The sequence below is a fragment of the Streptomyces sp. NPDC017979 genome, from assembly GCF_044328175.1.
In the GTDB taxonomy this organism is placed as follows: domain Bacteria; phylum Actinomycetota; class Actinomycetes; order Streptomycetales; family Streptomycetaceae; genus Streptomyces.
Genome location: NZ_JBIRGU010000006.1, coordinates 114,824 through 172,050 on the forward strand (window position 1 = coordinate 114,824; position 57,227 = coordinate 172,050).

General features: G+C 72.2%; 45 protein-coding genes and 1 riboswitch. Of the genes, 26 read left to right on the forward strand and 19 right to left on the reverse strand.

The window, feature by feature from the left end:
* Positions 1–115: 115 nt before the first annotated feature.
* Entirely contained in the window at positions 116–817 is a 702-nt protein-coding gene (locus ACH4E8_RS18520) for a ribonuclease HII (RefSeq protein WP_398449405.1), read from the forward strand.
* A gap of 82 nt (positions 818–899) precedes the next feature.
* Positions 900–1,511, forward strand: coding sequence for a hypothetical protein (locus ACH4E8_RS18525; RefSeq protein ID WP_398449407.1), 612 nt, complete (start codon positions 900–902; stop codon positions 1,509–1,511).
* Between the two features lie 116 nt (positions 1,512–1,627).
* On the opposite strand, the gene ACH4E8_RS18530 is transcribed toward ACH4E8_RS18525, so the two are convergent.
* On the reverse strand, positions 1,628–2,248 hold the full coding sequence (locus ACH4E8_RS18530) for a hypothetical protein (protein ID WP_398449409.1): 621 nt from the start codon (positions 2,246–2,248) through the stop codon (positions 1,628–1,630).
* Positions 2,249–2,656: 408 nt separating this feature from the next.
* Here ACH4E8_RS18530 and ACH4E8_RS18535 point away from each other — a divergent pair, with 408 nt between their 5' ends.
* From ACH4E8_RS18535 to ACH4E8_RS18565, 7 genes are all read left to right on the forward strand, one after another.
* Positions 2,657–4,816, forward strand: coding sequence for a DEAD/DEAH box helicase (locus ACH4E8_RS18535; protein ID WP_398449411.1), 2,160 nt, complete (start codon positions 2,657–2,659; stop codon positions 4,814–4,816).
* Positions 4,817–4,991: 175 nt separating this feature from the next.
* The gene (locus ACH4E8_RS18540; protein ID WP_398449413.1) at positions 4,992–6,527 is read left to right on the forward strand and encodes a DUF4192 family protein; all 1,536 of its coding nucleotides are present in this window, start codon (positions 4,992–4,994) and stop codon (positions 6,525–6,527) included.
* Positions 6,528–6,637: 110 nt separating this feature from the next.
* Entirely contained in the window at positions 6,638–7,411 is a 774-nt protein-coding gene (locus tag ACH4E8_RS18545) for an NUDIX domain-containing protein (protein WP_398449415.1), read from the forward strand.
* Between the two features lie 244 nt (positions 7,412–7,655).
* Entirely contained in the window at positions 7,656–9,422 is a 1,767-nt protein-coding gene (locus ACH4E8_RS18550) for an ATP-binding cassette domain-containing protein (protein WP_398449416.1), read from the forward strand.
* Positions 9,423–9,641: 219 nt separating this feature from the next.
* The gene (locus ACH4E8_RS18555; RefSeq protein WP_398449418.1) at positions 9,642–10,526 is read left to right on the forward strand and encodes a FadR/GntR family transcriptional regulator; all 885 of its coding nucleotides are present in this window, start codon (positions 9,642–9,644) and stop codon (positions 10,524–10,526) included.
* A 386-nt stretch (positions 10,527–10,912) separates the two neighbouring features.
* Positions 10,913–12,466: an RNA polymerase sigma factor gene (locus ACH4E8_RS18560; RefSeq protein ID WP_398449420.1), complete on the forward strand. Its 1,554-nt coding sequence runs from the start codon at positions 10,913–10,915 to the stop codon at positions 12,464–12,466.
* 201 nt (positions 12,467–12,667) lie between these two features.
* Positions 12,668–13,483: a serine protease gene (locus ACH4E8_RS18565; protein ID WP_398449422.1), complete on the forward strand. Its 816-nt coding sequence runs from the start codon at positions 12,668–12,670 to the stop codon at positions 13,481–13,483.
* A gap of 189 nt (positions 13,484–13,672) precedes the next feature.
* Here ACH4E8_RS18565 and ACH4E8_RS18570 read toward each other — a convergent pair whose 3' ends face one another.
* On the reverse strand, positions 13,673–13,903 hold the full coding sequence (locus ACH4E8_RS18570) for a hypothetical protein (RefSeq protein ID WP_361545189.1): 231 nt from the start codon (positions 13,901–13,903) through the stop codon (positions 13,673–13,675).
* Between the two features lie 447 nt (positions 13,904–14,350).
* On the opposite strand from ACH4E8_RS18570, the gene ACH4E8_RS18575 reads away from it, so the two are divergent.
* The 3 genes from ACH4E8_RS18575 to ACH4E8_RS18585 all read left to right on the forward strand — a co-directional run bounded on the left by ACH4E8_RS18575 (position 14,351) and on the right by ACH4E8_RS18585 (position 18,636).
* On the forward strand, positions 14,351–16,468 hold the full coding sequence (locus ACH4E8_RS18575) for a type IIA DNA topoisomerase subunit B (RefSeq protein WP_398449424.1): 2,118 nt from the start codon (positions 14,351–14,353) through the stop codon (positions 16,466–16,468).
* Between the two features lie 192 nt (positions 16,469–16,660).
* Positions 16,661–17,827 (forward strand): sensor histidine kinase, encoded by a 1,167-nt coding sequence (locus ACH4E8_RS18580; RefSeq protein WP_398449426.1) that lies wholly within the window; start codon positions 16,661–16,663, stop codon positions 17,825–17,827.
* Between the two features lie 194 nt (positions 17,828–18,021).
* A complete protein-coding gene (locus tag ACH4E8_RS18585) occupies positions 18,022–18,636 on the forward strand; it encodes a response regulator (RefSeq protein ID WP_398449752.1) in 615 nt (204 codons plus the stop codon).
* Between the two features lie 629 nt (positions 18,637–19,265).
* Here ACH4E8_RS18585 and ACH4E8_RS18590 read toward each other — a convergent pair.
* Positions 19,266–19,961, reverse strand: coding sequence for a response regulator (locus ACH4E8_RS18590; RefSeq protein WP_398449428.1), 696 nt, complete (start codon positions 19,959–19,961; stop codon positions 19,266–19,268).
* On the reverse strand, positions 19,958–21,631 hold the full coding sequence (locus ACH4E8_RS18595; RefSeq protein WP_398449430.1) for an ATP-binding protein: 1,674 nt from the start codon (positions 21,629–21,631) through the stop codon (positions 19,958–19,960). The genes ACH4E8_RS18590 and ACH4E8_RS18595 overlap by 4 nt, the downstream gene beginning before the upstream one ends.
* 94 nt (positions 21,632–21,725) lie before the next feature.
* Between ACH4E8_RS18595 and ACH4E8_RS18600 the strand changes: the two genes are divergently transcribed.
* Positions 21,726–22,919: a CobW family GTP-binding protein gene (locus ACH4E8_RS18600; protein ID WP_398449432.1), complete on the forward strand. Its 1,194-nt coding sequence runs from the start codon at positions 21,726–21,728 to the stop codon at positions 22,917–22,919.
* Positions 22,920–22,931: 12 nt separating this feature from the next.
* Here ACH4E8_RS18600 and ACH4E8_RS18605 read toward each other — a convergent pair whose 3' ends face one another.
* Positions 22,932–25,382, reverse strand: a complete 2,451-nt coding sequence (locus tag ACH4E8_RS18605) for a DNA topoisomerase (ATP-hydrolyzing) subunit A (protein WP_398449434.1) — start codon at positions 25,380–25,382, stop codon at positions 22,932–22,934.
* Positions 25,383–25,696: 314 nt separating this feature from the next.
* On the opposite strand from ACH4E8_RS18605, the gene ACH4E8_RS18610 reads away from it, so the two are divergent.
* From ACH4E8_RS18610 to ACH4E8_RS18620, 3 genes are all read left to right on the forward strand, one after another.
* A complete protein-coding gene (locus ACH4E8_RS18610; protein ID WP_398449754.1) occupies positions 25,697–27,058 on the forward strand; it encodes a M16 family metallopeptidase in 1,362 nt (453 codons plus the stop codon).
* Positions 27,055–28,452 (forward strand): M16 family metallopeptidase, encoded by a 1,398-nt coding sequence (locus ACH4E8_RS18615; protein WP_398449436.1) that lies wholly within the window; start codon positions 27,055–27,057, stop codon positions 28,450–28,452. Before ACH4E8_RS18610 ends, ACH4E8_RS18615 begins: the two co-directional genes overlap by 4 nt.
* Positions 28,453–28,759: 307 nt before the next feature.
* A riboswitch (cyclic di-AMP (ydaO/yuaA leader) is annotated at positions 28,760–28,920 on the forward strand.
* A gap of 13 nt (positions 28,921–28,933) precedes the next feature.
* The gene (locus tag ACH4E8_RS18620) at positions 28,934–29,713 is read left to right on the forward strand and encodes a M23 family metallopeptidase (RefSeq protein WP_398449437.1); all 780 of its coding nucleotides are present in this window, start codon (positions 28,934–28,936) and stop codon (positions 29,711–29,713) included.
* 174 nt (positions 29,714–29,887) lie between these two features.
* Here the strand turns inward: ACH4E8_RS18620 and ACH4E8_RS18625 are convergent, their stop codons facing one another.
* Complete coding sequence (locus ACH4E8_RS18625; protein ID WP_398449439.1) at positions 29,888–30,169, reverse strand: HPr family phosphocarrier protein; 282 nt, start codon at positions 30,167–30,169, stop codon at positions 29,888–29,890.
* A gap of 202 nt (positions 30,170–30,371) precedes the next feature.
* Here ACH4E8_RS18625 and ACH4E8_RS18630 point away from each other — a divergent pair, with 202 nt between their 5' ends.
* The 4 genes from ACH4E8_RS18630 (at position 30,372) to ACH4E8_RS18645 (ending at position 35,911) form a co-directional block, all read left to right on the forward strand.
* On the forward strand, positions 30,372–33,257 hold the full coding sequence (locus ACH4E8_RS18630) for a GNAT family N-acetyltransferase (RefSeq protein ID WP_398449441.1): 2,886 nt from the start codon (positions 30,372–30,374) through the stop codon (positions 33,255–33,257).
* A gap of 68 nt (positions 33,258–33,325) precedes the next feature.
* Positions 33,326–33,943, forward strand: a complete 618-nt coding sequence (locus ACH4E8_RS18635) for a DUF5998 family protein (RefSeq protein WP_398449443.1) — start codon at positions 33,326–33,328, stop codon at positions 33,941–33,943.
* Positions 33,943–35,145 (forward strand): alkaline phosphatase family protein, encoded by a 1,203-nt coding sequence (locus tag ACH4E8_RS18640; protein ID WP_398449445.1) that lies wholly within the window; start codon positions 33,943–33,945, stop codon positions 35,143–35,145. The genes ACH4E8_RS18635 and ACH4E8_RS18640 overlap by 1 nt, the downstream gene beginning before the upstream one ends.
* 88 nt (positions 35,146–35,233) lie before the next feature.
* Positions 35,234–35,911, forward strand: coding sequence for a thymidine kinase (locus ACH4E8_RS18645; RefSeq protein ID WP_398449448.1), 678 nt, complete (start codon positions 35,234–35,236; stop codon positions 35,909–35,911).
* Positions 35,912–36,165: 254 nt separating this feature from the next.
* Here ACH4E8_RS18645 and ACH4E8_RS18650 read toward each other — a convergent pair whose 3' ends face one another.
* A complete protein-coding gene (locus tag ACH4E8_RS18650; protein WP_398449450.1) occupies positions 36,166–36,936 on the reverse strand; it encodes a VOC family protein in 771 nt (256 codons plus the stop codon).
* A gap of 288 nt (positions 36,937–37,224) precedes the next feature.
* Here ACH4E8_RS18650 and ACH4E8_RS18655 point away from each other — a divergent pair, with 288 nt between their 5' ends.
* Positions 37,225–38,055 (forward strand): sulfurtransferase, encoded by an 831-nt coding sequence (locus tag ACH4E8_RS18655; RefSeq protein WP_398449452.1) that lies wholly within the window; start codon positions 37,225–37,227, stop codon positions 38,053–38,055.
* A 94-nt stretch (positions 38,056–38,149) separates the two neighbouring features.
* Here the strand turns inward: ACH4E8_RS18655 and ACH4E8_RS18660 are convergent, their stop codons facing one another.
* Positions 38,150–39,442 (reverse strand): agmatinase family protein, encoded by a 1,293-nt coding sequence (locus tag ACH4E8_RS18660; protein WP_398449454.1) that lies wholly within the window; start codon positions 39,440–39,442, stop codon positions 38,150–38,152.
* A gap of 123 nt (positions 39,443–39,565) precedes the next feature.
* Positions 39,566–40,333, reverse strand: a complete 768-nt coding sequence (locus tag ACH4E8_RS18665) for a M15 family metallopeptidase (protein ID WP_398449456.1) — start codon at positions 40,331–40,333, stop codon at positions 39,566–39,568.
* A 216-nt stretch (positions 40,334–40,549) separates the two neighbouring features.
* Between ACH4E8_RS18665 and ACH4E8_RS18670 the strand changes: the two genes are divergently transcribed.
* Positions 40,550–40,915 carry a BlaI/MecI/CopY family transcriptional regulator gene (locus ACH4E8_RS18670; RefSeq protein WP_398449458.1) on the forward strand — a complete coding sequence of 122 codons (366 nt, stop codon included), beginning with the start codon at positions 40,550–40,552 and terminating at the stop codon, positions 40,913–40,915.
* Between the two features lie 201 nt (positions 40,916–41,116).
* On the opposite strand, the gene ACH4E8_RS18675 is transcribed toward ACH4E8_RS18670, so the two are convergent.
* The 10 genes from ACH4E8_RS18675 to ACH4E8_RS18720 form a co-directional block, all read right to left on the reverse strand.
* Positions 41,117–42,811 (reverse strand): VanW family protein, encoded by a 1,695-nt coding sequence (locus ACH4E8_RS18675; protein WP_398449460.1) that lies wholly within the window; start codon positions 42,809–42,811, stop codon positions 41,117–41,119.
* 111 nt (positions 42,812–42,922) lie between these two features.
* Positions 42,923–43,795, reverse strand: coding sequence for a GNAT family N-acetyltransferase (locus tag ACH4E8_RS18680; protein WP_398449462.1), 873 nt, complete (start codon positions 43,793–43,795; stop codon positions 42,923–42,925).
* A gap of 187 nt (positions 43,796–43,982) precedes the next feature.
* Positions 43,983–44,360, reverse strand: a complete 378-nt coding sequence (locus ACH4E8_RS18685; RefSeq protein WP_398449464.1) for a helix-turn-helix domain-containing protein — start codon at positions 44,358–44,360, stop codon at positions 43,983–43,985.
* Positions 44,361–44,472: 112 nt separating this feature from the next.
* Positions 44,473–46,779 (reverse strand): methyltransferase domain-containing protein, encoded by a 2,307-nt coding sequence (locus ACH4E8_RS18690; RefSeq protein ID WP_398449466.1) that lies wholly within the window; start codon positions 46,777–46,779, stop codon positions 44,473–44,475.
* Positions 46,776–47,471, reverse strand: a complete 696-nt coding sequence (locus ACH4E8_RS18695) for an antibiotic biosynthesis monooxygenase family protein (RefSeq protein WP_398449468.1) — start codon at positions 47,469–47,471, stop codon at positions 46,776–46,778. Before ACH4E8_RS18695 ends, ACH4E8_RS18690 begins: the two co-directional genes overlap by 4 nt.
* A 115-nt stretch (positions 47,472–47,586) precedes the next feature.
* Positions 47,587–48,606 carry a methyltransferase gene (locus tag ACH4E8_RS18700; RefSeq protein WP_398449470.1) on the reverse strand — a complete coding sequence of 340 codons (1,020 nt, stop codon included), beginning with the start codon at positions 48,604–48,606 and terminating at the stop codon, positions 47,587–47,589.
* Positions 48,607–48,690: 84 nt separating this feature from the next.
* Positions 48,691–49,800, reverse strand: a complete 1,110-nt coding sequence (locus tag ACH4E8_RS18705; RefSeq protein WP_398449472.1) for a DegT/DnrJ/EryC1/StrS family aminotransferase — start codon at positions 49,798–49,800, stop codon at positions 48,691–48,693.
* On the reverse strand, positions 49,797–50,249 hold the full coding sequence (locus ACH4E8_RS18710; protein WP_398449474.1) for a sugar 3,4-ketoisomerase: 453 nt from the start codon (positions 50,247–50,249) through the stop codon (positions 49,797–49,799). Before ACH4E8_RS18710 ends, ACH4E8_RS18705 begins: the two co-directional genes overlap by 4 nt.
* The gene (locus tag ACH4E8_RS18715; protein ID WP_398449476.1) at positions 50,246–51,043 is read right to left on the reverse strand and encodes a class I SAM-dependent DNA methyltransferase; all 798 of its coding nucleotides are present in this window, start codon (positions 51,041–51,043) and stop codon (positions 50,246–50,248) included. Before ACH4E8_RS18715 ends, ACH4E8_RS18710 begins: the two co-directional genes overlap by 4 nt.
* Positions 51,040–52,179: a glycosyltransferase gene (locus ACH4E8_RS18720; RefSeq protein WP_398449479.1), complete on the reverse strand. Its 1,140-nt coding sequence runs from the start codon at positions 52,177–52,179 to the stop codon at positions 51,040–51,042. The genes ACH4E8_RS18715 and ACH4E8_RS18720 overlap by 4 nt, the downstream gene beginning before the upstream one ends.
* An 808-nt stretch (positions 52,180–52,987) precedes the next feature.
* On the opposite strand from ACH4E8_RS18720, the gene ACH4E8_RS18725 reads away from it, so the two are divergent.
* From ACH4E8_RS18725 to ACH4E8_RS18740, 4 genes are all read left to right on the forward strand, one after another.
* Positions 52,988–54,055: a glucose-1-phosphate thymidylyltransferase gene (locus ACH4E8_RS18725; protein WP_398449481.1), complete on the forward strand. Its 1,068-nt coding sequence runs from the start codon at positions 52,988–52,990 to the stop codon at positions 54,053–54,055.
* Positions 54,052–55,038, forward strand: a complete 987-nt coding sequence (rfbB, locus tag ACH4E8_RS18730; RefSeq protein ID WP_398449483.1) for a dTDP-glucose 4,6-dehydratase — start codon at positions 54,052–54,054, stop codon at positions 55,036–55,038. Before ACH4E8_RS18725 ends, rfbB begins: the two co-directional genes overlap by 4 nt.
* A gap of 197 nt (positions 55,039–55,235) precedes the next feature.
* Positions 55,236–55,841 (forward strand): DNA-binding response regulator, encoded by a 606-nt coding sequence (locus ACH4E8_RS18735; RefSeq protein WP_398449485.1) that lies wholly within the window; start codon positions 55,236–55,238, stop codon positions 55,839–55,841.
* Positions 55,842–56,482: 641 nt separating this feature from the next.
* The gene (locus tag ACH4E8_RS18740; RefSeq protein ID WP_398449487.1) at positions 56,483–57,094 is read left to right on the forward strand and encodes a hypothetical protein; all 612 of its coding nucleotides are present in this window, start codon (positions 56,483–56,485) and stop codon (positions 57,092–57,094) included.
* Positions 57,095–57,227 lie beyond the last annotated feature (133 nt).

The following is a 57,227-nucleotide window of genomic DNA, read 5'->3' on the forward strand; positions in this document are numbered from 1 at the left end:
GCTCGAACGACGGGCCGGTGGCGGTCCGGCGCCGGCCCGGAATCGGACGGTGCGGAACCGTGATCGGAATCCGGTTGTCTCCGGTGGGGGCGCGCGGCGTAACCTTGCTGGCGCCATGCCGTACGAACCACCCACCCACAGAGTCGAGCGCTCCATCCGGGCCACCACCGGCGCAAGGCTCGTCGCCGGGGTCGACGAGGTCGGGCGCGGCGCTTGGGCCGGCCCCGTCACCGTGTGCGCTGCCGTCACGGGACTGCGCAGGCCGCCGGCCGGACTCACCGATTCCAAGCTCCTGACCCCCAAGCGTCGGGAAGCGCTCGCCGTCGAGTTGGAGCAGTGGGTCACGGCGCACGCGCTCGGCCACGCCTCCCCGCAGGAGATCGACGACCTGGGCATGACGGCCGCGCTGCGGCTGGCCGCGTGCCGGGCGCTGGAGGCGCTGCCGCAGCGCCCGGACGCCGTCATCCTCGACGGCAAGCACGACTACCTGGGCGCGCCCTGGCGGGTCCGTACGGTCATCAAGGGCGACCAGTCGTGCGTGGCCGTCGCCGCGGCTTCGGTGATCGCCAAGGTGCACCGGGACGCGATGATGGCGGAGCTGCCCGAACAGTTCGCCGAGTTCGCGTTCGCCGCCAACGCCGGGTATCCCTCACCGGTGCACAAGGCCGCCCTCGCGGAGCGGGGGCCCACGCCGTACCACCGGCTCTCCTGGGCCTATCTGGACGCGCTGCCGCAGTGGCGGCACCTGAAGAAGGTCCGGGCCGTGCCGGAACCGTCGGAACGGGAGAGCGGGGGCCAGCTCGGCTTCGATTTCTGAACTGGCACCGCTGACAAGGAAGTCGCACATGCGTGCCCACCCGCCGACGCCGTTCGAACCGGCATTTGATAGACATCCACCCATGCCTCTCTCTCCCGAGGAGCCTCAGATTCACGAGAGTGCCCAGGGTCCCCGCGCCACTCCGGCCGCCGGCCGCACCGCGCCGACCCCTCGTCCCGTACCCGGTCCGCGTTCCACGGCGTCCCCGCGCCCGGGGAGCCCCGTCCCGGCCCGTCCCGCGCCGCCCGTGCGCGCCCACGCCGGACAGCAGGCGTCACCCGCTGCCCCGGTGAAGAATCGTTCCCAGCCGCAGATTCAGCTGATTCCGGCGCCCGACGGCGGTGCGCTGGACGCGGCCGACGAGGCGGTCGACCTGTTGCTCGACTCCGGTCGGGCGCCCGGCGACGTCCTGGTGCTGACCACCGGGGAGCAGCACCCGTGGGCGGCCCACGAGCTGTCCTTCGGCGAAGCCGGCTACTGGTCGCAGCACGACGCGGGGGACGACGTCTTCTACGCGTCCGCCGACGCGCTCGGCCGGGCCGCGACCCGAGCCGTGATCGTCGTGGCCGTCAACGGCGGGAGCGACGACCACGCGGCCCGCGTGCTGCCCGCCGCCCTGGAGAAGGCGGGCGCCCTGCTGATCGTGTGCGGTGATTCCCAGCGGATCAACAGCGCGCTCGGCGCGGGCGTCTGAGGGCTACGGCCCCTTCGACGTCGTACGACAGCCGGAGCCGTCCGGGCCGGTACGGGGAACGTGACCACACGGTCCCCGTACCGGCCCGTCCAGTCGTGCGCGCGCATCGCGTGCCTTCAGCGGCGGGCCGCAGTGCGCCGCAGCGCTTCCGGCGCCCCGCTGGCGGTGCGCACCTCCAGCGGCTCGCCCGCCAGCGAACTGGCGAGGTCGCTCGGCGTCGAGGTGGAGCTGGGCCGTCGCCCGCCCCGCCCTTCGCCGAACACCTGCCAGCCGCCGCGGGTGAGGGTGATGTACGCGCCGCAGCGCAGCCCGTGCAGGGTGCAGGCGTCCCGCAGGCCCCACATCCAGGCGCCGTCCTCCTCGGTCCACCGCTCGTCGCCCTCGCGGCAGTAGAGCAGCACGGCCGTGCGCACCGGCGTGCGTCGGCGCAGATCGTGCGGGATCACCCGGCGGAGGTGGGCGAGCAGCGCGTTCCGGAACTCCCAGCCGTCCACGGGGGCGGAGCGGCGGGCGAACGACGCGCTGGCGGCGAGACGTTCCTCCGGATCGAGCACGGCCACCACGGCCGTCGTCGGCGTCGGTCGGTGGCGGGCGTGCAGCCCGCTCACCACCTCGCGCGGATTGCGCAGCAGCGGTATCCCGGCCGCCGCCCACTCGGAGGGTTCCAGCATCCTGGCGAGGCGGTTGGCGGAGTTGGTCATCGAAGTGGCTGCGGACGAAGCGAATCCGAAGGTCACGTTCCTCCCTTCGCATACGCGCCCACAGAGCGGGCAGGGTGGGATGGAGTGAGGACGCACCGCGGCACGGCCCTATCGGACCACGAAGGGACCGTGCGGGGAGCGCTTCCAATTCTTCCTGGCTCGTCCGGATGCGGCAACGAGCAATTCGAACGCGCTGGTAGGAATGGCCGGGTATGCCGGTGATATCCCCACCCTCAGCCTTCCCTCTGTTCCCTACCGTGCCCAGACCGTCCGCTCTTGAACCAATGGACCAGCGGAAACGGCCCGTCGCGGCGGGCAGCAGTCGACGTCGGACGAGGCGTGTCCGCAGGTCGAACGCGGGGGAGAACAGCCGCGGGGCACCGGGCGTGGCCGTCACGCTGAGTGAATTGGCCGATCGGCCCCGCCCTCCGGTTGCATGGGGGCATGGACGATCTGGAGCTCCGCACCGAAGCCGACGCCATCCTCGCCGAGCTGGTCGGCGACCCGGGGGGTGCGGCGCGGCTGCGCGAAGACCAGTGGCAGGCGGTCGCGGCCCTGGTGCGGGAGCGGCGGCGGGCCCTGGTGGTGCAGCGCACCGGCTGGGGCAAGTCGGCGGTGTACTTCGTCGCGACCGCCCTGTTGCGGCGGCGCGGCGCCGGCCCGACCGTGATCGTCTCGCCGCTGCTGGCGCTGATGCGCAACCAGGTCGAGTCGGCGGCGCGGGCCGGGATCGCGGCGCGCACGATCAACTCGGCCAACCCGGAGGAGTGGGACACGATCTACGACGAGGTGGAGCGCGGCGAGACCGACGTCCTCCTCGTCAGTCCGGAGCGGCTGAACTCGGTGGACTTCCGGGAGAACGTGCTGCCGCGGCTGGCGGCCACGACGGGCCTGCTGGTGGTGGACGAGGCGCACTGCATCTCGGACTGGGGGCACGACTTCCGCCCCGACTACCGCCGGCTGCGGGCGCTGCTCGCCGAGCTCGCGCCCGGGGTGCCCGTGCTGGCCACCACCGCGACCGCCAACGCGCGGGTCACCGCCGACGTGGCGGAGCAGCTGGGCACCGGCGGTGGTGAGGCCCTGGTGCTGCGCGGCCCGCTGGAGCGGGAGAGCCTGCGCCTGGGCGTGGTCGAGCTGCCGGACGCGGCGCACCGCCTGGCCTGGCTCGCCGAGCACCTGGGCGAGCTGTCGGGCTCCGGGATCATCTACACGCTGACGGTGGCCGCCGCCGAGGAGACCACCGCCTTCCTGCGGCAGTGCGGCTTCCCGGTCTCCTCCTACACGGGTCGCACGGAGAACGCCGACCGCTTGCAGGCCGAGTCCGACCTCCTGGAGAACCGGGTCAAGGCGCTGGTGGCGACTTCGGCGCTGGGGATGGGCTTCGACAAGCCGGACCTGGGGTTCGTGGTGCACCTCGGTTCGCCGTCCTCCCCGATCGCGTACTACCAGCAGGTGGGGCGCGCGGGCCGCGGGGTGGCGCACGCGGACGTGCTGCTGCTGCCGGGCAAGGAGGACGAGGCGATCTGGCGCTACTTCGCCGACAGCGCCTTCCCGCCGGAGGCACAGGTCCGCCAGACCCTGACCGCCCTCGCGGAAGCGGGCCGCGCGCTGTCCGTACCGGCCCTGGAGGCGGCGGTCGACCTGCGGCGGAACCGGCTGGAGACCATGCTCAAGGTGCTCGACGTGGAGGGCGCCGTACGGCGGGTGAAGGGCGGCTGGGAGAGCACGGGGCAGCCCTGGTCGTACGACACCGAGCGGTACGCCTGGGTGGCCCGCCAACGGGCGGCCGAGCAGCGGGCGATGCGCGAGTACGTGAGCACGTCCGGGTGCCGGATGGAGTTCCTGCGCCGGCAACTCGACGACGAGAGGGCGCGCCCGTGCGGCCGGTGCGACTCCTGCGCCGGCGTGTGGATCGGCTCCACCGTCTCCACCGAGGCCCTCACGGGCGCCACCAAGGAGCTGGACCGCCCGGGCGTGGAGGTGGAGCCGCGCCGGATGTGGCCGACCGGCATGCCCTCCATCGGCGTCGACCTCAAGGGCCGCATCCCGGCCGGCGAGCAGTGCGCCACCGGGCGTGCGCTGGGCCGGCTCTCCGACATCGGCTGGGGCAACCGGCTGCGTCCCCTGCTGGCGGCGGACGCCCCCGACGGCCCCGTCCCCGACGACGTCCTGCGGGCCGCCGTGGCCGTCCTCGCCGACTGGGCGCGCTCGCCCGGCGGTTGGGCGCCGAACGTCCCCGACGCCACCGCACGGCCGGTGGGCGTCGTCGCAGTGCCCTCCCTGACCCGCCCCGTCCTCGTCGACACGCTCGCCCGGGGCGTCGCGGACGTGGGTCGCCTGCCCTTCCTGGGCACCCTGGCGTACACCGACGTCGACGGCGCGCACGCGGCGCGGCGCAGCAACTCGGCGAAGCGCCTCAAGGGGCTGTCCGCGGCGTTCGCCGTCCCCGACGACCTGGCGGCGGCGCTGACCGGAGCACCTGGTCCGATCCTGCTCGTGGACGACTACACGGAGTCGGGGTGGACGCTCGCGGTCGCGGCCCGCCTCCTCCGTCGGGCGGGTGGTGAACGAGTCCTTCCGCTGGTGCTCGCAGCGACGGGCTGAGCCGCCCGGGGCAGGCGGCTGTCGGAACGTCAGCAGCGCAGGGGCGGGATGCGCGCTGCCGACTTCCTCCATGTAACCCGATGCCGCGGACGAGGTGCCAGCGACGCCGTGAGCCTGTGGATAACGTTATCCACAGGGGTCGCGGACCGGGGGGTGTTCGCGGGACCGTCGTGCCATGAGCAAGCACGACGATGCCTTCGACGGCACACCGACCGCGCGTACCGCGCACACGTCCCATCCGACGCACCGCACTGATCCAGGCGCCCGCGCTGACGCCCCCGCGGGCGCCGGCTCCCTTCCCGACCCTGGCTCCGGCCCTGCTCTCAATCCCGCTCACGGGCCTGCTCCCAGTCACAGCCGCAGTCCCGCCGTCGGCCCCGCTTCCGCGCGTGCCACGGACGCCGTCGTCGGTTCGATCGACGACGAGCAGATCACCCTGCGCGGCCCGGCCGAACTCGCCGACGCCCTTCCGTACCTGCTGGGCTATCACCCGACGGACTCCGTCGTCCTCGTGGCGCTGCACGGCAGCCGCGGCCGTTTCGGCGGACGCGTGAAAGTCGGCATTCCGCGCTCTCCCAGCGAGTGGGACTCGGTGTCCCGACAGCTCGCCGAGTGCCTGATCGAAGGGAGCACGAGCCGTAGCGCCCGCCCCGACGGGATCGTCCTCTTCCTGTGCCAGGACCCGGCCGACGGCGCGGCGGGACGGTCGGTCGTGGAGCGGCTGCGGCCCTTGGCCCAACTGCTGCGCACCGCCTGCGGCGCACTCGACGTGCCCGTGTACGAGGCGCTGTGCATCGCGGACGGCCGCTTCTGGTCCTACTGCTGCCCCGACGAGCGGTGTTGCCCGCCGGACGGCACGCCCCTGGTCCCGGCCGGCACCTCGGTCATGGCCGCCGCGGCCGCCTGCGCCGGGCTGCACGTGCGGGGGTCGCAGCGCGAGCTGGAAGCCAGGTTCGAGCCCGTGCCGTCCCCCGAGGCCGACGTCCAGCGCCAGGCGTTGGACCTGGCGGGCTTCGACCTCGTGAGCCGCATCCTGGGCCGCGGCGTCGAGCGTCGGCAGGTAGCCGACGAGACGATCGCGCTGGCCCGGGAGCTGATGGACCGTCTCGCCCGCGCTGACGCGCCGCCCCTGCCCGGACGGGACGTCGCTGACGACCGGCTGATCACCCACGCCGAAGCCGCCACGATGATCTTCGGCCTCCAGGACCGCGAGACGAGGGACCGGGCCGCGGCGTGGATGGAGGGTGCGGACGCCGAGCCCGCCCTCAGGCTGTGGCGGGTCCTGGCGCGCCGCTGCGTCCGCCCCTACGGCGAGCACGCCGCCGCGCCCCTCACCCTCGCCGGCTTGGTGTCCTGGTCGACCGGTGACGAGCCGGCGGCGCGGATCGCCCTCGGTCTGGCGCTGCGCAAGGACCCCGACTACGTCTTCGCCCGCCTGCTGCACGAGGCGTGCAACCAGAACCTGGATCCGGAGCTGGTCCGCAGCTTCCTGCGCGACGGCCGGGCGCCGGGGCCGCACCCCGAGGCGGCCCCGGCGCCCGCGATTCCGGTGGACGGTGGCCGGCCGCCCCGTCCCGCCGCCCGACCGCCGGCAGCCCGACCGTCTGCCGGGCGGCCCCGGGGGCGCACGTCGCCGATGGCCGGACCCCGCGGAAGGAGCGGGGCCGCCCGTCGAGCCCAGGGGAAGGAGGAAGCGGCTGAGCTGGACTGACAGGAGGCGCCCGGAGGGCAGCGGGGCCGTGGTGGCGAGGGGGAAGAAAGAGCCCGCAGCTACTAGCGAAAGGAGTGTTTATCGTCAGGCAGACGACTATGATCACGGTCATGTCTCCCTACGACCCGTCGGCCTTTCCTCCCTTTGCTGTCACCGTCGACCTGGTCGTGCTCACCGTGCGCCGGCACGCGCTGTGCACGCTGGTCGTACGCCGTGGGGAGCCGCCGTTCCAGGGGCGGTGGGCGCTGCCCGGCGGGTTCGTGCGGGGGGACGAGGACCTGGCCGCCGCTGCGGCGCGCGAGTTGACCGAGGAGACCGGGCTGTGCGCCCACGACCCGGCTTCCTCGACCCCGGACGGGGGCGCCCATCTGGAACAGCTCGCGACCTACGGCGATCCGAAGCGCGACCCCCGGATGCGGGTCGTCAGCGTGGCCCACCTGGTGCTGGCGCCCGATCTGCCCGCGCCCCGGGCCGGTGGCGACGCCAACAGTGCGCGCTGGGCACCCGTTGCGGATCTGCTGGGTCAGGACGGTGGGTTCGGCCGGGAGGACGAGTCGTCCGGCGCCGCGGTCTCCCTCGCCTTCGACCACGCGCGGATCCTGGCGGACGGGGTGGAGCGGGCCCGTTCCAAGATTGAGTACTCCTCCCTGGCCACTGCCTTCTGCCCGCCCGAGTTCACCGTCGGCGAGTTGCGGCGGGTGTACGAGGCGGTGTGGGGCGTGGCGCTCGACCCCCGGAACTTCCATCGGAAGGTGACGGGCACGCCCGGGTTCCTGGTGCCCGCCGGCGGTACGACCACCCGTCAGGGGGGCCGTCCGGCACAGCTCTTCCGGGCCGGCGGCGCCACCTTGCTCAACCCTCCGATGCTCCGCCCCGACGTCTGAGCACCTGAAGGACCACGGTCCTCGGCGCCCTGCTCCCGAGCGCCCATGCTCCCGGCGTCCGCGGTCCTGAACGGCCGAGGTCCCGGCGTCCATGGTCCTGACGGCTGACGGCTCCTGCGCGGGGGAGCGGGGCGACGGGAACGCGCGTTGGGCGCAGGCTGCGCAGAATGTCTGAAATGTCGAGTTATCGTGCTGGTGCCGCACGCGCCGCGCGCGGCGTCCCTGCGCTCCCGCGAGAGTAACGATGCTCCAGGCCATCGGATTGACCAGCGCCCCTCGGGGGGACCGCCCGCCCGCCGTCGACGACCTCACCTTCGGCGCCGACTCCGGCGGGGTCACTGCCCTCCTCGGCGGCCCCGAGGCGGGCAAGACGACCGCGCTGCGCCTCATGCTGGACCTGGAGCCCGGGCAGGGGGTCACGTACTTCAGCGGCAGCCGGCTCCACCAGCTCGCCCACCCGGCGCGCGAGGTGGGCGCGTTGCTCGGCGACGTCCCGGGGCACCCCGCGCGGACGGCCCGTGGGCAGCTGCGGATGCTGTGCGCGGCGGCCGGCGCGCCCCTGGCCCGCGCGGACGAACTGCTGGAGGTCGTCGGGCTCGCGGGAGCGAAGGACGAACGGCTCGGCGCGCTGCCGCTCGGCATGGACCGACGGCTCGGGCTCGCCGCCACCCTCATCGGCGACCCGCAGACGCTGCTGCTCGACGAGCCGGCCAAGGGGCTCTCCCCGCGGGAGCAGGGCTGGCTGTACGGGATGCTGCGCCGGCACGCCGAGCGCGGCGGAACGGTCCTGTGCACCGTCGCCGACGCCAAGGAGGCCGTCCGGTTCGCCGACCGCGTCGTCGCCATCGACGCCGGGCGCCTCGTCGCCGACCAGGACGCCGTCGAGTTCGGTCGCACCCGGCTGCGGTCCCGCGTCGCCGTGCGCACCCCGCACGCCGTCCGCCTCGCCGACGTCGTCCACCGCGAGGCCCGTGCTGCCCGGCGCTCGGTGGAGGTGGTGACCGAGCCCGGCGGGGCGCTTTCGATCTACGGCAGCAGCTGCGCCGAGGTCGGCGAGGCGGCGTACCGCCACGGCGTCCTCGTGCACCGGCTCGCCGAAGAGACCCGCGACGCGGGCTGTGCCCCGGACGGCGAGCGGCCCTCGCCGCAGCAGGACGAGCCGACGCCCGCCGCCCCGGTCCGCAAGAAGCGCCCCGGGGTCGACGGCATCAGCACCGCCCTGCCCGTGCCCCGCCCGATGACCGCCCCCGCGCGCCCCCTGCGCTACGAACTGCACCGCCTCCTCGGCGTGCGCACGGCCGCCCTGGTGGTCGGCGCCGTGCTGCTCGTCTCGGTCGCCCTCAGCCTGATGCTCGCCCGCTCCCAGCACACACCGCTGCAAGACGCCGTGGCAGCCTGGCCCGACGTCCTGCCGCTGCCGCCGGCCGCCCTCGCCGCGGGCCTGATCGGTGCGCTCGCCTTCGGCGACGAGTACCGCTACCCCGCGCTCGCCGCCGCGCGCGGCACCGTGCCCCGCCGCGTCGGCCTGCTGCTCGCCAAGCTCGCCGTCACCGCCGTCGCCGCGCTGCTGACCGCCCTGCTCGTCGCCGTCGCCGACCTCCAGGCCCTGCGCCTCCTCTACGGTCCCGACGCCACCGCCCTGCCGGGGAACTGGCCGGCGCTGGCCGCCGCCTGGGGCGGGCTCGCGGTCGGCTGCGCCTGGGCCGGGCTCCTCGCCGCGGGCACGTTCCGGGCGACCGCCGCTGGCGTGGCGGCCGTCCTCGCCGTACCGGTCGCCGTCGCCCCCCTCGTGCAGAAGGCGCTGAGCACCCCCTCGGTGCGCTCCGTCGCCGGGCTGCCCGACCGGCTGCGGGACCTCGCCTGGGGGCAACTGCCCCACCAGGCCGACATCTGGCTGATGGCGGGCGCCCGGCTGCTGACCCGCCCCGTCGGCGTGGCGCTGGCCCTCTCCGTGGCGGCGCTGGTCTGCGCGTACGCCTTCACCGGGTTGCGCCGCAGGGTGCGCTGGTGACCGGTGGAGCGGGCCGTTGGAACACCCGCCGGCCGGTCCGTTCCAGCGCGCCCACCGGTCACACCCTCCGATGGTCGGATCAACCGACGCTCGACTTCTCGGTGAAATGACCGCTTCTATCCGATAAGTCGTCAATTGTGGGGGAAGCGCCGATCACCCTTTCGTGTGCTTTTCACCAAAGACCTCAAGGCGCGTGGAGGGCACGCCGACAAAGGATGCGTGAGCACCCTTGCCCAGACCATGATGACCGCCCGTCCCGCCGAGTCCGGCCTCGCCGGCCCGGGTGAAGTCGACCGATACCCATACCCGGACTCCCACGCCGCCGAACGCGTCTCGCCGCCCGTCTGGGACGGCTCCGAGGCGGAGTTGGGTCGCGCCGGACGTCGAGCCGCAGGTAGCCGGGGCCGTGGACTGCACGGCCAACTCGTCCAGCAGCTGGGCCAGATGATCGTCTCGGGGGACCTGGGCGCCGACCGCCCGCTGGTCCCCGAGGAGATCGGGCAGCGCTTCGAGGTCTCCCGCACCGTCGTGCGCGAGTCCCTGCGCGTCCTGGAGGCCAAGGGCCTGGTCAGCGCCCGGCCGAACGTAGGCACCCGGGTCCGCCCGGTCAGCGACTGGAACCTCCTCGACCCCGACATCATCGAGTGGCGCGCCTTCGGGCCGCAGCGCGACGACCAGCGCCGTGAGCTGTGCGAGCTGCGCTGGACCATCGAGCCCCTGGCCGCCCGGCTCGCCGCGGGCCACGGCCGCGAGGACGTCCAGCAGCGCCTCGCCGACATGGTCGAGATCATGGGCCACGCCCTCGCCCAGGGCGACGGGATCACCTTCTCCCGCGCCGACAACGAGTTCCACACCCTGCTGATCCAGCTCGCGGGCAACCGCATGCTGGAGCACCTCTCCGGCATCGTCTCCGCCGCCCTCCAGGTCTCCGGCGGCCCCGTCACCGGCTGTGACCGGCCGAACGAGGTGGCCCTGACCCACCACGCCCGCATCGTCGAGGCCCTCGCGGCCGGCGACGCCTCGGCCGCCGAATCCGCGATGCGCCAACTGCTCACCGTCCACCCCGAGGTGGAGCGAGTGGTTCCCGCGCCGCGCGAGCACTGAACGCCGGGCCGTGGCGCCGGGCGTACGGGGCGTGCGCACACCGTGTCCGCACCCCGCGCATGCCGCCGGATCCCAGGGGTCCGGCGGCATGGTTGCGCGGCGCACCGGCGCGGCACACTTGCAGGAGGAACATCCGGTACATCCGGTTTCGCGGCACTTGTCGTGTGACTCGGGCCACGCGGATTGTGCGTAACGCTCCGGGAAGCACCGCGATGACCTAAGAGGTGACAGCCGAGGAGGGAATACAGCCGCCGCTCGTGGCGCTGTGGAGTTCCGAGGTTGGTTCCGCCCGCGCCACCGGTACATCCGCAGCCCGGTGGTCGTCGGCTCCGGCCCGATCATGGGCTGAGCCGGAAGCCGTTCTCAATCGTTCCGAGAGGTTGTTCGTGTCGGCCAGCACATCCCGTACGCTCCCGCCGGAGATCGCCGAGTCCGAGTCTGTGATGGCGCTCATCGAGCGGGGAAAGGCTGATGGGCAGATCGCCGGCGATGACGTGCGTCGGGCCTTCGAGGCTGACCAGATTCCGCCAACCCAGTGGAAGAACGTTCTCCGCAGCCTCAACCAGATTCTTGAGGAAGAGGGTGTGACGCTGATGGTCAGTGCCGCAGAGTCGCCCAAACGCTCCCGCAAGAGCGTTGCTGCGAAGAGCCCGGCGAAGCGCACCGCCACCAAGACCGTCGCGGCCAAGACGACGCGGGCGAAGACCGTCGCCGCCACCGCCGCGCCGACGGCGGAGACCGTCGACGTGCAGGCCGGCGACGAGTCCGGGGTGAGCCCCGCCAAGAAGGCCGCGGCCAAGAAGACGGCTGCGAAGAAGACGGCGGCCAAGAAGACCGCCACGAAGAAGACCGCGGCCAAGAAGGCCACGGCCAAGAAGGACTCCGACGAGCCCGTCGACACCGACGAGCTGATGGACGACGTCCAGCCCGGCAAGGGCGACGAGGAAGAGGCCGAGGGCGAGAGCAAGGGCTTCGTCCTCTCCGACGAGGACGAGGACGACGCTCCCGCGCAGCAGGTCGCGGTCGCCGGCGCCACCGCCGACCCCGTCAAGGACTACCTCAAGCAGATCGGCAAGGTCCCCCTGCTCAACGCCGAGCAGGAGGTGGAGCTGGCCAAGCGCATCGAGGCGGGCCTCTTCGCCGAGGACAAGTTGGCGAACGCCGACAAGCTGGCCCCCAAGCTCAAGCGCGAGCTGGAGATCATCGCCGAGGACGGCCGGCGCGCCAAGAACCACCTGCTGGAGGCCAACCTCCGGCTCGTGGTCTCCCTGGCCAAGCGCTACACCGGTCGCGGCATGCTCTTCCTGGACCTGATCCAGGAGGGCAACCTGGGTCTGATCCGCGCCGTCGAGAAGTTCGACTACACCAAGGGCTACAAGTTCTCCACGTACGCCACCTGGTGGATCCGGCAGGCGATCACCCGCGCCATGGCCGACCAGGCCCGCACCATCCGCATCCCGGTGCACATGGTCGAGGTCATCAACAAGCTCGCGCGCGTGCAGCGCCAGATGCTCCAGGACCTGGGCCGCGAGCCCACCCCGGAGGAGCTGGCCAAGGAGCTCGACATGACCCCGGAGAAGGTCATCGAGGTCCAGAAGTACGGCCGTGAGCCGATCTCCCTGCACACCCCGCTGGGCGAGGACGGCGACAGCGAGTTCGGCGATCTGATCGAGGACTCCGAGGCCGTGGTCCCGGCCGACGCGGTGAGCTTCACGCTCCTCCAGGAGCAGCTGCACTCGGTGCTGGACACGCTCTCCGAGCGCGAGGCCGGCGTGGTCTCCATGCGCTTCGGCCTGACCGACGGTCAGCCGAAGACGCTGGACGAGATCGGCAAGGTCTACGGGGTGACGCGTGAGCGCATCCGGCAGATCGAGTCGAAGACGATGTCGAAGCTGCGCCACCCGTCGCGGTCCCAGGTCCTGCGCGACTACCTCGACTGATACGAGCGACCGCGCGAACGACGCGCGCGTGCCGAAGGCCGGACTCCGCAAGGGGTCCGGCCTTCGGCGTACCGTCGCGTCCACCGGGGTGCGTACGGCTGGCACAGGTGTGCGTCAGCTCGGTGCGGTGCGAGGGTGCGCGCGGCGGGGTACTGACTGACGCTGAGTGGTGAAGTCGTCCACGCAGAGTCAGGAGATCGCATGCGCCCTTCCCTTGTCCGAGCCCTGACGGGAGTGCTCGCCCTGGTCGCCACCGGAGCCGTGGCGCCACTGGCCTCGTCCGCGCCGGCCGCGGCCGACAGCATCGTCGTGGGCGGCTTCCCGGTCCAGGTCTCCGATACGCCGTGGGTCGTCGCCCTCGCGAGCCGTGACCGGTTCGGCGGAACGCGGGCGGGCCAGTTCTGCGGCGGGGTGGTGATCGCTCCGAGCAAGGTCATGACGGCCGCGCACTGTCTGAGCCGCAACGTGCTCGGCGGGCCGGTCAGCGGGGTGAAGGACCTGCGGGTGATCGTGGGGCGCACCGAACTCGCCTCCTCGGACGGGAAGGAGGTCGCCGTGAGCAGCCACTGGATCACGCCGCAGTACGACCCCGGGACGAACAGCTCGGACCTGGCACTGCTGACCCTGGCGGAGGAGCTGCCCGCGTCCAGGGTGCTCCCGATCGCGCCGGCGGGCGATGCCGCCTACCAGCCGGGGACGCCGGCGAAGGTGTACGGCTGGGGCGACACGGAGGGCGACGGCAGCTATGCGTCGGCGCTGCGGGCGGCGGAGGTCGGCGTCCTGGAGGACCGCACCTGCGAGCGGGCCTATCCAGGGGGCCTGAACGGGCGCTACGAGGCCGACACGATGCTCTGTGCCGGAACGTCCGAGGGCGGCCGCGACGCCTGTCAGGGGGACAGCGGCGGGCCCCTGGTGGCCCGGGGGAAGCTGATCGGGCTGGTGTCGTGGGGGAGCGGCTGCGGAAGGGCGGACAGTCCCGGCGTCTACACCCGGGTCTCGTCCGTACCGCTGCCCTGACCCGCCAGGGCGCCACTGTGGGGCGCTGAGGGGGCGCGGGCCGCCGTGGGGAGCGCCGGGGCCGCCAGGGGCCCGTACGGCGGGATTGCGGGAGCGGGATACGAGAGCGGGCGGTCACCCTTGAGGATCAAGGGTGACCGCCCGTCGGTCAGTCCGGGACCGACCTTGGCTCGTCGTGGATGCGAGGTGTCAGTGATCCTCATCTCCGACGCGGGCCGGGACGGCCGTGAGTCGGTCGGTCTCATCCTGTATTTCCGCGGCGATCTTCTTGAGTTCCGGCTCGAACTTGCGTCCGTGGTGGGCGCAGAAGAGCAGTTCACCGCCGCTGGTCAGGACGACGCGCAGGTATGCCTGGGCGCCGCAGCGGTCACAGCGGTCAGCGGCCGTCAGCGGGCTCGCGGGTGTCAGAACAGTAGTCACGTCGCCTCTTCTCTAGCTCGACGAGCTGTCGTACCAGGGTCAACATCCAACCAGCCCGAAAACGTTCCCGCTCGGGGCTTTTCCTCGAAAACTTCCTCCCGAGGTGGCTGTCTGCTACCAGGTGGCGGCGAATGAGCCGTATTGCAGGGCTTTACGGGTTTCGCGTTGCTTGGCTTGTCTCTGGCTGGGGTGGCCCTCGCCGGCTGGCTTGCCGGTTGTTCAAGAGGACGTGCCCGGAGCCTAAATGGTTCATGCCTGGAAGGGAACGTGATGTTCGCGTCACCCCATCGGGGCATCGAACGTCCGTGCGACCCTGGACTACGATGAAGAATCACGAGGGTGGCGTTACATCGGCTCTATCAGGGGTCGGTACCCTCTGAGCCGGCGACCGACGCCGGGGCTCTACCCCACTGGGCCACATTTGAAATTCAGCGAGGAGCGAACCGCGTGACCGCCGAAACGTCCGGGCCGTCCACAGCTTTGCTGACTGCGGAGCGTGACGGCTCCAACTACACAGCGCGGCACCTCCTCGTCCTGGAGGGACTCGAAGCGGTCCGCAAGCGCCCCGGCATGTACATCGGCTCCACCGACAGCCGCGGTCTGATGCACTGCCTCTGGGAGATCATCGACAACTCGGTCGACGAGGCACTCGGGGGCTACTGCGACCGCATCGAGGTGATCCTCCACGAGGACGGCTCGGTCGAGGTCCAGGACAACGGCCGCGGCATCCCGGTCGACGTGGAGCCCAAGACCGGGCTGTCCGGCGTCGAGGTCGTGATGACCAAGCTGCACGCCGGCGGCAAGTTCGGCGGCGGCGCGTACGCGGCCTCCGGCGGCCTCCACGGCGTCGGCGCCTCCGTGGTGAACGCCCTCTCGGCCCGGCTGGACGTCGAGGTCGACCTGGGCGGCGCCACGCACTCCATCAGCTTCCGCCGCGGCGTCCCCGGCGTCTTCACCGAGCAGGGCCCCGAATCCCCCTTCGACCCCCAGAACGGCATGCGCAAGGGCAAGCGGGTCCCCAAGACCCGCACCGGCACCCGCACGCGCTACTGGGCCGACCGCCAGATCTTCCTGAAGGACGCCAAGCTCTCCCTGGAGACGCTGCACCAGCGCGCCCGCCAGACCGCCTTCCTCGTGCCCGGCCTGACCATCGTGGTCCGCGACGAGCGGGACCTGGAGGGCGAGGGCAAGGGCCAGGAGATCTTCCGCTTCGACGGCGGCATCAGCGAGTTCTGCGAGTACCTGGCCCAGGACCGGGCCGTCTGCGACGTGCTGCGGCTGACCGGCCAGGGGACCTTCAAGGAGACCGTGCCCGTCCTGGACGACCAGGGCCACATGACCCCCACCGAGGTCACCCGCGAGCTCGGCGTCGACGTGGCCCTGCGCTGGGGCACCGGCTACGACACCACCGTCAAGTCCTTCGTGAACATCATCGCCACCCCCAAGGGCGGCACGCACGTCTCCGGCTTCGAGCGCGCCGTGACCAAGACGGTGAACGAGGTCCTGCGCGCCGCCAAGCTGCTGCGCGTGGCCGAGGACGACGTCGTCAAGGACGACGCCCTGGAGGGGCTGACCGCGGTCGTCACCGTCCGGCTGGCGGAGCCGCAGTTCGAGGGGCAGACCAAGGAGGTCCTCGGGACGTCCGCGGCGAACCGGATCGTGGCGAACGTGGTCGCCAAGGAGCTCAAGGCGTTCCTGACGTCCACCAAGCGGGACGCCAAGGCGCAGGCGCGCGCGGTGCTGGAGAAGGCCGTCGCCGCCGCCCGCACCCGGATCGCCGCGCGTCAGCACAAGGAGGCCCAGCGCCGCAAGACGGCCCTGGAGTCCTCGACGCTGCCCGCCAAGCTCGCGGACTGCCGCAGTGACGACGTGGAGCGCAGCGAGCTCTTCATCGTCGAGGGGGACTCCGCGCTGGGCACCGCCAAGCTCGCCCGGAACAGCGAGTTCCAGGCGCTGTTGCCCATCCGGGGCAAGATCCTCAACGTTCAGAAGTCGTCGGTCTCCGACATGCTGAAGAACGCCGAGTGCGGGGCGATCATCCAGGTCATAGGGGCCGGCTCCGGGCGCACGTTCGACATCGACGCCGCTCGCTACGGCAAGATCGTCCTGCTGGTGGACGCCGACGTCGACGGCGCCCACATCCGCTGCCTGCTGCTCACGCTCTTCCAGCGCTACATGCGGCCCATGGTGGAGGCCGGCCGGGTCTTCGCGGCGGTGCCGCCGCTGCACCGGATCGAGCTGGTCCAGCCCAAGAAGGGCCAGGACAAGTACGTCTACACGTACTCCGACAACGAACTGCGTCAGACCCTGCTGGAGTTCCAGCGCAAGGGCGTCCGCTTCAAGGACAGCATCCAGCGCTACAAGGGCCTCGGCGAGATGGACGCCGACCAGCTCGCGGAGACGACCATGGACCCGCGCCACCGCACGCTGCGTCGGATCAACATCGGCGACCTGGACTCCGCCGAGCAGATCTTCGACCTGCTGATGGGCAACGAGGTCGCGCCCCGCAAGGAGTTCATCACCAGCTCCGCGGCCACGCTGGACCGCTCGCGCATCGACGCCTGACCCGTACTGCCGGACGCCTGCCCCGTACTGCGGCGGCCGTCCGGCGCGCGAGCCCACCCGGGGGTGGAGTCCTGGACTCCACCCCCGGGGCGATTCCCGGCCGGCCCGCCCGCTGCCTAGCATCGAAGGGCCGCGGGGGACGACGGCGCGCCAGTGGGAGCGGCGCCGCAGCGCGAGGAGGGGGATGCCGTGGTGGCCGGAAACAGCGTGGTCGCCTGGCCGGCGCGGGAGTCGCTGACGCGGCTGGGCGTGCCGTGGCCGAGGATCGTGCTGGACGCCGTGCTGATGGGCTCCCTGGCGACGTGGGCGGTCTCCAGTGCGTACGCGTCGGGCGACTTCACCGGCTGGCGGTCCCTGCTGCCCGTCGCCGTGCTGCTCGTCGCCCTGGGCGTCTTCGCCGGCTACTACGAACTCACCCTCAGCAACCGCCTGCTGCCCTCGCTCGGCCTGCTCGCGGTCCTCGGAGTGCTGGGCTGGGGGGCCTACGAAGCGGGTGCGGAGGTGTCTGCCGCGGTGCTGTGGATCCTCGGGTCCGCGATGGCGCTGGAGCGGTTGCCGTTGGCCTTCGCGCTGGCCGTCGCCCTGACCCTGGCCACCTTCTTCACGGTGATCCTCACGGGGACCACCGTGCTCGGGCGGGTGATCACCGTCGCCGGGATCGTCCTGGGCGGATACGCGCTGCGGCTGGACGCCCAGGCCAGGGGCGCCGGCTTCCGGCTGCTCGCCCAGGAGCGGGCGGCGCGGGAGGCGGAGGCCACGTCGGCCGCGCTCGCCGAGCGCGCCAGGATCGCCCGGGAGATCCACGACGTGCTCGCTCACAGCCTCTCCGCGCAACTCGTGCACCTGGAGGCGGCCCGCATCCAGGTCGAGCGCGGCCCGCAGGGGCCCTTCCGCGACCAGGTCCTGGAGCGGGTGACCGCGGCCCGTGGGATGGCGCGCCAGGGGCTGGCGGAGACCCGACAGGCGCTCTCCGCGCTCCGGGGCGAGTTGGCGTCCGCCGAGGAGTACCTGCGGGAGGTCGCCGCGGAGGACGGTGCCGAGGTCGCCGTCACGGGGGAGCCGCGCCCCCTGTCCCCGCAGACGTCCCAGGCGGTGCGACGGGCGGCCCAGGAGGCGCTGACGAACGCGCGCAAGCACGCCCCGGGCTGCCGGGTGCGGATCGCGCTGGCGTACGAGGAGGGCGGCGTGACCCTGGAAGTGCGCGACAGCGGGGCCAGGGGCCCTTGCAGCGCGCTCGGGGCGTCGGGCTCCGGGTACGGTCTGCTGGGGATGCGCGAGCGGGCCGAACTGCTCGGCGGCACCCTGGACGCGGGACCGGAGGGGACGGGCTTCATGGTGCGGTTGTGGGTGCCGCTGTGACGGGTGAGATGACCGAGGCTGGCGGGGGCGGCGTGGAACGACTGAGGAACGACGGTACGAGCGGGGCGGACGGTTCACAGGTGGGTGCCGAGCAGGCGCGGGGCGAGAGCGGGACGGCGTCGGCCACGGAGAAGGACGCTCCGGTCCGGGTGGTCGTCGCGGACGACCAGGCCGTGGTGCGCGAGGGCATCGTGATGCTGCTGGGGCTGCTGCCGGGCATCGAGGTCGTCGGCTCGGCCAAGGACGGCGAAGAGGCCGTCGCGCTGGTCGCCGAACTCGCCCCGGAGGCCGTCCTGATGGACCTGCGGATGCCGCGCTGCGACGGCGTGGAGGCCACCCGTCGCATCCGCGCGCAGTACCCGGGCACCCAGGTCGTCGTGCTCACCACCTACGCCGACGACGACTCGCTCTTCCCGGCGCTGCGGGCCGGCGCGCGCGGCTATCTGACCAAGGACGCGGACGGCGAAGCGATCGTCCGGGCCATCCAGGACGTGGTGGCCGGCCGCGCCGGGCTCTCCGCGGACGTCCAGCGCATGCTGCTCGAACGGGTCGCCACCGCCCCGGAACCACCGGCCCCGAAGCTGCCCGACGGGCTCACCGGCCGGGAGGGCGAGGTCCTGGCGCTGATCGCGGACGGGCTGAGCAACCCGGAGATCGCCCGCCGCCTCCACATCTCCACCGCGACCGTGAAGACGCACATCAACAACCTCTTCGCGAAGGCCGGGCTGCACGACCGGGCGCAGGCGGTGCGCTACGCCTACCGCAACGGGCTCGCCCAGCCGCCGCGCACCGGGACGGGAGCGGGCTGAGCGCTGTTGGTCCTTTGGCCCACTGGCCCTGTGCCCCTTCCGGCTTGCGCCGTCGCCTCGACTGCGAGCGCGGTTTCGCCGTGCGGCGCGCTGTGTCGTGGCGTCTGCGGCCCGGTGGTGGGCTGGTCGCGCAGTTCCTTCCCCTGTGCCCTGCGGTCACGGGGGACCCCAGTGCCCCTGGACACCACCGTCGTTGCCCCGCGGGTGCGTTGGTCTCTGCAGCCCGGTGGTGTGTTGCTCGCGCAGTTCCCCGCGCCCCTGACTTGCCTCCCCCGTCACTCGTCTGCAGGCTGTCGCGGGAGCCAATGCCTGCAAGCCGCACGAGGCGCAACCCAGGTGGCGACGGGGGTCCCCCACGCCCTTTGGGCGTAGGGGGCGGAACTGCGCGACCAGCCCACCACCGGGCCGCGGGGACCGATGCTCCCGCGGGGAAACGGCGGCTACGTCCAGGCGCACGGGGTGGGGGCTAGTGCCGTGACCGGCAATGTTTGCCCGTGAGGAGTGTCGTCCGGTGCGTGCGATCGCAAGGCGGCCGGAAGCTCTGGTAGCGGAGCTACCAGGGGTTTCGGCCAACGCGGCGAGGGTGCGTGCCGGACGGGACGACAGGGCAAAGCTTGCCGGGAGGGGCACTAGGTGCCCGTCGACCACAGGTAGCGGTGTTCCGGGCGGCCCGTCTCGCCGTACTTCAGGCTCAGCCGGACCCGGCTGCCGCGCTCCAGCAGCTTCAGGTAGCGCTGCGCCGTCTGGCGGCTGACTCCCGCCCGTTCCGCGATCTCCTGCGCGGACAGCGGCCCGTCCGCCGCCTGGAGGACCCGGCGCACCAGTTCGGCCGTGGTCCGGGAGTGGCCCTTGGGCAGGTCGGGCGCGATCGAGCCGGCCGACAGCGCCCCGAAGATCCGGTCCACCTCCGACTGCTCCGCCTCGCCGCCCCGGCCCAGGGTGCGCCGCAGCCCGGCGTACGCCTCCAGCTTGGAGCGCAGCCCGGCGAAGTTGAACGGCTTGACCAGGTACTGGAGCGCGCCGTGGCGCATGGCGGCCTGCACCGTCGCCACGTCCCGCGCGGCCGTCACCATGATCACGTCGGTCTGCCGGCCGAGGCTGCGCAGCTCGCGCACCACGGCGAGCCCGTTGCCGTCCGGCAGGTAGTGGTCCATGAGGACCAGGTCCACCGGTGCGTCCGTGATCCGGGCGACCGCCTCGGCGGCGGAGTGGGCCGTCGCGGCGACCCGGAAGCCGGGCACCTTGGCGACGTACGCGGCATTGATCCGCGCCACCCGGACGTCGTCGTCGACGACGAGCACGTCGATCGTGTGCGGCTGCGTCATCGGACCTCCCCGGCCGTGGCGTGCTCCTGGGGTTCGCCGGAGTCGCCCAGCTCCGACAGGGCCTCCGGCAGGACGACGATGAACTCGGCGCCGCCGGTCGGCGCCTCGCGCACCTCGACGTGGCCGCCCTGGCGCTGGGCGAGCCGGCGCACCATGGCGAGCCCGAGGCCGCGCTTGCCGTGGACGGGCAGTTCCTTGGTGGTCCAGCCCTCGGTGAAGATCTTGTCGCGGTGCTCGGGCGGCACGCCCGGCCCGCTGTCGGTGATCCGGAGCACCGCAGTGCGGCCCTCCGCGTACAACTCGACCTCGATCCACGGGTCCTCGGACCCGGCGGCGGCGTCCATGGCGTTGTCCACCAGGTTGCCGACGACGGTGACCAGCTCGCGCGGGTCCACCACCCGGTCGGGCAGCAGCGTTTCGGGCGCGATGCTCAGCGAGACGCCGCGCTCGGCTGCCACCGTGGTCTTGCCCACCAGCAGGGACGCCAGCAGCGGGTCGTGCACGCGCTCGGTGACCTGTTCGGCGGTGGCGCGGTGCACCCCGACGACCTCGGTGACGAACTCGACCGCCTCGTCGTGCATCTCCAGCTCCAGCAGCCCGAGGAGGGTGTGCATGTGGTTGGCGTGCTCGTGGTCCTGGGCCCGCATGGCGTCGATCAGGCCGCGGGTGGCGTCCAGCTCCCGGCCCAACTGCTCCAGCTCGGTGCGGTCGCGCAGGGTCGCCACGGCGCCTCCGTCGTCGGTCGGCATCCGGTTGGCGATCAGCACCCGGTGGCCGCGCACGGTCACCAGGTCCACGCCGGTGACCCGCCCCGTGAGCACGCCGACGGTCCTGCTGGTGCCGGCCTCGCCCAGGACCTGTTCCAGCGGCAGCCCCTTGCCGTCGGATTCGAGCCCGAGCAGCCGCTGCGCTTCGTCGTTCATCAGCCGTACCCGGCCCGCGGCATCGAGCGCCACCACGCCCTCGCGGATGCCGTGCAGCATCGCCTCCCGCTCGGCGAGGAGCGCGGAGATGTCGGAGAACGCCAGGTCGTGGGTCTGCCGCTGGAGGCGGCGGGAGATCAGGTACGCGGCGATCGCGCCGACGGCCAGCGCCCCGCCCGCGTACGCGACCAGCCCCGGGATCGCGGAGAACAGCCGGTCGCGGACGCTGTCGTACTCGATGCCGACGGACACCGCGCCGATGATGTCGCCGCCGGCGTCGCGCAGCGGGACCTTGCCGCGGGCGGAGCGGCCCAGCGTGCCGCTGTCGATCTCCATGATCTCCCGGCCCGCCAGCGGGACGCTGGGGTCCGTGGAGACGACGCGGCCGATCTCCCCGCGGGAGGTGTGCGACCAGCGGACCCCGCCCCGGTCCATGATCACGATGTATTCGGCGCCGGTGGCCTTGCGGATCCGCTCGGCCTCCGCCTGGACGGGACCGTCCGGGGTGGGGCTGCTGGACAGCAGCTTCTTCGCGACCTCGGGGGAGGCCGTGGTCTGGGCGATCGCCAGCGCCCGGCGCATGGCCTGGTCGTCGAGTTGGGCGCTGAGCGGCGCCAGGAACAGGCCGGTGGCCAGCACGGTCACGCCGGTCGTGATGACCAGCTGCATGAGCAGGACCTGCGAAAACACCCGCTGCGGCCAGCCGAAGCGGCGGCGGCGGGGCAGGGCGGGCTGATCGGTGCTCATGGAAAGGAACGGTACGGTGCCGGGCTGCGTTACGAAAACGCACCGCCTATGCTGCCCCCGCCCCGCCGTACGAGAAGGTCCAGGTGAACCCCCGGTGAGCCCCACCGCCCAGCCGAGCCGGCCGCGCCCCCAGATCCCCGTCATCGTCCTCGCGGGCTTCCTCGGATCGGGCAAGACGACCCTGCTGAACCATCTGCTGCGCAGCTCCCGGGGCACCCGCATCGGCGCGATCGTGAACGACTTCGGTTCCATCGAGATCGACGCCATGACCGTGGCCGGCCAGCTCGGCGACTCCACGGTCTCCCTCGGCAACGGCTGTCTGTGCTGCGCCGTCGACGCCTCCGAGCTGGACGTCTTCCTCGACCGGCTCACCCGGCCGGCCGCCCGCCTCGACGTGATCGTCATCGAGGCCAGCGGGCTGGCGGAGCCCCAGGAACTGGTGCGGATGGTGCTCGCCAGCGAGAACGAGCGGATCGTGTACGGCGGGCTCGTCGAGGTCGTCGACGCGGCGGAGTACGAAGCGACCCGGGAACGGCACCCGGAGATCGACCGGCACCTGGCCGTCGCGGACCTGGTGGTGCTCAACAAGACCGACCGCGTGGACGGCGAGCGGCTCGCCCGGCTGCGCACCGCGCTCGACGGGTCCGCGGCCGTCGTCGAGTCGACGTACGGGCGGGTCGACCCGGAGCTGTTCTTCGACCGCCGACCCGCCGCGGAGCGCGTCGGACAGCTCGCCTTCGACGACCTCCTGCACGATGACGAGGTCGCCGAGGGGGCCGACGGCGCCGCGTGCGGTGCCGGCCACGACCACGCCGCGCATCTGCACGCCGGGTACGAGAGCGTCGCCTTCACCGCCGAGGCTCCGATGCACCCGCGCCGGCTGCTGGACTTCCTCGACGCCCGCCCCGAAGGGCTCTACCGCATCAAGGGATACGTCGACTTCGGAGCGGCGGACGCCGACAACCGCTACGCGGTCCACGCCGTCGGCCGCTTCCTGCGCTTCTACCCCGAGCCCTGGCCCGGGGACGCGCCCCGGCGCACCGAGCTGGTGCTGATCGGCTCGGGCGTGGACGGCCCGGCGTTGCTGCGGGACCTGACGGCGGCCCGGGCCGCCCGACGTGAGGACGCACCGGACGAACGCAGCATGTGGGGCGTCCTCAGGTACGTCCCCGCCCCTGCCGAGGAGGACGGGCCGGAGCCGGACGCGGACGGCGAGCCCGTACCCGTGCCCTCCGGTGCGTACGAGGAGCCCTGGGGCCCGTACGCGCCGGAGGACCGGTCCGAGTAACCGCTGTCGGGCTTACTGCGGCGGGCCCGCCAGCACCGCCACCGGCGAGGTCAGCGGAGTGCCCGAGCCGTCGCGGCGCGGGTCCGGCTCCGGGAGCGCCGCCGGGGCGCCGTTCTTCTGGGCCGCCCTGGCCGGTGCAGCGCCCGCCCAGGCCAACAGCAGGACGTCCTCGCCCTTGAGGAAGCGCTGACAGCGCACCCCGCCGGTGGCCCGGCCCTTGCGCGGGTACTGGTCGAAGGGGGTGAGCTTGGCCGTGGTGATCGAGTCGTCCAGCGCGCCGGTCGCGCCGGCGGCCGTGAACACCACCGCGTCCACCGCCGGGTCCACGGCGGCGAACGACAGCACCCGGGCGTCCTGCGCCAGCTTGATGCCGGCCATGCCGCCCGCGGCCCGCCCCTGCGGGCGCACCTGCCCGGCCTGGAAGCGCAGCAGTTGGGCGTCGGAGGTGATGAAGACGAGGTCCTCCTCGCCGGTGCGCAGCTCAGCGCCGCCGACGACGCGGTCACCGTCCTTGAGGGCGATGACCTCCAACTCGTCCTTGTTCGACGGATAGTCGGGGACGACCCGCTTGACGACGCCCTGGAGGGTGCCGAGCGCGAGACCGGGCGAGTCCTCTTCCAGCGTCGTCAGGCAGACCACCGACTCGCCGGTCTCCAGCGACAGGAATTCGGCGATCGGCGCCCCGCCCGACAGGCTCGGTGCGGACGCGGTCTGCGGCAACTGCGGCAGGTCGATCACGGCCAGCCGCAGCAGTCGTCCGGCCGACGTCACCACGCCGATGTCGGCCCGCGCCGAAGACCGCACGGACGACACGATCAGATCGTGCTTGACGCGCTTGTCGGCGGGCTCCGGCAGCGGTTCGCCCGAGGCGGTACGCGCCAGCAGTCCCGTCGACGACAGCAGCACCTGGCAGGGGTCGTCCGCGACCTCCAGGGCAACCGCCGCCACCGGTGCCGCCCCGGCCTCCAGCAGCACCGTCCGCCGCTCGGTGGCGAACTTCTTCGCGACCGTCGCCAGCTCGGACGAGACCAGCTTGCGCAGCTCGGCGTCGGACTCCAGGATCGCGGTCAGCCGCTCGATCTCGGCCGTCAGCGTGTCCCGCTCGCCCTCCAACTCGATCCGGTCGAACTTGGTGAGCCGGCGCAGCGGGGTGTCGAGGATGTACTGCGTCTGCACCTCGGAGAGGGAGAAGCGCTCCATCAGGCGCTGCTTGGCCTCGGCGGAATTGTCGCTGGAACGGATCAGCCGGATGACCTCGTCGATGTCGACCAGGGCCACCAACAGGCCCTCGACCAGGTGGAGCCGGTCGCGCCGCTTGCCGCGGCGGAACTCGCTGCGCCGGCGCACGACCTCGAAGCGGTGGTCGAGATAGACCTCCAGCAGCTCCTTCAGACCCAGCGTCAGCGGCTGGCCGTCGACCAGCGCGACGTTGTTGATGCCGAAGGACTCCTCCATGGGCGTCAACTTGTAGAGCTGCTCCAGCACGGCCTCGGGCACGAAGCCGTTCTTCACCTCGATGACCAGGCGCAGCCCGTGCGCACGGTCGGTGAGGTCCTTCACGTCGGCGACGCCCTGGAGCTTCTTGGCGCCCACCAGGTCCTTGATCTTGGCGATCACCTTCTCCGGGCCGACGGTGAAGGGCAGTTCGGTGACGACCAGGCCCTTGCGGCGGGCGGTGACGTCCTCCACGGTCGCGGTGGCGCGGATCTTGAACGTGCCGCGGCCGGTCGCGTACGCGTCCCGGATGCCGGCGAGGCCCACGATCCGGCCGCCCGTCGGCAGGTCGGGCCCCGGCACGAACCGCATCAGGGTCTCCAGGTCGGCGCCCGGGTGCCGGATCAGATGGCGGGCCGCGGCGATGACCTCGCCGAGGTTGTGCGGCGGCATGTTCGTCGCCATGCCGACCGCGATGCCGGAGGCGCCGTTGACCAGCAGATTGGGATAGGCGGCCGGCAGGGCGACGGGCTCGCGCTCCTGACCGTCGTAGTTCGGCGCGAAGTCGACCGTGTCCTCTTCGATGGACTCGGTCATCAGGGAGGTCGCGTCCGCCATCCGGCACTCCGTGTACCGCATGGCGGCCGGAGGGTCGTCATTGCCGAGCGAGCCGAAGTTCCCGTGGCCGTCGACGAGGGGGAGGCGCATGGAGAACGGCTGCGCCATGCGCACCAGGGCGTCGTAGATCGACTGGTCGCCGTGCGGGTGCAGCTTGCCCATCACGTCACCCACGACGCGGGCGCACTTCACGTAGCCACGGTCCGGGCGCAGCCCCATCTCGTTCATCTGGAACACGATCCGGCGTTGCACCGGCTTCATGCCGTCGCGCGCGTCCGGCAGGGCGCGCGAGTAGATCACCGAGTACGCGTACTCAAGGAAGGAGCCCTGCATCTCGTCGACGACGTCGATGTCGAGGATGCGCTCCTCGAAGTCGTCGGGCGGCGGGGTTTTCGTGCTGCGGCGGGCCATTGCGGCTGCTGCTCCTTCGCGACCGGATCGGGCAACTGACGCCGACCATTGTGTCCCGTCGCACTGACAACGCCGACCACGACCCGGGAACATCCGCGCGAACGGCGTCAGCCGGACGCGACCGGACCCCCGTGCGCCCGGTCGAGTACGCCCACCGCGAACCGCAGCTTTCGCCAGGTGTCAGCGCGCTTGCATACAGTGGCAGGGCGGGCCGGGCACGAAGCGGCGCCAGCCAGACCGGGCGCCTTCGCCGAAGGCCGCGCACTGCGGTGACGACCAGCGACAACAGCGCGATCGAAGGGACGTACATGCCCATGGGTCACACGGCCACAGCTCAGGCCGGTTCGGGCGGCCTGACAGCGACGGAGCACCGACTGGCCAACGGCCTGCGGGTGGTGCTCTCCGAGGACCACCTGACCCCGGTCGCCGCGGTCTGCCTCTGGTACGACGTGGGCTCGCGCCACGAGGTCAAGGGCCGCACCGGACTCGCCCACCTCTTCGAGCACCTGATGTTCCAGGGCTCCAAGCAGGTCCAGGGGAACGGACACTTCGAACTGGTGCAGGGCGCCGGCGGCTCCCTGAACGGCACCACCAGCTTCGAGCGCACCAACTACTTCGAGACCATGCCGGCGCACGAGCTGGAGCTGGCGCTCTGGCTGGAGGCCGACCGGATGGGCTCCCTGCTGGCCGCCCTCGACGACGAGTCGATGGAGAACCAGCGCGACGTGGTGAAGAACGAGCGCCGCCAGCGGTACGACAACGTCCCGTACGGCACCGCGTTCGAGAAGCTCACCGCCCTCACCTACCCCGAGGGCCACCCGTACCACCACACCCCCATCGGCTCCATGGCCGACCTGGACGCGGCGACCCTGGAGGACGCCCGCGCCTTCTTCCGCACGTACTACGCGCCGAACAACGCGGTGCTGTCGGTCGTCGGCGACATCGACCCCGAGCGGACCCTCGCCTGGATCGAGAAGTACTTCGGCTCCATCCCCGGGCACGACGGCAAGCAGCCGCCGCGCGACGGCTCGCTGCCGGACGTCATGGGGCAGCAGTTGCGCGAGGTCGTCGAGGAGGAGGTGCCGGCGCGCGCGCTGATGGCCGCGTACCGCCTCCCGCACGACGGCACCCGCGAGTGCGACGCCGCCGACCTGGCGCTCACCGTCCTCGGCGGCGGCGAGTCCTCCCGGCTCCACAACCGCCTGGTGCGACGCGACCAGACGGCCGTGGGCGCCGGGTTCGGGCTGCTGCGGCTGGCCGGCGCGCCCTCGCTGGGCTGGCTGGACGTGAAGACCTCCGGCGGGGTCGAGGTCCCGCAGATCGAGGCCGCGGTCGACGAGGAGCTGGCCCGCTTCGCCGAGGAGGGCCCCACGGCGGAGGAGATGGAGCGCGCCCAGGCCCAGTTGGAGCGCGAGTGGCTGGACCGGCTCGGCACGGTCGCCGGCCGCGCCGACGAACTGTGCCGGTACGCCGTGCTGTTCGGCGACCCGCAGCTCGCGCTGACCGCGGTGGACCGCGTGCTCAGCGTCACCGCCGAGGAGGTCCGCGACATCGCGCGGGCCCGCTTGCGCCCGGACAACCGGGCGGTGCTGGTGTACGAGCCGCTGCCCGCCGCCGAAGCCGGCGACGACGCCGACGACGCCCAGAACGACGCAGGAGAGGGGGCGGACCAGTGACCGACGCCGCCGAGCCGCTGACGACGATGGACTTCCACCCCAAGCCCGCGTCCGGGGAGCCCACCCCCTGGGCGTTCCCCGCGCCCGGGCGCGGACAGCTCGACAACGGCCTGACCGTGCTGCACTGTCACCGCCCCGGCCAGCAGGTGGTGGCGGTGGAGGTCATCCTCGACGCCCCGCTGGGCGCCGAGCCCGAGGGCTTCGACGGGGTGGCCACGATCATGGCCCGCGCCCTGTCGGAGGGCACCAAGACCCGGTCGGCCGAGGAGTTCGCGGCCGAGTTGGAGCGCTGCGGCGCCACGCTGGACGCGCACGCCGACCACCCCGCCGTCCGGGTCTCCCTGGAGGTCCCGGTCTCCCGGCTGCCCAAGGCGCTCGGGCTGCTCGCCGAGGCGCTGCGCGAGCCCGCGTTCGACGACGGCGAGGTCAAGCGGCTGGTCCGCAACCGCCTGGACGAGATCCCGCACGAGACGGCCAACCCGGGCCGGCGCGCCGCCAAGGAGCTGTACCGGCGGCTGTTCCCCGCCTCGCTGCGGATGTCCCGGCCCCGCCAGGGCACCGAGGAGACGGTCACCCGGATCGACTCGACGGCCGTACGGGCGTTCTTCGACGCCCACGTGCGACCGGCCACCAGCACCGTGGTCGTCGTCGGCGACCTGACCGGCGTCGACCTGGACGCGCTGCTCGCGCAGACGCTCGGCGCGTGGACGGGCGACACCGCCCCGGCGCACTCCCGGGCCGAGATCACCGCCGACGACACCGGGCGCGTGATCGTCGTGGACCGCCCCGGCGCGGTGCAGACGCAACTGCTGATCGGCCGGATCGGCGCGGACCGGCACGACCGCGTCTGGCCCGCCCAGGTCCTCGGCACGTACTGCCTGGGCGGCACCCTGACGTCCCGCCTGGACCGCGTGCTGCGCGAGGAGAAGGGCTACACCTACGGCGTACGGGCCTTCGCGCAGGTGCTGTCCTCGGCGCCGGACGGGTCGGGGGCCGCGCTGCTCGGCATCAGCGGCTCCGTCGACACGCCCAACACCGGCCCCGCGCTGGCGGACCTGTGGCAGGTGCTGCGCACGCTGGCCGCGGAGGGGCTGACGGACGCGGAGCGCGACGTCGCCGTGCAGAACCTGGTCGGGGTCGCCCCGCTGCGGTACGAGACGGCGGCGTCGGTCGCCGGCACCTTCGCCGACCAGGTCGAGCAGCAGCTTCCGGACGACTTCCAGGCGCAGTTGTACGCGCGGCTGGCCCAGACGGGCACCGTGGAGGCGACCGCGGCGGTCGTGAGCGCCTTCCCCGTCGACCGGCTGGTCACGGTGCTCGTCGGCGACGCGGCGCAGATCGCGGAGCCGGTGCGGGCGTTGGGCATCGGCGAGGTGACGGTGGTCAAGGGCTGACCGAGCCCTCTGACGACAGAGCCCCGGCGTCCGCGGACGCCGGGGCTCCGCCATGGGACCGTGCCGGCACCAGTCGTCACACGTCGGGCACACCGGCGCCATCGAACCGTCACCCGACGGCCGTGCGTCCGTTGCACGTTCGCCGTCCGAGCGTTGCATCTCGCCGCCGAATGTCCTTTTTGATGGGAACTCGGGCGACACGTGCTGTGGCATAGCCAACAAAGATCGTCGTTTGTTTGGCGAACGCGAGCGGGCCCGCCTAGCGTCGATCCGGCTGTTCGCCAGGAGCCCGCCGCACCCGCGGCACGGACAGTCATCGCCGAGTCCCCGCCGGGCGTGAGCCCAGGGGAGCCGGGGACCCAGATCCCCCGGGGTGAATCGGCCCCTCCGCGGCCTGCGGAGGAGCCGTAGGAGACCTTCCTCTCTCCGAACCCGTCAGCTAACCCGGTAGGCGAGAAGGAAGGAAAGGACCGGACCCGCCATGGCGTTCGCCCGCCCCACCGGGAAGCACCGTGCCCCCAGCCGCGTGACGCGCAGGAGCGCGAGCATCGCCGGCGCCGCGACCCTCGCCACCTCCGGGGTGATCGGCACCCTCGCGTCCCCCGCGTTCGCGACGGAGAACGAGCCGAGGAGCGACGCCGACACCGGATCGCTGAGCGCCGAGGACACCGGCACGCTCCAGATGCTGGCCGCCACCGACACCCTCGCCGAGCAGGTCACCGACCAGGCCGTGGACCAGAAGCGCGAGGCCGTCGCCCGCGCCGAGGCCGCGGCGGAGGCGAAGCGCAAGGCCGAGGCGGAGCGCAAGGCCGCCGAGCGGGCCGCCCGCGAGGCCGAGCGCCAGCGGCTGCTGAACTCCTACCAGCTGCCCGTCGCCGGCTCGCACGTCACCACCTCGTACCAGGCCAACAGCTCCCTGTGGTCCTCCGGCAGCCACAGCGGCATCGACTTCCACGCCTCCTCCGGCACCGAGGTCGTCTCGGTCGGCGCGGGCACCGTCGTCGAAGCCGGCTGGGGCGGCGCGTACGGCTACAACGTCGTCATCAAGATGCGGGACGGCTCGTACACCCAGTACGCCCACCTCTCGGCGGTCACCGTCGGCGAGGGGCAGGCCGTGATGCCCGGTCAGCAGATCGGTCGCGCGGGCTCCACCGGCAACTCCACCGGGGCGCACCTCCACTTCGAGGCCCGCTCCGGCGCCGACTACGGCTCGGACGTCAACCCGGTCGCGTATCTGCGCGCCCGGGGCGTGAACGTCTGACCCGGCGGATTCGCCTTTCGAAGTGCCCCGGTGCGCACCGCGCCGGGGCACTTCGGCTCTCCGTCGGCCGGCTCCCTGCTGGTCGTAGGGAACGACAGAGGCGCTGACCCGAAAGGATCAGCGCCTCTGGTGCGGCACGAGCCGCGTGCCCACGAAGGTCGAGCGAGAAGTGGCTCAGACCGTCTCCGGCAGTTCCTCCAGCCCTTCGGCGACCAGCTTGGCCAGCCGGTCCAGGGCGGCGTCCGCGCCGTCGGCTTCGGAAGCGAGGACGATCTCCTCGCCGCCCTGCGCGCCCAGGCCCAGCACCGCGAGCATGGAGGCGGCGTTGACCGGGTTGCCGTCGGCCTTGGCGATCGTCATGGGGACGCCGGAGGCCGTGGCGGCGCGGACGAAGATGGAGGCGGGTCGGGCGTGCAGGCCCTCGGCCCAACCGACGGTGACACGGCGCTCAGCCATGGTGTTGCCCTTCGAATCAGCTGTTGTCTAGACCAGTCCCGGTCAGTCTCTCACGACGCCCCGGGTGCTCCCACCGACCGTAGACCCGCGGCCGGCCCCCCTCCCGGCCGGACGGCCCACGGGTCGGGGCGCGTCCGGCGATGGTGCCCGAGTCGGGTCCGACCGCACCACCGCAGGGCGTCCGCGCCGTACGCTTTCTGCCATGCAGACCGAGCGGGACCACGCCTACCCCGACCACTGGGAGGCGGACGTGGTGCTGCGCGACGGCGGTACCGCGCGCATCCGCCCCATCACCGTCGATGACGCCGACCGGCTGGTCAGCTTCTACGAACAGGTTTCGGACGAGTCGAAGTACTACCGCTTCTTTGCGCCCTACCCCCATCTGTCGCCCAAGGACGTGCACCGCTTCACCCACCACGACTACGTGGACCGGGTCGGGCTCGCGGTCACCGTGGGCGGGGAGTTCGTCGCCACCGTCCGCTACGACCGGATCGACGAGCACGGCCGGCCGGCGAGCGCCCCCGCCGACGAGGCCGAGGTCGCCTTCCTCGTCCAGGACGCCCACCACGGCCGCGGCGTCGCCTCCACGATGCTCGAACACATCGCGGCGGTCGCGCGGGAGCGCGGGATCCGCCGGTTCGCGGCGGACGTGCTGCCCGCGAACACCAAGATGATCAAGGTGTTCCGGGACGCCGGGTACACCCAGAAGCGCAGCTTCGAGGACGGCTCCGTCCATCTGACGCTCGACCTGGAGCCGACGGCGGAGTCCGTCGCGGTGCAGCGGGCCCGGGAGCACCGCGCCGAGGCCCGCTCCGTGCAGCGGCTGCTGGCGCCGCGGGCCGTCGCGGTCGTCGGCGTCGGACGGGCGCCCGGGGGAGTGGGCCGCACCGTCCTGCGCGACCTGGTGGACGGCGGCTACACCGGGCGTGCCTACGCCGTGAACCACGCCTTCCCGCCCGAGTGGCAGGAGGTCGACGGCGTCCCCGCGCACCGCTCCGTCGGCGAGGTCGTCCAGCGGACCGGCGAGCCGGTGGACCTCGTCGTCGTGGCCGTCCCCGCGGAGCGGGTGCCGGAGGTGGTCGCGGACTGCGGGGAGCACGGGGTGCGCGGGCTGGTCGTGCTGACCGCGGGGTACGCGGAGACCGGCGCCGAGGGCCGGGCCCGCCAGCGCGAGCTGGTCCGGCAGGCCCGCTCGTACGGCATGCGGGTCATCGGCCCCAACTCCTTCGGCGTGATCAGCACCGCGGCGGACGTCCGCCTGAACGCGTCGCTCGCCCCCGAGGCGCCGGCGCCCGGGCGGATCGGCCTGTTCACCCAGTCCGGTGCGATCGGCATCGCGCTGCTGTCCAGCCTGCACCGGCGGGGCGCCGGCGTCGCCGGCGTCTCATCGTTCGTGTCCTCCGGCAACCGCGCCGACGTCTCCGGGAACGACTTCCTCCAGTACTGGTACGAGGACCCGGACACCGACGTCGCCCTGCTGTACCTGGAGTCCATCGGCAACCCCCGCAAGTTCACCCGGCTCGCCCGCCGCACCGCGGCCGTCAAGCCGGTCGTCGTCGTCAAGGGCGCCCGGCACAGCGGCAGCGAGCCGCCCGGCCACGCGGTCCCCAGCGCCCGCATCCCCGACGCGGCGGTGGACGCGCTGCTGCGGCAGGCGGGCGTCATCCGCGTCGACACCGTCACCGAGCTCGTCGACGCCGGCCTCCTGCTGGCCAGCCAGCCGCTGCCGGCCGGCCCGCGCGTCGCGATCCTCGGCAACTCCGAGTCCCTGGGCCTGCTGACCTACGACTCCTGCCTGGCGGAGGGCCTGCGCCCGCTGCCCCCGCTGGACCTGACGACGGCCGCGTCCGCGGCGGACTTCCGCCAGGCCCTGGCCGGTGCCCTCGCCGACGACGGCTGCGACGCGGTGGTGGTGAACGCGATCCCCCGGGTCGGGGACGACGGCGCGACGGAGTTCGGCGACGGCGAGGTGCTCGCCGCGGCGCTGCGCGAGGCCGTTGCCACGGCGCCGACGAAGCCGGTCGCCGTGGTCCACGTCGAACTCGGCGGCCTGGCCGCGGCGCTGACCGCCGCCACGCGCACGGTCCCCCGCACCGCCGCTGCGTCCGTACGCCAGCCCCCGCACCCCGCCGGCACGGCTGCCGCCCCGGGACCGGGCCGGTCGCCCGCGGCGCCCGGGTCCCCGGGGGGCCCGTCCGGGGCGGGCGGGGAGGACCGGGGCTGGATTCCCGCCTACCCCGCCGCCGAGCGCGCCGTGCGCGCGATGTCGGAGGCCGTGCGGTACGCGCAGTGGCGGCGGGAGGGCGCCGAGCCCGGGAAGGTGCCGGAGTACGACGACGTCGACGAGGCCGGGGCGGCCGTGCGGATCGAGGAACTGCTCCGCGGGGGCGTGCCCGAACGCGGGGTCACGCTGGGGGCCGCCGACGCCGGGGCGCTGCTCGGCACGTACGGGATCCACGTGCGGCCGACGCTGCCCGCGCCCGATGCGGACGCGGCGGTGCGGGCCGCCGAGCGGCTCGGCTACCCCGTGGCGCTGAAGACGACCGCGCCGCACCTGCGCCACCGCGCGGACCTCGGCGGGGTGCGCCTGGAGCTCGCCGGCGAGGCGCAGGTCCGCCGGGCGTACCGGGAGCTGACCGAGCTCCTCGGCGAGCCGGTCGAGCTGCAACCCGTCGTGCAGGCCATGGCCCCGCGCGGGGTGGACACCGTCGTACGGGCCGTGGTCGACCCGGCCGTCGGCGCGTACCTCTCCTTCGGGCTCGCCGGCGTCGCCTCCGAACTCCTCGGCGACACGGCGCACCGGCTGGTGCCGGTGACCGACCGCGACGCCGCCGAGCAGATCCGGAGCATCCGCACCGCGCCCCTCCTCTTCGGCTGGCGCGGCTCCGCGCCCGTCGACACCGCCGCCCTGGAGGAACTGCTGCTGCGCGTATCACGCATCGTCGACGACCACCCGGAAGTCGTCGCGATCGGGCTGGAACCCGTCGTCGTGGCGCCGCGGGGGCTGAGCGTCCTCGGCGCCACGGTCCGGCTCGCGCCGTCCCCCGCCCCCACCGACCTCGGTCCGCGCAGGCTCCCGAGCTACTGAACGGCCCCCGCGCTCCCGACAGGGCCATTGAGCGTTCGGCGCCCTCCGGGGCCCGTAGGATGGACCGCATGGCGAAGACCGGTACGACGACCCAGGGGCTGCGCGCGGCGATCGAGCGCAGCGGCTACTACCCGGCTCTCGTGGCAGAGGCGGTGGAGGCCGCCGTCGGAGGCGAGCAGATCGCGTCGTACCTGGTCCACCAGGAGACCACGTTCGACTCCAACGAGGTGCGTCGCCACGTCACCGTGCTCGTCCTCACGGGCAACCGTTTCATCGTCAGCCACACCGACGAGCAGGCCGCGGACTCCGGCTCGCCCACCCCGTACGCCACCACCTCCACCGAGTCCGTCAAGCTCGACCGGATCTCGTCGGTCGTCGTCAGCCGGGTCGTCGCCAACCCGGAGTCGTACACCCCCGGCACGCTCCCCCGCGAAGTGGTGCTCACCATCGGCTGGGGCGCGGTCTCCCGGCTCGACCTTGAGCCCGCCGCCTGCGGTGACCCGAACTGCGACGCCGACCACGGCTACACGGGCAACTCCACCGCCGACGACCTGAGCCTGCGGGTCAGCGAGGCCGGCGACGGCCCGGACACCGTGCGCCAGACCCTCGCCTTCGCCCAGTCCCTCTCCGAAGCCACCGCGGCGACCGGGACCGCCGCCGCGGCTCCGACGGCCACCACCCGCTGATGACGCTGCCGACGACCGCGGCCGCCTGGCCCGAGGATCCGGAACCGCTCGCGGTCTCCGGGGCGCCCGTGCCGGAGTACGGCGCCGGCTCGCTGGCGGACCTGCTGCCCACGCTCGCCGCGCACCAGGGCGTGCCGGGGCTGACCCCTTCGATACCCGAGCTGACCCCCGCCGACCGGAACTGCGTGTTCCTGATCGACGGCCTCGGCTGGGAGCAGATCAGGAACCACCCGGACGAGGCCCCGTACCTCTCCTCCCTGCTGCACACATCCCGCGGCGGCACCGGCCGGCCCATCACCGTCGGCTTCCCCGCCACGACCGCCGCCTCGCTCGCCTCCGTCGGCACCGGCCTCGCGCCCGGCCTGCACGGGCTCGCCGGCTACACGGTGCGCGACCCCGCGACGGGCGCGCTGATGAACCAGCTCCGCTGGAAGCCGTACACCGACCCCCGGGCCTGGCAGCCGTACCCCACGGTCTTCCAGCTCGCCCACGCGGCCGGCATCCACACCGCCCAGGTGTCGTCCCCGATCTTCGAGCACACCCCGCTGACGCAGATCGCACTCAGCGGCGGAACGTTCCACGGGCGCCTCGGCGGCGAGGAGCGCATCGACTTCGCCGCCGAACAGCTCGGGGCGGCCGACCGCTCGCTGATCTACACGTACTACAGCGAAGTCGACGGCATGGGCCACCGCTACGGCGTGGACTCCGACGCCTGGCGCGGCCAGCTCATGTACGTCGACCGCCTCGTGCAGCGGCTCGCGGAGCAACTGCCGGCCCGCTCGGCGCTGTACGTCACCGCCGACCACGGCATGATCGACGTCCCCTTCGACGAGGAGTCGCGCATCGACTTCGACGAGGACTGGGAGCTGCGGGCCGGGGTCGCGCTGCTCGGCGGCGAGGGCCGGGCGCGCCACGTGTACGCCGTGCCGGGAGCGGCGGCCGACGTGCTGACCGTGTGGCGCGAGGTGCTCGGCGACCGGTTCTGGGTGGCGAGCCGCGCGGAGGCGATCGAGGCCGGCTGGTTCGGCCCGTCCGTCGACGAGCGGGTCATCGGCCGGATCGGCGACGTGGTGGCCGCGGCCTGCGACGACGCCGTGATCATCGCGTCCGTGCACGAGCCCAACGAGTCCGCGATGGTCGGCATGCACGGCTCCATGACGCCCGTGGAGCAGCTCGTGCCGCTGATCGAAGTCAGGCCGTAGCCCACCGCGGGAGCGCTGCGCCCGTACGCCCCCTTCCCGCCCCGCGCCACACCACCCCGAACGACTGCCGAAAGGTCCTCAACCACCCATGCCCGAGCTGGTCTTCTTCAGCGGCACCATGGACTGCGGCAAGAGCACCCTCGCCCTCCAGATCGAGCACAACCGGTCCGCCCGCGGGCTCCAGGGGATGATCTTCACCCGGGACGACCGCGCGGGCGAGGGCAAGCTGTCCTCCCGGCTGGGCCTGGTCACGGACGCGGTGGAGGCCACGGAGGACTTCGACTTCTACGCCCACCTCGTCGACCGGCTCTCGCAGGGCATGCGCTGCGACTACGTCATCGCCGACGAGGCCCAGTTCTTCGCCCCGGCGCAGATCGACCAGCTCGCCCGGGTCGTGGACGACCTGGAGCTGGACGTCTTCGCCTTCGGCATCACCACCGACTTCCGCTCCAAGCTCTTCCCCGGCTCGCAGCGGCTGGTGGAACTCGCCGACCGGGTCGAGGTCCTCCAGGTCGAGGCGCTGTGCTGGTGCGGGGCACGGGCCACGCACAACGCGCGCACCGTCGGCGGCCGGATGGTCGTGGAGGGCGCCCAGGTCGTGATCGGCGACGTCAACGTCGGTGACGAAGTGGGCTACGAAGTGGTGTGCCGGCGCCACCACCGGCGTCGGATGACCGCCGCCAGCGCCCGGGCCGCCGCCCTCTCCCCGGACGTGCTGCCGGTGGACGGGGTGCAGGGCGGCGCCGTGGACGTACGCGGCGACTGAGAGCCTGTCGGGTGACCTTCGATCGGGCGGCCACGCCCTGGCACGCGCCCTTCCCGCGTTGCCGAAATGCCCTAGTAGGCCCCCTGTGCCCTGCGGGCGCGGGAGGTACCCCCACCGCTACGAGGACATCCCGCCGCCTTGGAATCGCACGCACCAGACCGCGTCCACTATCCGATCGAAGGTCACCCGACAGGCTCTGAGGCCGGCGCAGGGGTCGCCGGCCGGGGTGCGCAACGGCGCGGGCCCGGGTGCCGTCAGTGCGCCGACCGTACGACCGCGAAGACCGCGCCCTCCGGGTCGGCGACCGTCGCCGTACGGCCCTGGGGGGTGTCCCGGGGCGGCGCGAGGACGCGCCCGCCGAGCTCCTGCGCCTGCCGGGCGGCCACGTCCGGGTCCTCGACCTCGAACCAGGTCTTCCAGTACGTGCCGCGGTCGCGCGGCAAGGCGCTTCCCACGCCGCGCAGCGCCGCGACGGGACGGCGGCCCAGCACCAGCACCACGTAGTCGTCGTCGACCGCGTCGACCGGCTCCACCTCGTACCCGAAGACGGACTGGTAGAACTTGGCGACCGACGAGGTCTCCGTGGTCAACAACTCGTTCCACACCGGGGTGCCGGGGGTGCCGTACAGGGCGAAGCCCTGGTGCGCCGCTGGTTGCCACAGCCCGAACACCGCGCCCGCCGGATCGGTGACGATCGCGAGCCGGCCGGCGTCCTCGGCGTCCAGCGGACCGACGCCGACGGTGCCGCCGCAGCAGCGCAACGACTCCGCCGTGGTGTTCACGTCGTCGGTGGCGAGATAGGGCGTCCAGGCGACGGGCAGATGTCGGTCGGCGGGCAGCCGCCCGATGCCCGCCACCTCCTTGCCGTCGAGCAGGGCGCGTACGTAGGGGCCGAGCTGCTGAGGGCCTGGGGCGAACTCCCAGCCGAACAACTCGCCGTAGAAGTGCTGCGTCGCGTCAAGGTCGTGCACCATCAGACTCACCCAGCAGGGTGAGCCGGGTGCGTGCCGAGTCGCCTCGGTCATCGTCTCTCTCTCCTCGGACCATCGTGGTGGCCGTGCGGGGACGGGGCGCGGGCCGTGTCCGTGGTGTGTCCAAAAGCCGTGCGCCCCGGTGCGCATGGTTCCACTCCCTGGCGCGGAACGCGCCCCGGCCGCGCCGCTTTTGGCGGGTTACCGCTGGAGGATGCCCATTTTTGTGAGAATTCGTGGCGACTCGACCGAGCCGGGGTCGGGCCACCGAAGGATTCCGGTCACCGGGCGGCCACTTCGCCCGACGGATCGCGGGCGCGGGGCGTGCGCCAGGATGGGGGCATGAAGCCCATCGTCTCCGCCGCCGAGCTGGCGAGCGCGCTCGCCGGTCCCCGCCCTCCGGTCGTCCTCGACGTCCGCTACCAGCTCGGCGGCCCGCACGGCCGTCCCGACTACGACGCCGGGCACGTCCCCGGCGCGGTCTTCGTCGACCTGGACGCGGAGCTCGCCGGCCCGCCCGGCGACGGCGGCCGGCACCCGCTGCCCGACGTCGAGGCGTTCGGTGCGGTGATGCGCCGGGCCGGCGTGTCGACGGACTCGTCCGTCGTCGTGTACGACGCCGACAAGGGGTGGGGCGCCGCCCGCGCCTGGTGGCTGCTGCGCTGGACCGGGCACGCGGACGTACGCGTCCTGGACGGCGGACTCGCCGCCTGGACCGGCCCCTTGGAGACCGAGCGGCCCGCCCCGGCGGCCGGTGACTTCGTGCCGAAGCCGGGGGCGCTGCCGCTGCTGACGGCGGACGGCGCGGCGGAGCTGGCCCGCTCCGGACTGCTGCTGGACGCCCGCGCCGGCGAGCGCTACCGGGGCGAGGTCGAGCCCGTCGACGCGGTGGCCGGCCACATCCCGGGCGCGGTGTCGGCCCCGACGGCGGAGAACCTGGGAGCGGACGGCCGCTTCCTGGCCGCCGACGAGCTCACGGCCCGCTTCACCGCGCTCGGCGCCGGCGACGTGGCCGGGCCGGTCGGGGTGTACTGCGGCTCCGGGGTGTCCGGCGCGCAGGAGGCGCTGGCGCTGGAACTCGCCGGATTCACCCCGGCGTTGTACGCGGGCTCGTGGTCCGAGTGGTCCCGCGACCCCGAGCGGCCGGTGGCGACGGGCGCCCAGCCTGGCTGACGCCGTGCGCGGACGGCGCGGACGGACCGCGGTCACCGAAGGGGCGGCCGCGGTCCGCTTCATGCGTCACGCCGTCACGTACTCACGTCGCGCCTCAGGCGACCGACGGCGGACCCCACGCGTGCCGGTCCCGTACCGCCGCCTTCTTGCCCAGGTGGCCCTCGCGGACCAGGACCGCCAGGGAGTCCAGGATCACCCGCGAGCTGAGCAGCGCCGTCTGCTCCGCCCAGTCGTACGGCGGGGCGCACTCGACGACCTCCAGCCCGGCGAGACCGGGCGCGGAGATCTTCCTGATCAGGTTCAGGGCCTCCCTCGGCAGCAGCCCGCCCGGCTCCGGCCAGCCGGTCCCGGGCACGAAGCCGGCGTCGATGACGTCGATGTCGAAGGACAGGTACACCGCCTTCGCGCCCTTCCACGCCGTCTCCAGCGCGATCTCGGCGACCTTGTCGATGCCGACCCGTTCGACGTCGCCCACCGTGATGACGGTGGTGCCGCGCTCGCGCCCCACCTTGACCCCGGCCCGCGGCGCCTGCCAGCCGCCGATGCCGACCTGGACCAGGTTGGTCGCGGGGGCGTTCTTGATGTTCGTCGCATGGAACCACGGCGTGGTGTGCATGCGTTCGTCCAGGTCGGTCTCCTGGGTGTCCACGTGCCGGTCGAAGTGGATGATGCCGATGTTCCCGTCCACGTACGGCGCCATGCCGCGGATGGTCGGGTAGCCGATGGAGTGGTCACCGCCCAGGATCACCGGGAACACCCCGCGCTGGTACACGTGCGCCATCGCCTGGCTGATCTGGTCGAAGGACTTCTCCAGGCTGCCGGGGATGGTGAACACGTCCCCGATGTCGACGATGTTCAACTGCTCGCGCAGGTCCACACCGAGCTCGAAGCAGTACGTGCCGAACAGGTTCGTCGAGCGCCGGATGCCCTGCGGGCCGAACCGGGCGCCGGGTCGGTAGGTCGCGCCGGAGTCGAGCGGCGCCCCGAACACGGCCACTTCGGCGTCGTCGACCTGGTTGACGTCCTCCAGGAACGGGGACTTCAGGAAGGTGCCGCGTTCGCCGGCGAAGTGGGGCAACTCGCCGCGGGAGAACGTGGGGATCGTCCGGTCCACGAGCGTCGGCGACCCCGACAGCCCGTGGGCGAGACCGCGTTCGATCTCCTCGTCGTGTCGGAACAGGGACAGCCGCTCCTCGGCGTGCTGCGCCCACTTGCCCTCCTTCACGGCGAAGGCGTCGCTGTGGGAGTGGCTGTGCTGGTGGGTGTGGTGTGAGTGGGATGAAGGCGCGTGACCGGTGCTGTGCTGCTGGTCGGGGCCTTGGGGAGGGGAGTCATTCCCCGGCGACGTCGCGTCGTCGTGGGCACGGGGATCGGGCGTCTTCGGCATTTCAGCCTCCAACGAGGCCGTCTTTCCACGGAAACCGGTACGGCCACCCTCGTCGGCAGGCGCTCTGGTAGCGCCTCATCGGACTGTAGCACCGGGCCCGGGCGAGAGCCCCGGCCCCGTGCGTCACGGGCGCTTGCGGCCGGTGAAGGGCCCGGACGGGTAGCCCGTGTCGAAGTGCATGTAGTCGGCGACCTTGATGTTCTGCCAGATCCACCCCTCGTCGACGAACGACTGCCAGACCGGGCCGCCCTTGAGGATCTTGCCCTTGCCGGGGGTGCGGGCGCTGAACTCCTTGCTGGGGAACCAGGTCTTCTTCCGCAGGTCCTGCCAGGGGTTCTCCAGCGGGTTGATGTCGACGGCGCGGCCGTTGGCGTGCGGGGACTCGGCGAAGGGCGCGTTGATCTGGTCGGGGCGCCGGCAGTTGAAAGCCGAGGTGTTGTCGTCCGCGAGGCTCTTGTCCAGATCGCCGCCGTACGCCTCCACCGACTGCATGCGGCGGACGGGGAAGCGCTGTTCGAACAGATCCGTGAAGATCCGCACCACGCTCTCGGCGACGTCGGCGTTCACGACGAGCGCTCCACGGCTCACCTTGCCGTCGAAGTCGTGGTAGTTCATCTCCACCCGGCGGAGTTGGTCCCGGTCGACCGGGCAGCCCTTGCGCCACATCCCGGCGGCCACCATGCGCTGCCACTGGTCGTCGGGCACCGGGGTGACCTCGGCGTCGACGGCGGGCGGCGGCGGGGGAGCGGGCGAGGGGGTGGGAGAGTCGCCGGCGCGGGTGGCCCCGGGGGCGGTGCCGTCGTCCGCCGTGGCCGAACAGGCGGTGGCCGCGAGGGTGGTGGACAGCAGCAGCGCGATCGTCCGGAGGCGGCGCGAGCGGTGGCGGGGCAAGGTGGCTCCTGGCGACGTTCGAGGGTGCGGGGTGCGGGCGGGCGCACGGAAGGGGGCGCGGCTCGGGTCGGGGCGCGCCGCCGTGAACCAAACTACTACACGGCGTAGAAGTTTAGTGAATGACGCCCGGTCGGCTCCGCGTCGGGCGGCAGGCAGACTGGTGGGGCGCGGTCGGCGGCACGGGGACTGCGCGACGGGATCGACGAGGGAGCCGGGATGGGCGCGTTGGGTGAACTGGAGGCCGAGATCATGGCCCTGGTGTGGCGGGGCGGGGAGCCGATGAGCGTACGGGCGCTCACGGACGCGCTCAACGACAGCCGCCCGCTCGCGTACACCACGGTGATGACGGTGGCGGAGCGGCTGCGGGCCAAGGGCTGGCTCAGCCGGGAGAAGGACGGGCGCTCGTACCGCTACCGCGCGGCGCGGTCGGCGGAGGACTACACGGCCGAGTTGATGGAACAGGCGCTGGAGACCTCGGCGGACCGCGGGGGCGCGCTGGCGCGCTTCGTGGACCGGCTGGACGCGGACGAGGCGGCGGCGCTGTGGGAGGCGCTCCAGAAGTCCCGCGCGGCCGGCCGCTGAGGCGTGTCACTGGGTGTGACGTAGCCGCGGTTTCCCTGCGGGAGCGTTGGTCTCTGCGGCCCGGTGGTGGGCCCTGGCTTGTCGCGCAGTTCCGCGCCCTGGACGTCTCCGCCGTAACCCCGCAGACCGTTGGTCTCTACCGGCCGGTAGAGACCAGCGCGCTCGCGGGGCTACGGCGGTACGTCAAAAGCGCGGGCCGAATCAGTCGCAGGTGACTTCGTCGCGCGGGGTGTAGCGCGTCTTGAACGGTTCCCGCTTCACTTCCTTGCCGCCGTCCATGAAGATCCGCTCCACCGTGACGTCGAAGCCCTCCAGCGGGGTCTGCGGCTGGCAGTCCTTCGTGGCGCCGGGGCGGGTGCCGGGCTCCTTGACGTTGGTCCGCGGGCCCTTGGCCGCCTTCACCTCGTCGTACTTCTTCGTGCCGAGGAAGGTCACGGTCACCTCGGTGTCGGAGGCGCTGGTCAGGATGTGGATGGCGCTGTCCGAGTCGTTCTTGAACCGCAGGTCGAGGCTGCCCCACGCCACCGTCGCCTCCCGGCCCTCCGGGTAGCGCTCGATGTAGAAGGAGTGGGCGCCGTACTCCACCGGCTTCAGGCCGGCGAAGAAGAACGCGTTGAACATGGTGGTGGCGACCGTGGAGACGCCGCCGCCGGCGGCCTTCGTGTACTTGTCGTTGAGGATGATGATGCCGTCCACGAAGCCGTTCTCCGGCGTCCGCTCGCCGACGGTGCCGTTGAAGCTCCAGGTCTCGCCCGGCATGATCGTCGACCCGTTGATCAGCTCGGCGGCCCGGCCGATGTTCTTCGTGCGGTACTCGGCGCGCTCGAAGGTGCTGGTGTAGGAGGACACCTGCTCCGTGATGCCCAGCTTGGCCACGCTCTCGGCGGTCACCTTGGGCTGGGTCTCGACGGTGGCGACCGCGCCGGTGCGGGCCGCGGAGCCGGTCTTCGTCAGCAGCGGCATGACCGCTTCCCCGAGGCTCTTGGCACTGACTTCCTGGCCGGGCTTGCCGTCGGCGACGACCTCGACCTTGCCGCCGTTGAGCCGCAGGGTGGCGTCGGTGGCCTCGTTCGTGGCGGCGGCGAGCTGGGGTGCGACGCGGGGGTCCTTCAGCAGGGCCGCGCTGTCCAGCTCGGGTGCCAGCCGGTCGTCCTTGCCGGGGGCCACCGTCAGGTGCTTGCCGAGGGTCGACGGGGAGATGGTGATCCGGCCGCCGGACGTGGTGAGCGTGACGGAGCCGGACATCGCCGGGCGGGCGAACTCGTTCATCGCGCGGTCGATCTCGGCCGCGCCGACCTTCGCCGCGGTCTCCTTGACCGGCAGGGCGGCGGGGCCGGACCCGGCCCCGGTGAACGCCGTGCGCACGGCGCCGACCGAGTCGGCCACGTCCAGGGACTGGCCGCTGACCGGCTGCACCTGCTTCGGCTCGCCCTTGGCGAAGGTGATCGAGCCCTCGCGGACCTTGCGGTCGTGCTTCTTCGCCAGCTCCTCAAGGGCCGCGCGGGTGCGGTCCTCGTCGGTGCGCACCACCGGCTCGACCTTGCCGCCGCCGGAGCTGAAGAGGTTCCCGACGACGGTGAGGGGGTCCTTGTCGGAGCGGGCGGCGAGGGCGGCCGTCTCCGCGGTGTCGAAGCTGAGGCCGGCCTTGGCGGGGTCGATGCTGTCCGACTTGTCGCCGACGGTCACCGCCAGCGGCGCGCTGGCTATCGCCTGGAGCTGCTGGTCCAGCTTCTGCTTGGCGGCCGATTCGCTCAGGCCCCCGATGTCGACACCCCGCACGGTGGTCCCCTTCGGGACCTCGTCGCCCGTCACCAGGAGCCCGGTGACGTACAGCGCCCCGGCTCCCAAGACGACGGCGCCACTCGCGACGGCGGCGGGATGTATTCGGCGACGCATGGATCTCCCCCGAAGAAATGTCCGGAACGACAGTTGGCCGGGCGCAGCCCGGCCAAGGTGGTCACTGCTAAGGACGTTACCGATACCTTGGTAAGGGAACGGTAAATAATCCTACCTTTCGGATTTGGGTGCACGGGCACGGGGGTCCGGCTTCGAGGGGGTCCGGATGTCCGGGATGTCCTGCGGGTCGGCGGTGAGCGGGAGTTCGTACGTGGTGAACGAGCGGCCGTCGGGGGTGGTCGAGCGGCCGCGGGCCAGCCAGCCGTGCCGCTCGTAGTACGGTCCGGCGCCGCCGTCGCCGCTGAGCGTGACGAGGCCGACGCGGGCGCACCCCGCGTCGGTGGCGTCCGCGACGAACCGGTTGATGAGGGCGGCGCCGAGACCGAGCGAACGGGCCGGTGCCGCCACTGCGACGTAGGCGAGGACGGCGGTGGTGCCGGGCTCGTCGTCCGGCGCCCGGAGTGCGGTTTGCGACGGCACGGCGGGGGGCGTCGGTGCTGGCGGTGTGGGCTCGGTGCGACGTCCCGGGGTGAGGGTGCGGGCGTACCGCCCCGCCCGCGTCCGCAGGAAGTGCCCGGCTACGCGCGGGCGGACGGCGAGTGAGAGCGCGCCGCGCGCGGCCAGCGAGAGCCGGTGCGAACGCAGGACGTGGGCCCGGTGGCCCGGTGGGTCGAGGGCGCCGAGGAGGTAGCCGGCCGGCCCCCGGTCCGTCTGCGCCAGGTAGCCGCGCGCGTACGGATTGTTCAGGTACGTCCCGCAGTACGCGGTGAGGAAGGCGGGTCCGAGCCGGGCGAAGAACCCGTCGGGGAAGTGCGCCAGGTGTTCCCCGACGACGTACGGCAGGTCGTCCGCGGTCATCGGGCGAACGGCGGTCGGCGCGCTGCGCGCGTCGACGGCGCGGCGTGCGGCGGGGACGGGGGAGCGGTGCGGGGCGGCCCCGCGGGCAGGGCTGGGGAGCGCGGCTGCGCGCTGTTCGGCATCCACGTTGCGCAAACTACTACACTGCGTAGAAGTTTAGTGGATCGAGTGTGGGTGGAGGGATGGGTGAGGACGGCCGCGTACGACGGCGAAGGTCCGGACCGCCGAATCCCGGGCTCGCCCCATCTGCCGCTTTGGGGCGCGGAGTCGACCGTGTGCGCCCCCGTCCGGCGCATGCCACGGATCGGGGGCGTCAGCCGTCTCCCGACTCCTGGTCGACGGCCGGCACCTGCTGCGGGTCAGGGCCCGAAGTCGCCTTCCTACGGTGGAAGTCGGCATACAGGTCGGCCGGCCACAGCGGTGCCTGGAGCGCGACCTCCAGCAGGAAGACGGTGCGCACGTCGACCAGCCCCGCGCCGGTGAGGATGCGCCGGACGGTGGGGTGGGTGGTGCCGGTGCGGGCGGCCAGCGCGCGGGCGCTGAGGCTGCGCGCCCGCATCAGCGCCCGCAGGCTGCGGGCGAGCGCCTGCCCCGCGTGGGCGGTGGGCGGTGCGTCGGGCGTCAGCGGTCCGTCGGGCCAGGTGCCGCTCTCGGTGTACGACGCCGGCGGGGCGTCGACGGGGTTGCGCATGGCGATCTCCTTGACGGTTCCGGAACGTTCATTTGCCGGCCGCCGCACGCAAAGGCCGGCTCCCCTCCCCGCGCGGGCGCGCAGAGGGGAGCCGGCCGTCGCCGCGGCGGACTCAGTCGCGCCGTACGGCCACCACGTGCCACACCGGCATCGTGGCGTTGCCGAACTCGTCCAGCTCAAGTCCGGGCAGGCTGTCGGCGTCGACCTCCCGGTCCGGGTACTCGGCCCGGGTCATCTCGACGACGTCGGCCGCACCGAGCGAACTCGCGTACGTGGCCTCCGCCACCGAGACCACGTCCCACACGCCGCCCACCACCTCGCGCAGGCTCCGCGCGCTGTGCCGGTGCGGACCGGGGAACGGTGCCGGCAACTCCTCGGCGAAGGAGAAGATGTGCAGCCGCGCGCCCGGCCGGGCCGCCCGGTGCAGCGCCTCCAGGTAGCGCACCCGGTCGTCCTCCGCCAGCGAGTGGTAGCAGGCGCTGTCCACGACGGTGTCGAAGCGGCCGTCGAAGCCGGTCAGCCGGGTCGCGTCGGTGACGGCGAACTCCACCTGCACGCCCTTGGCCGCGGCTCGGGCGCTCGCCTCGTCCACCGCGATCTGCGACACGTCGACCGCGGTGACCCGGTGGCCCTGGGAGGCCAGGAAGGCGGCGTTGTCGCCCAGGCCGCAGCCCACGTCGAGCACCGCGCCCGTGATCAGCCCCGCCTTGTGCGCTTCCACCAGCGCCGGCTGCGGACGGCCGATGTCCCAGGGCTGCACCGGGGGAGCGTCCTGATCGCCCCGGTACATGCTCTCGAAGTCGTAGCGGTCCGGGATGTGGTCAGAGGCGAAGGACACGTTCTTCTCCGGGGTCTGGGGGCGGTCGGCTCCAGCGGCGGGCAGGCGCACCGACATCGCGTGGTGGAACACGTCACGCGGGTCGTAGGCGGCCTTCACCCGTTGCAGCGCCGGGTAGTTGTCCTTGTAGTACAGCTCGTGCCAGGGGACCCCGGAGGTGTTCTCCGCGGGGTCGGTCAGGTCGACGTCCGGATAGTTGATGTACGACCCGTCCGCCACGTCGCCGGAGACGGGGGCGCCGCCGGTCGCCGCGAACAGCTCCCGGTACAGCCCGCGCACCCAGGCGATGTGCCCCTCGTCCTCCGCGGGGTCGTGCCAGGCGGCCGAGTACGCGGCCTTGATCACGCAGTCGCGCTGGGCGGACGCGGTGTCGTCCGGCGCGACGGCGTTGATGGCGCCGCCGTAGCCGTTGAGCATCATCAGCGACTCGCGCCCGAAGTAGTCCTCCTTGTGGAACCACCGGTACAGCGCGGCGAGCTGCTCGTCCGAGTGCACCCCGCGCAGGTACGCGGCCTTCGCCTTGTTGCGGGCGCCCAGCACCGGACCGGAGTCGCCCTGGCCCATGTAGCGCACGCCGGTCAGCCAGGGCAGCCGGTGGCGGAAGACGAAGGGGCTGACCCCGGTGCCCTCGTCGACGGCCGCCAGGAACTCGTCCAGCAGCGCGTCGGCGCCCGACTCCGGGTCGTCGGATCCGTTCGAGCCGTCGGTGGCTTCGGCCACCTGCACGTACATCGTCAGATCACCGCCCGAGCGGTGCCGGACCCACAGCGAGGCGAAGAGGCGCGCGAACCGGGAGTCGGGGGCGCTGTTCGCCACGTGCCAGGCCATGAAGTTGCGCATGATCCGGGCGAACGCCGCCTGGTCGCAGCTCTCCCACGACCAGGCGACCATCGCGGTCAGCAGCGACGACGGCGCCTGCGGCAGCAACTGCTCCGGGTCCGGACCGAGGTCCCCCGGGGAGCGCAGCCAAAAGCGGGTCACGATGCCGAAGTTGCCGCCGCCGCCACCGGTGTGCGCCCACCACAGCTCGCGGTGCGGGTCGTCCTCCTCGCGGGTGGCGACCACGGTCCGCACCCGGCCTGCGGCGTCGACGTGCACGACCTCGACCGCGTACAGGTGGTCCGCGACCAGCCCGTGCAGCCGGCTCAGCGGACCGTAGCCGCCGCCCGTGACGTGCCCGCCCATGCCCACCGCGGTGCACACGCCCGCGGGCACGGTCACGCCCCAGTTGCGGTACAGCTCCTTGTAGACCTGGCCCACGTTGGCCCCCGCCTCCACGGCGAAGGCGCACCGCTGCGGGTCGTACGACACCCCGGACATCAGCGACATGTCGATGACGACCTCGACGGCCGGGTCGGAGACGAACGCCTCCCCGCAGTGGCCGCCGCTGCGCACGGCCACCCGCTTGCCCTCCGCGAGGGCCGCCCGCAGCGCGTCGGCGACCTGCTCGGCGGTGCGGACGAGCACGACCCGGTCGGGCTCGCCGGTGAAGCGGTAGTTGTCGCCGCGGACGAACTCGGCGTAGCGCCGGTCGGTGGGCAGCACCACCACCGGGTCCGGCACGGAGGACTCCACGGTCACTGCGCACCGTCCGCGTCATCCGCGGCCGAGCGCGAGAACACGACCTCGTAGGTGTTCGAAGAGCGCGAGGTCAGCAGCGGGCGGGCGGCGGCGCGCATCGACCGCGAGTCGGCCGGCCGCTCCTCCTCGGGCAGGTTGTGGAACGCCTCGTACGCCGCACGGCTCTCCCACTGCGCGTAGTTGACGACGAAGTCGCCCTCAAGGCCGCGCAGGATCGAGTGGGAGCGGTAGCCGGGGACGCCCTCCATCCACGGGTCGGGCTTGGCGAACAGGTCCACCAGACGCGCCTGGTTCGCCTCCTCGACGCCCATGATCACGATGACGGTGAAGTCGTCGCGGTCCGGGGAGATCTCGATCCGCTCCAGCTCCGGGTGGAGGTGGGTGGCGACGACTTCGGTCTTCAGCAGGTGGACCGAGGTGGTCAGGTCGGTGAAGTACGGGACGGTGTTGTGCTTGAAGTTCTCGCCCTCGTAACGGTCCCGCAGGTCTTCGACGCTGCGCCACTGGATGTAGTTGGCGGCGCACGGCTGGTCGATGCCGCCGTGCAGCGTGGAGGACCGCCAGCCGGGGTAGTTGGCGCCCTGGATGATCCCCTGCATGGTGTTCAGCAGGGTCGTCTGGTCCTCGTGGGTGCGGGTGTCGAACAGGTTGAAGACGGTCAGCGAGCCGTTGTCCGGCGTGATGAAGGGCATCTGGACGTCTCTTTCGTCTCTGGCGTCTCTAGCGTCTCGGGGACCCCGGCGACTGCTGCGATCGCTGGGACCTCTGTGATCGCTGCGGTCCCCGGGACCTCGCGGGTGTCGCGGGTCAGGCCCGGACGGCTTCGACCACGCTGTGCAGGCCCGCCCCGACGATCCGGGTCAGCCGCAGCCCCGCGCGGTCGAAGAGGTCGGCGAACTCCGCCTCGGTGCGCTGCTGGCCGCCGCAGAGCACCAGCATGTTCAGGTCCATCAGGGAGACCGTCGGGTTGGGGCGGGCGCCGTCCGTCATCACGGCCTCCACCAGCAGCACCCGGCCCCCGTCGCCCAGCGCGGCGCGGCAGTTGGCGAGGATCTTCAGCGAGCTCTCGTCGTCCCAGTCGTGCAGCACGTTGGAGAGCAGGTACGCGTCGCCGGCCGGCGGTACCGAGGAGAAGAAGTCGCCGCCGATGATCTCCACGCGGTCCGCGACGCCGTTGCGGGCGAAGGTCTGCGCGGCCTCGGCGACCACCTCGGGCTGGTCGTACAGCACGCCCCGGGTCTTCGGGTTGGCCTTCAGGACCGCGGACAGCAGCGCGCCGCGCCCGCCGGCCACGTCCACCAGGGTCCCGATGTCACTGAAGTCGAACGCGTCCACGACGGGCGCGATGAGCTGACGGGACGCCTCGGTCATGGCGTCGTTGAAGACCCCGGAGACGTCCGTGTGGTCCCGCATGAAGTCCCACACGTCCTGGCCGTGCATCCGCTCGAAGGCCGGCGTGCCGGTGCGCACGCTGTCGGCGAGCCCGGCCCAGGTGGCGCGGTCGGCGGTGAGCCCGACCCAGCGGGCGAAGTTGCGCATGGAGGTCGGCGAGTCGGTGCGCAGTGCCTCGCCCACCGGGGTGTTGGCGAACACCTTGCCGTCGCGCTCCTCGAAGAGCCCGACGTCCGTGCCGGCCCGCAGCAGGCGGTAGAGCGTGGGCGGGTGGGCGCCCACGGCCGCGGCGATCTCGTCCGAGGTCCGGGGCCCGTCACCGAGGACGTCGGCGATGCCGAGTTCGGCGGCGGCGCTGACGGCGGCGGCCATCCAGCTCGCGGTGGCGAGCTGGAGCACCCGGACGGACGGCGGAAGCTGGGGAGGAGGGGTCATGGCGCGCGGTTCCCTTTCGGTCGCGGTCGGGTGGAGGTGCGGGGTGGAGCGGGGTCGGGGACGGGGCGGTGCCTGGCGGGCGGTTCAGACCGCGGCGCGCACCGCGTCGATGACGTACGAGACGTCCCCGTCGCTCAGGTGCGGACCCATCGGCAGGCTCAGCACCTGCGCCGCGATGGCCTCCGCCTGCGGGAACGTCCCCGCCGGCCAGCGCTCCGCGTCGGCGTACGCGGGGGAGAGGTGGACCGGCACCGGGTAGTGGATCAAGGTGCCCACGCCCGCCTCGGTCAGCCTGCGCTGCACCGCGTCCCGGTCGTCGCAGCACACGACGTACAGGTGCCAGGAGGGCTCGGCCCCCTCGGGCACGCCCGTCGGCCGCAGCCCGGGCAGGTCGGCGAAGGCGGTTCGGTAGCGGTCGGCGATCTCGGCCCGCCGGGCGTTCCAGCGGTCCAGGTGCGGGAGCTTGGCCCGCAGCACCGCGGCGTGCAGCTCGTCCAGCCGGGAGTTGGTGGACTTCAGCTCGTGGTGGTACTTGCTGCGCGAGCCGTAGTTGCGCAGCAGCCGCAGCCGGTCGGCGAGTTCGGCGTCGTCGGTGAGCACGCCGCCGCCGTCGCCGAGCGCGCCCAGGTTCTTCCCCGGGTAGAAGCTGAACGCGGTGGCGGTCGCGTGCCCGCCACCGCCGACCCGGGTGCCGTGCAGCCGGGCGCCGTGCGCCTGCGCCGCGTCGTCGACGATCGCCAGCCCGTGCCGGTCCGTGACCCGCCGCAGCGCGGGCAGGTCCGCCGGCTGTCCGTAGAGGTGTACGGGCATGACCGCTCGGGTCGCGGGGGTGATCGCCGCCTCGACCGCGGCCGGATCCAGCAGGTGGGTGTCCGGGTCGACCTCGACGGGCACCACGTCCGCGCCGGTCTCGGAGACCGCGAGCCAGGTGGCGATGTACGTCGCGCTGGGTACCACGACCTCGTCGCCGGGACCGATGTCCAGCGCCCGCAGGGCGAGTTCCAGCGCGTCGCACCCGGTGGCGACGCTCACGCAGTGCGCGGCCCCGCAGTAGGCGGCGTACTCCTCCTCGAAGGCGCGCACCTCCTCGCCGAGCACGAACCAACCGGAGTCCACGACGCGGTGGTACGCGGCGTCCAACTCGGCCCGGATCTCGGCGTGCGGCCCCTTCAGGTCCAGATAGGGGACCTTCATGCGCGCGCTCCCGCGTCCGCGAGGAACTCGTCGTAGCGGCGGTAGTAGTCCGCCTCGTCGTAGTGCTCGGAGGCGAGGACCAGCGCGATGGCGCCTTCGGAGAAGTTCACCAGGCTGTTCCACACCATCGGGCCGATGTAGAGGCCCTGCCCGGGGTCGTCGAGACGGCAGACGGCGGTGTCGACGGTGTCGTCCACGGCGACGTCGAAGCTGCCGTTGATGGGGATGACGAACTGCTCCAGGTTGCGGTGGGCGTGGTCGCCGCGGACCGAGGCCGTCGGCAGGTCGTACAAGTAGAAGAGCCGCTTGATCGGGAAGCCGATGTCCTTGGCGCCCTCGACCACGGCCAACTGGCCGCGGGGGTCACCGATCGTCTGGAGGTTCATCAGCGCGCAGGGGCGGACCTTGCCGACCCGGCTGACGTCGGTCACGGCGTTCGGGTCGGTCATCGCGTGCCCCCGTCGGTCGACTCGGGCGCCACGCCGAGGAAGAGTCCGCGGCCCGACGGCCCGTCCTTGAGGAACTCCACCGCGAACCCGGCCTGCTCGAAGGCGTCCTCGTACTGCTCGCGGGTGAAGAGCGAGAGCACGTGCAGGTCGGAGAAGCGGCGCAGGCCGTTCACCGGCTCCGCGACGGTGTACTCCACCGTCATCCGGCTGGTGTTCCCGGCCCGTACGGTGTGGGAGACCCGGGCGATGGTCCGCCCGTCGACCTCCACCAGGCTGCTGCCGACGTACCCGTCGAGGAACGTCTCGGGGAACCACCACGGCTCGACCAGCGCGACCCCGCCCGGCGCGGTGTGCGCCCGGAAGGTGCGCAGGGTCCGCCGCAGGTCCTCGACCGACTTCAGATAGCCGACCGAGCTGAACAGACAGGTCACGGCGGAGAACCGCCGGCTGAGGTTGAACGAGCGCATGTCGTCCTGGTGGACGGCGACGCCGGGCAGTTGGCGGGTGGCCAGGGTGTGCATCCACGGCGACAGCTCCACCCCCTCCACGTGGTCCACCGAGGCGCGCAGCGCCGCGAGGTGGGCGCCGGTGCCGCAGGCCACGTCCAGCAGGCTGGTGACCTCGGGGCGCCGGGTGCGCAGCACGGCGAGGAAGTCGGCCGCCTCGGCGGCGTAGTCGCGGCCCCGGCCGCGGTAGATCGCGTCGTACACGTCGGCGTGCTCGGCGCCGTACGCCTGCTCCACGTCGGCGGGCGTCACGGGCGCGCCGGGTCGGGTGGCCGAGGGGGCGTTCATCCGCGCACCAGTCCTTCCAGGTCCTTCACCACGTCGTTCGGGGTGGGCAGGGAGTTGAGCTCGTCGGCGAGGACCCGGGCCTGGTGGCCGTAGCTCCCGTCGGACAGCACCTTGCGGCAGGCTTCGAAGGTGCCGTCGGGGGAGCCCTCCTCGCGGTGCAGCACGACCGCGGAGCCCTGCTGCTGCAACAGGGCCAGCGACGGTTCGAAGGCGACGAACTGGTTCAGCACGACCTGCGGGATCCCGGCGGACATGGCGTTCAGCGCGGTCAGCCCGCCGCTGTGCACGATGCCGTCGCAGGTGCGCAGCAGGAACTCCAGCGGCACCCAGCCGGCGCGGACCTGCGGGAAGCGCTCGCGCAGCTTCTCCGTCGCGGCTTCGTTCGCCGCCACCACGATCTCGGCGTCCAGGTCCACCAGCCGGGTCAGCAGCGCGCACAGGTGCTCGAAGATCTGCGGCATGGCGGTGCGGAAGCTGCCGTACGTGACGCAGATCCGCGGGCGCTCGCCCTTGGCGTACATCCACGGCTCCAGCGCCCGCTGCCGGTTGCCGGGCACCCAGCGCATGGGGCGGCCGGGCGTGGCGAACGACGGCAGGAGGCTCGGCGGGCAGATGTCCAAGAACACGTCCGGGGCGGGCAGTTCGGCGAGGCCCAGCCGCTCCAGCTCGGGGGCGAGCTCCTCGGCGGCGTACTGCTCGGCGCCGCCGAAGTGCAGCCAGTCCCACGCCTGGCGGACGTGCGGGACGCCGAGGTGGGCGGCGATCAGCCCGGCGGCGTGCGCGTCGGTGCCGCCGATGACGAGGTCGGGGCGCCAGTGCCGGGTGAGCTCCAGGAGCCCGTCGAGGCTGACGGCGGCCTGCCGGCCGAACCAGCGCCCCACGTAGGGAAGTTCCTGATCCGGCGACCAGGGGAACTCGATCGGGCCGCCGGGGCGGTCCAACTGCTTGATGCTCTCGGTGGTGTGCTCGGTGACCACGGCCACCGGAGGCAGCCCGACCGCCTCGATGCTGGAGGTCAGCTCGTCGAAGGAGGCGACCAGGATCTCGTGACCGGCGTTGCGCACCGCGGTCGCGAGCGGGGCGAGGGCGAAGACGCCGGCGGGGCTGGTTCCCGCTGCGATGAACAGGACTTTCATGGCTTCTCCGTAAGGTCTGGGCCGCCGTCCGGGCAGGGCGGAGCGCCGGCTCGCGGTGAGGGCGCGGGCCGGTCGGGACGCCGGGGTGTCCGGGAGGGCGTACGGGGTACGGGATGCGCGACGCGGGATGCGTACGGGAAGGAGCAGCGCCGTGCGCTCGTAGGGCGCGGTGCGCAGAGGTGAGGCGGACGCCGGGTGAGGGTCGGTCCGGGCGGCGCTCAGAACGGGAACGGGCCCCGGGGGCACAGCAGTTCCACGATGGACGCAATCTTCTTCACGGCTGGTCGCGGTGTCAAGGGGGCGGCCGGACCTCGCGGTCGTCGGTGCGTTCCGTCCCCCACCGCCCTGCTCCGAGGGGCGAAAGGTCTGTTGACAAGCGGTCCAGGGAGCAATTAGCTTTATCGTGAAGATACCTCAGGGCGGAGATAATCTCCGTCCGGGTGGGTGACCCGGTCGGTCGGTTCAAACCCCCGTAGCCGACCGGCCGGGTGCTTCGCAGAGCTCGCCGCCGGCGTGCCGAATTCAGTGCCGGGATGTGCACGATGAATACCCCTGGTAAATCAACATTCCACCCCGGCAGTCACATTCTGGGGTGGTGGAGAGAAAGCCTGGACAGCCCCGTCGGCATGTGCTTAGGCTTTATGGCCGGTGCATCACCCATGACCAAGTCTGTTGTTCCGAACCCGACATGAAGGACGGGCGGCAATGGGCTTCGGCCGGAATCTGGGAGAACAATGCCGTCGCACAAGTCCGCCATCGATGGCCGTCACGGCGGCCACAGTCAATTGCCGGTGCGAGGTGGCTGCCGGTGAAGGCCCTCGTCCTGTCCGGAGGCGCCGGAACTCGGCTTCGCCCCCTCACCCACACCTCTGCCAAACAGTTGGTCCCCGTCGCCAACAAGCCCGTCCTCTTCTACGGTCTTGAAGCCATCGCCGAAGCGGGCATCCGCGAGGTCGGAATCATCGTCGGCGACACCGCGGACGAGATTCGCGACGCGGTGGGTGACGGTTCCAAATTCGGCATCGACGTCACCTACATTCCCCAGGAACTGCCCCTGGGGCTCGCCCACGCGGTGCTGGTCGCCCGGGACTTCCTCGGGGACGACGACTTCGTGATGTACCTCGGTGACAATTTCATCGTCGGCGGCATCGCGGACCTGGTGCAGGGCTTCCGCGAGGACCGCCCGGACGCCCAGATCCTGCTGACTCGGGTGTCGGACCCCTCGGTCTTCGGCGTCGCCGAACTCGACGCGGCGGGGGAGGTGGTCCGACTGGAGGAGAAGCCCCAGTACCCGCAGAGCGACCTGGCGCTCGTCGGCGTCTACCTGTTCACCCCCGCCGTGCACGAGGCGGTCCGCGCGATCCAACCCTCGCTGCGCGGTGAGTTGGAGATCACCCACGCCATCCAGTGGCTGATCGACCGCGGCTACCGGGTGCGCTCCACCACCATCACCGGCTACTGGAAGGACACCGGCAACGTCATCGACATGCTGGAGGTCAACCGGTCCGTGCTGGAGACCATGGAGCCCTGGATCGAAGGCAGCGTCGACGAGGAGAGCCAGCTCATCGGGCGGGTCACCGTCGAAGCCGGCGCAAAGGTGCTGCGGTCGCGGATCGTCGGACCGGCGATCGTCGGACGCGGGACGGTGATCAGCGACTCGTACGTCGGGGCGTACACCTCCGTGTCGGAGGGCTGCCGGATCGAGAACAGCGAGATCGAGTTCTCCATCGTGCTGCGCGACTCCTCGATCAGGGGGGTGCGCCGGGTGGAGGCTTCCCTCATCGGGCGCAGCGTGACCGTCGCGCCCGCCCCCGCCGTCCCGCACGCCCACCGACTGATCCTCGGCGACCACAGCAAGGTGCAGATCTCCTCATGACCTCGACACACATCCTGGTGACCGGCGGCGCGGGCTTCATCGGCTCGCACTACGTGCGCACGCTGCTCGGGCCGGACGGCCCCGGTGACGTCAAGGTCACCGTCCTCGACCGACTGACCTACGCCGGCAACCCGGCGAACCTGGACCCGGTGCGCGAGCACCCCGCCTTCGGCTTCGTCCGCGGCGACGTCACCGACAGCTCCCTGGTCGGGATGTTGATGGCCCGGGTCGACGAAGTCGTCCACTTCGCGGCCGAGTCCCACGTGGACCGCTCCCTGGAGTCCTCTGCGCCCTTCGTGCGCACCAACGTGGTCGGCACCCAGGTCCTGTTGGACGCCGCCCTCAAGGAGGGCGTGCGCACCTTCGTCCAGATTTCCACCGACGAGGTGTACGGCTCCATCGACGAGGGCTCCTGGACCGAGGAGCGACCGCTCGCGCCCAACTCGCCCTACTCCGCCAGCAAGGCCGCGGCCGACCTGCTGGCGCTGAGCTACCACCGCAGCCACGGCCTGGACGTCCGGGTCACCCGGTGCTCCAACAACTACGGTCCGCACCAGTACCCGGAAAAGATCATTCCGCTGTTTGTGACCAATCTCCTGGACGGGAAGAAGGTTCCCCTCTACGGTGACGGGCGCAACGTCCGTGACTGGCTGCACGTGGACGATCATGTGCAGGGCGTGGAGCTGGTGCGCGCCAACGGTCGACCGGGCGAGGTCTACAACATCGGGGGTGGCACCGAGCTGACCAACCGTGAGCTCGCGGATCTATTGGTGACGGCGTGCGGCGCCGACGGGGACAGCGTGGAGTACGTCGCTGATCGTAAAGGTCACGACCGACGCTACTCAGTTGACTGTACTAAGATCCGCACCGAGCTGGGATACCGGCCGGTCCGAGACTTGACCAGCGGACTGGCTGAAACTGTCGCTTGGTATCGGGGGAATCGCAAGTGGTGGGAGCCGCTGAAGGAGCGCGCGATGGTGTGAGACCGTCCGCATCGTGCGCCGGCGCGTCGACAGGCGCGCCCACTTCTCACCCGCTTTACCGCAGGGTAAGCGGGTCTTCAATCGGTGCACAGGGAAACTTGTCCCTGCCCAAACGCACCCCCAGAGGCTAAGCTCGTGACCGACTGGCGTTGCCATTGGCGCGCTGCAGGACACTCGCGTTCACCTCTGGAGGGAAAGTGATTAAGGTTCTGCTCGCCCAAGACGGCCGTATGGTACGGGGGGCATTTCTTGCGCTTCTGGCGCAGGAGAACGACATCGTCGTCGTCGCCGAATTAGCGGCGGGACGCGAGTTGGTGCAGGCTGCACGCCGTTTTGAGCCGGACGTTGCGGTGATCGATATCGACACACCGGTCCACGACGACCTGTCAGCAATTCAACAAATTCATGAAGAGTTGCCGAAGACGCGCACGCTCATTCTGACGAGTACGTGGCGGCCGACGATCGTTCGGCGGGCACTTGACATTCAGGTGGGTGGATTCCTGGTAAAGGAATCCCCACCAGAGAAACTCGTCAGCACCATAAGGGAGTTGGCGGCGGGACTGCGGGTCATCGACTTCGACCTGGCCGTTTCGGCGTGGCAGTCACCGCCGCCGCCACTGACGGAGCGTCAATTGGAGATCCTGCGACTGGCGGCGGCCGGCGACGGCGTGCCCGAGATCGCGGCCCGGCTCCATCTGTCGCCGGGCACGGTCCGCAACTACCTCAGCTCGGTCACCACCAAGCTGAATGCGCGCACCAGGATGGACGCGGTCCGCATCGCGGCCGACGCCGGCTGGCTGTGACCTTCCGCATCCTGTGCCCACGCGGCCGGGACGGGACACCCTTAGGTGGCTGGAATGCCTATGGTGCCCGCCCCGGCCCTCGTGCTTTCGCAGTCACCCTCCAGGGCCGTCGGGATGGGTCCCGATGGGCGCCCGTTGGGGCTCCTCCGGGGGTTTCACGAGTCCGCCATCGGGGGTTTCGAGGGTGTTTTCCAGTCAGTCACGAACTGTACTTCTCCGGGACTGGCGGTGATTGGCGCAGGTGGGCGGGGGTGAATGACGCTGCTTGCGTGTCATGTTCGCGCCGGTCTCGATCATCGCGTGATTGACGCACACAACTATGTGCGTTCTTCACGAAGCACATGGGCTTTTCATAATGTGTTGATGATGAAGACACTCCCCCATGGAGTCTTGCTGCCCTACGGTGGTGGGAAACCAGTCGAGTCGTCTGGCTGAAACAAGGGGGATCTGGCGCGACTATGCGAAGCCCGTCATGGAATCACTGCCGCGCTCCGAAAGTCACGGTCGGTTGCACAGCCGAGGGAGGCACCACCCTGTGCGACTGCTGCAAGGACGAACTGTTCACCGCCTTCGGGGAGCTACCCGCGCTGTACTCCGCGTGTGAGGTTGCCCTCGGGGGGTCCCGTACGGTCCAGGAAAGGGTGTCCGGCGGTGCCGGACGGCGTGACCTGCCGTTCAACGACAACGTCGCCGAAGTGCGCTCCCGGGTCCGGTCGGTACTGGCCTCCTGGTCGGCCCTGGTGGTCGAGGAGCGGGGGGTCGAGGCGCCCGAGCGGCGCGTCGCGCCGATGGCGCGCTTCTGTCAGCAGAACGTGTCCTGGCTCGCCGAACACTGGGCGGCCAGGGACGTGTTGGAGGAGCTGCGGGCCCTGACCCGGCTCGCCCGCAGGGCCACCGATTCCGGCCGGGTCCGGGTCGTGCCCCTCGGGACCTGCGTCCACCAGGGCTGTTCGGGCAAGTTGAAGGCCGTGGTCAAGGTGCCGAGCACCGACGCGAAGCCGTCGGAGATCCGGTGCAGTGCGGACGTGACCCACGTGTGGGGGCCGGACGAGTGGGCCGCGCTCCGCTCGGACGCGCACGGGCGCACCGCCGAGCAGCGCGCCTGGTACACCGTCGTGGACATCAAGGCGCTGTGGAACCTGCCGAACGGCAGCATCTACCGACTCGCCAACCAGAACGAATGGCGTCGGCGAAAGGTCGCGGGACGCGTGTACTACCACGCCGGGGACGTGACCGCGGCGCTGCGGGGCTGACCTGACGCAGCGCCGGCGCCGGTGGGCGTGTGGGGCGCCGCCCGACGGGGCGGGCGCCCCACACGTGCGTGCGCGCCCGCACGCATTGGGGCCCACGGCGCCGCGGACGAACACGGCGGCTACGGCACCGGGG

Excerpts from the sequence above, each read along its gene's own strand:
- ACH4E8_RS18520 (WP_398449405.1), top strand. The coding sequence starts at position 116 with ATGCCGTACGAACCACCCACCCACAGAGTCGAGCGCTCCATCCGGGCC.
- ACH4E8_RS18525 (WP_398449407.1), top strand. The coding sequence starts at position 900 with ATGCCTCTCTCTCCCGAGGAGCCTCAGATTCACGAGAGTGCCCAGGGT.
- ACH4E8_RS18535 (WP_398449411.1), top strand. The coding sequence starts at position 2,657 with ATGGACGATCTGGAGCTCCGCACCGAAGCCGACGCCATCCTCGCCGAG.
- ACH4E8_RS18540 (WP_398449413.1), top strand. The coding sequence starts at position 4,992 with ATGAGCAAGCACGACGATGCCTTCGACGGCACACCGACCGCGCGTACC.
- ACH4E8_RS18545 (WP_398449415.1), top strand. The coding sequence starts at position 6,638 with ATGTCTCCCTACGACCCGTCGGCCTTTCCTCCCTTTGCTGTCACCGTC.
- ACH4E8_RS18550 (WP_398449416.1), top strand. The coding sequence starts at position 7,656 with ATGCTCCAGGCCATCGGATTGACCAGCGCCCCTCGGGGGGACCGCCCG.
- ACH4E8_RS18565 (WP_398449422.1), top strand. The coding sequence starts at position 12,668 with ATGCGCCCTTCCCTTGTCCGAGCCCTGACGGGAGTGCTCGCCCTGGTC.
- ACH4E8_RS18585 (WP_398449752.1), top strand. The coding sequence starts at position 18,022 with ATGCTGCTGGGGCTGCTGCCGGGCATCGAGGTCGTCGGCTCGGCCAAG.
- ACH4E8_RS18590 (WP_398449428.1), bottom strand. The coding sequence starts at position 19,961 with ATGACGCAGCCGCACACGATCGACGTGCTCGTCGTCGACGACGACGTC.
- ACH4E8_RS18595 (WP_398449430.1), bottom strand. The coding sequence starts at position 21,631 with ATGAGCACCGATCAGCCCGCCCTGCCCCGCCGCCGCCGCTTCGGCTGG.
- ACH4E8_RS18605 (WP_398449434.1), bottom strand. The coding sequence starts at position 25,382 with ATGGCCCGCCGCAGCACGAAAACCCCGCCGCCCGACGACTTCGAGGAG.
- ACH4E8_RS18610 (WP_398449754.1), top strand. The coding sequence starts at position 25,697 with ATGGGTCACACGGCCACAGCTCAGGCCGGTTCGGGCGGCCTGACAGCG.
- ACH4E8_RS18620 (WP_398449437.1), top strand. The coding sequence starts at position 28,934 with ATGGCGTTCGCCCGCCCCACCGGGAAGCACCGTGCCCCCAGCCGCGTG.
- ACH4E8_RS18625 (WP_398449439.1), bottom strand. The coding sequence starts at position 30,169 with ATGGCTGAGCGCCGTGTCACCGTCGGTTGGGCCGAGGGCCTGCACGCC.
- ACH4E8_RS18630 (WP_398449441.1), top strand. The coding sequence starts at position 30,372 with ATGCAGACCGAGCGGGACCACGCCTACCCCGACCACTGGGAGGCGGAC.
- ACH4E8_RS18635 (WP_398449443.1), top strand. The coding sequence starts at position 33,326 with ATGGCGAAGACCGGTACGACGACCCAGGGGCTGCGCGCGGCGATCGAG.
- ACH4E8_RS18640 (WP_398449445.1), top strand. The coding sequence starts at position 33,943 with ATGACGCTGCCGACGACCGCGGCCGCCTGGCCCGAGGATCCGGAACCG.
- ACH4E8_RS18645 (WP_398449448.1), top strand. The coding sequence starts at position 35,234 with ATGCCCGAGCTGGTCTTCTTCAGCGGCACCATGGACTGCGGCAAGAGC.
- ACH4E8_RS18650 (WP_398449450.1), bottom strand. The coding sequence starts at position 36,936 with ATGACCGAGGCGACTCGGCACGCACCCGGCTCACCCTGCTGGGTGAGT.
- ACH4E8_RS18655 (WP_398449452.1), top strand. The coding sequence starts at position 37,225 with ATGAAGCCCATCGTCTCCGCCGCCGAGCTGGCGAGCGCGCTCGCCGGT.
- ACH4E8_RS18660 (WP_398449454.1), bottom strand. The coding sequence starts at position 39,442 with ATGCCGAAGACGCCCGATCCCCGTGCCCACGACGACGCGACGTCGCCG.
- ACH4E8_RS18670 (WP_398449458.1), top strand. The coding sequence starts at position 40,550 with ATGGGCGCGTTGGGTGAACTGGAGGCCGAGATCATGGCCCTGGTGTGG.
- ACH4E8_RS18675 (WP_398449460.1), bottom strand. The coding sequence starts at position 42,811 with ATGCGTCGCCGAATACATCCCGCCGCCGTCGCGAGTGGCGCCGTCGTC.
- ACH4E8_RS18685 (WP_398449464.1), bottom strand. The coding sequence starts at position 44,360 with ATGCGCAACCCCGTCGACGCCCCGCCGGCGTCGTACACCGAGAGCGGC.
- ACH4E8_RS18695 (WP_398449468.1), bottom strand. The coding sequence starts at position 47,471 with ATGCCCTTCATCACGCCGGACAACGGCTCGCTGACCGTCTTCAACCTG.
- ACH4E8_RS18700 (WP_398449470.1), bottom strand. The coding sequence starts at position 48,606 with ATGACCCCTCCTCCCCAGCTTCCGCCGTCCGTCCGGGTGCTCCAGCTC.
- ACH4E8_RS18705 (WP_398449472.1), bottom strand. The coding sequence starts at position 49,800 with ATGAAGGTCCCCTATCTGGACCTGAAGGGGCCGCACGCCGAGATCCGG.
- ACH4E8_RS18710 (WP_398449474.1), bottom strand. The coding sequence starts at position 50,249 with ATGACCGACCCGAACGCCGTGACCGACGTCAGCCGGGTCGGCAAGGTC.
- ACH4E8_RS18715 (WP_398449476.1), bottom strand. The coding sequence starts at position 51,043 with ATGAACGCCCCCTCGGCCACCCGACCCGGCGCGCCCGTGACGCCCGCC.
- ACH4E8_RS18720 (WP_398449479.1), bottom strand. The coding sequence starts at position 52,179 with ATGAAAGTCCTGTTCATCGCAGCGGGAACCAGCCCCGCCGGCGTCTTC.
- rfbB (WP_398449483.1), top strand. The coding sequence starts at position 54,052 with ATGACCTCGACACACATCCTGGTGACCGGCGGCGCGGGCTTCATCGGC.